This is a genomic window from Caballeronia sp. LZ028, assembly GCF_031451415.1.
In the GTDB taxonomy this organism is placed as follows: domain Bacteria; phylum Pseudomonadota; class Gammaproteobacteria; order Burkholderiales; family Burkholderiaceae; genus Caballeronia; species Caballeronia zhejiangensis.
The window spans coordinates 1,143,002-1,199,936 of the sequence record NZ_JARUXN010000001.1; the positions used below are offsets into that span (position 1 = coordinate 1,143,002).

The 56,935-nt window shown below is 63.3% G+C and carries 51 protein-coding genes and 1 tRNA gene (1 of these 52 only partly in view); 28 read left to right on the plus strand and 24 right to left on the minus strand.

Features of this window, described 5'->3' with window-relative positions; translation table 11 throughout:
- Positions 1-286: 286 nt before the first annotated feature.
- The 6 genes from QCE58_RS05405 (at position 287) to QCE58_RS05430 (ending at position 7,599) form a co-directional block, all read left to right on the plus strand.
- Positions 287-361 (plus strand) — tRNA-Arg (locus QCE58_RS05405).
- Between the two features lie 123 nt (positions 362-484).
- Entirely contained in the window at positions 485-1,282 is a 798-nt protein-coding gene (locus QCE58_RS05410) for a hypothetical protein (protein WP_008350748.1), read from the plus strand.
- The gene (locus QCE58_RS05415) at positions 1,282-2,028 is read left to right on the plus strand and encodes a bifunctional 2-polyprenyl-6-hydroxyphenol methylase/3-demethylubiquinol 3-O-methyltransferase UbiG (protein ID WP_250521003.1); all 747 of its coding nucleotides are present in this window, start codon (positions 1,282-1,284) and stop codon (positions 2,026-2,028) included. Before QCE58_RS05410 ends, QCE58_RS05415 begins: the two co-directional genes overlap by 1 nt.
- A 585-nt stretch (positions 2,029-2,613) precedes the next feature.
- Entirely contained in the window at positions 2,614-3,696 is a 1,083-nt protein-coding gene (locus tag QCE58_RS05420; protein WP_250521004.1) for a glycosyltransferase family A protein, read from the plus strand.
- Positions 3,697-3,698: 2 nt separating this feature from the next.
- The gene (locus tag QCE58_RS05425) at positions 3,699-5,663 is read left to right on the plus strand and encodes an HAD family hydrolase (protein ID WP_250521005.1); all 1,965 of its coding nucleotides are present in this window, start codon (positions 3,699-3,701) and stop codon (positions 5,661-5,663) included.
- A gap of 124 nt (positions 5,664-5,787) precedes the next feature.
- Positions 5,788-7,599 carry a GT99 family glycosyltransferase N-terminal domain-containing protein gene (locus QCE58_RS05430; RefSeq protein WP_250521006.1) on the plus strand — a complete coding sequence of 604 codons (1,812 nt, stop codon included), beginning with the start codon at positions 5,788-5,790 and terminating at the stop codon, positions 7,597-7,599.
- A 41-nt stretch (positions 7,600-7,640) separates the two neighbouring features.
- Here the strand turns inward: QCE58_RS05430 and QCE58_RS05435 are convergent, their stop codons facing one another.
- On the minus strand, positions 7,641-7,823 hold the full coding sequence (locus QCE58_RS05435) for a rubredoxin (RefSeq protein ID WP_008350739.1): 183 nt from the start codon (positions 7,821-7,823) through the stop codon (positions 7,641-7,643).
- A gap of 217 nt (positions 7,824-8,040) precedes the next feature.
- Here QCE58_RS05435 and QCE58_RS05440 point away from each other — a divergent pair, with 217 nt between their 5' ends.
- The 6 genes from QCE58_RS05440 (at position 8,041) to QCE58_RS05465 (ending at position 16,165) form a co-directional block, all read left to right on the plus strand.
- A complete protein-coding gene (locus QCE58_RS05440; RefSeq protein ID WP_250521007.1) occupies positions 8,041-8,448 on the plus strand; it encodes a DUF4399 domain-containing protein in 408 nt (135 codons plus the stop codon).
- A 202-nt stretch (positions 8,449-8,650) separates the two neighbouring features.
- A complete protein-coding gene (locus QCE58_RS05445; RefSeq protein ID WP_250496719.1) occupies positions 8,651-10,585 on the plus strand; it encodes an ATP-binding cassette domain-containing protein in 1,935 nt (644 codons plus the stop codon).
- A 301-nt stretch (positions 10,586-10,886) separates the two neighbouring features.
- Entirely contained in the window at positions 10,887-12,866 is a 1,980-nt protein-coding gene (locus tag QCE58_RS05450; RefSeq protein WP_008350734.1) for a DNA topoisomerase IV subunit B, read from the plus strand.
- Positions 12,867-12,892: 26 nt separating this feature from the next.
- Positions 12,893-15,211 carry a DNA topoisomerase IV subunit A gene (gene parC / locus QCE58_RS05455; RefSeq protein ID WP_034471282.1) on the plus strand — a complete coding sequence of 773 codons (2,319 nt, stop codon included), beginning with the start codon at positions 12,893-12,895 and terminating at the stop codon, positions 15,209-15,211.
- Between the two features lie 97 nt (positions 15,212-15,308).
- Positions 15,309-15,503, plus strand: a complete 195-nt coding sequence (locus QCE58_RS05460; protein ID WP_277621788.1) for a helix-turn-helix domain-containing protein — start codon at positions 15,309-15,311, stop codon at positions 15,501-15,503.
- Between the two features lie 203 nt (positions 15,504-15,706).
- On the plus strand, positions 15,707-16,165 hold the full coding sequence (locus QCE58_RS05465; RefSeq protein ID WP_008350729.1) for a CopD family protein: 459 nt from the start codon (positions 15,707-15,709) through the stop codon (positions 16,163-16,165).
- A gap of 13 nt (positions 16,166-16,178) precedes the next feature.
- Here QCE58_RS05465 and QCE58_RS05470 read toward each other — a convergent pair whose 3' ends face one another.
- The 6 genes from QCE58_RS05470 to QCE58_RS05495 form a co-directional block, all read right to left on the minus strand.
- The gene (locus tag QCE58_RS05470) at positions 16,179-18,620 is read right to left on the minus strand and encodes an EAL domain-containing protein (RefSeq protein ID WP_034471280.1); all 2,442 of its coding nucleotides are present in this window, start codon (positions 18,618-18,620) and stop codon (positions 16,179-16,181) included.
- A gap of 453 nt (positions 18,621-19,073) precedes the next feature.
- Complete coding sequence (locus tag QCE58_RS05475; RefSeq protein WP_250521008.1) at positions 19,074-19,985, minus strand: PhzF family phenazine biosynthesis protein; 912 nt, start codon at positions 19,983-19,985, stop codon at positions 19,074-19,076.
- A gap of 426 nt (positions 19,986-20,411) precedes the next feature.
- Positions 20,412-20,873 (minus strand): RidA family protein, encoded by a 462-nt coding sequence (locus QCE58_RS05480; protein ID WP_008350722.1) that lies wholly within the window; start codon positions 20,871-20,873, stop codon positions 20,412-20,414.
- 24 nt (positions 20,874-20,897) lie between these two features.
- A complete protein-coding gene (locus QCE58_RS05485; protein WP_008350720.1) occupies positions 20,898-22,094 on the minus strand; it encodes a PLP-dependent aminotransferase family protein in 1,197 nt (398 codons plus the stop codon).
- 75 nt (positions 22,095-22,169) lie between these two features.
- Entirely contained in the window at positions 22,170-23,111 is a 942-nt protein-coding gene (locus tag QCE58_RS05490) for a DMT family transporter (protein ID WP_008350719.1), read from the minus strand.
- Positions 23,108-23,890 (minus strand): VOC family protein, encoded by a 783-nt coding sequence (locus tag QCE58_RS05495; RefSeq protein ID WP_244807834.1) that lies wholly within the window; start codon positions 23,888-23,890, stop codon positions 23,108-23,110. Before QCE58_RS05495 ends, QCE58_RS05490 begins: the two co-directional genes overlap by 4 nt.
- Positions 23,891-24,066: 176 nt before the next feature.
- On the opposite strand from QCE58_RS05495, the gene QCE58_RS05500 reads away from it, so the two are divergent.
- Entirely contained in the window at positions 24,067-25,533 is a 1,467-nt protein-coding gene (locus tag QCE58_RS05500; RefSeq protein WP_034471274.1) for a PLP-dependent aminotransferase family protein, read from the plus strand.
- On the opposite strand, the gene QCE58_RS05505 is transcribed toward QCE58_RS05500, so the two are convergent.
- Complete coding sequence (locus tag QCE58_RS05505) at positions 25,530-26,075, minus strand: hypothetical protein (protein WP_034471272.1); 546 nt, start codon at positions 26,073-26,075, stop codon at positions 25,530-25,532. The two genes, QCE58_RS05500 and QCE58_RS05505, sit on opposite strands and share 4 nt — an antisense overlap.
- A 118-nt stretch (positions 26,076-26,193) precedes the next feature.
- On the opposite strand from QCE58_RS05505, the gene htpG reads away from it, so the two are divergent.
- Positions 26,194-28,098, plus strand: coding sequence for a molecular chaperone HtpG (gene htpG, locus QCE58_RS05510; RefSeq protein ID WP_008350715.1), 1,905 nt, complete (start codon positions 26,194-26,196; stop codon positions 28,096-28,098).
- 54 nt (positions 28,099-28,152) lie between these two features.
- Here htpG and QCE58_RS05515 read toward each other — a convergent pair whose 3' ends face one another.
- A complete protein-coding gene (locus tag QCE58_RS05515) occupies positions 28,153-28,410 on the minus strand; it encodes a hypothetical protein (protein WP_034471270.1) in 258 nt (85 codons plus the stop codon).
- Between the two features lie 137 nt (positions 28,411-28,547).
- On the opposite strand from QCE58_RS05515, the gene QCE58_RS05520 reads away from it, so the two are divergent.
- The 6 genes from QCE58_RS05520 to QCE58_RS05545 all read left to right on the plus strand — a co-directional run bounded on the left by QCE58_RS05520 (position 28,548) and on the right by QCE58_RS05545 (position 33,805).
- Positions 28,548-29,189: a chorismate lyase gene (locus tag QCE58_RS05520; protein ID WP_250480408.1), complete on the plus strand. Its 642-nt coding sequence runs from the start codon at positions 28,548-28,550 to the stop codon at positions 29,187-29,189.
- Complete coding sequence (locus tag QCE58_RS05525; protein WP_250434269.1) at positions 29,186-29,668, plus strand: DNA-deoxyinosine glycosylase; 483 nt, start codon at positions 29,186-29,188, stop codon at positions 29,666-29,668. The genes QCE58_RS05520 and QCE58_RS05525 overlap by 4 nt, the downstream gene beginning before the upstream one ends.
- Positions 29,665-30,558 (plus strand): spermidine synthase, encoded by an 894-nt coding sequence (locus QCE58_RS05530; protein WP_250521009.1) that lies wholly within the window; start codon positions 29,665-29,667, stop codon positions 30,556-30,558. Before QCE58_RS05525 ends, QCE58_RS05530 begins: the two co-directional genes overlap by 4 nt.
- Before the next feature lie 228 nt (positions 30,559-30,786).
- On the plus strand, positions 30,787-31,035 hold the full coding sequence (locus QCE58_RS05535) for a DUF3311 domain-containing protein (RefSeq protein ID WP_008350708.1): 249 nt from the start codon (positions 30,787-30,789) through the stop codon (positions 31,033-31,035).
- On the plus strand, positions 31,035-32,585 hold the full coding sequence (gene mctP, locus QCE58_RS05540) for a monocarboxylate uptake permease MctP (RefSeq protein WP_008350706.1): 1,551 nt from the start codon (positions 31,035-31,037) through the stop codon (positions 32,583-32,585). The genes QCE58_RS05535 and mctP overlap by 1 nt, the downstream gene beginning before the upstream one ends.
- 113 nt (positions 32,586-32,698) lie before the next feature.
- Positions 32,699-33,805 (plus strand): FUSC family protein, encoded by a 1,107-nt coding sequence (locus tag QCE58_RS05545; protein WP_175981858.1) that lies wholly within the window; start codon positions 32,699-32,701, stop codon positions 33,803-33,805.
- A 12-nt stretch (positions 33,806-33,817) separates the two neighbouring features.
- On the opposite strand, the gene QCE58_RS05550 is transcribed toward QCE58_RS05545, so the two are convergent.
- The 7 genes from QCE58_RS05550 to QCE58_RS05580 form a co-directional block, all read right to left on the minus strand.
- Positions 33,818-34,246, minus strand: coding sequence for a VOC family protein (locus tag QCE58_RS05550; protein WP_008350703.1), 429 nt, complete (start codon positions 34,244-34,246; stop codon positions 33,818-33,820).
- A gap of 176 nt (positions 34,247-34,422) precedes the next feature.
- Positions 34,423-35,376 carry a transaldolase gene (gene tal, locus QCE58_RS05555; protein WP_008350701.1) on the minus strand — a complete coding sequence of 318 codons (954 nt, stop codon included), beginning with the start codon at positions 35,374-35,376 and terminating at the stop codon, positions 34,423-34,425.
- 228 nt (positions 35,377-35,604) lie between these two features.
- A complete protein-coding gene (locus QCE58_RS05560) occupies positions 35,605-35,853 on the minus strand; it encodes an energy transducer TonB (RefSeq protein WP_250521010.1) in 249 nt (82 codons plus the stop codon).
- A gap of 72 nt (positions 35,854-35,925) precedes the next feature.
- Positions 35,926-37,122 carry a benzoate/H(+) symporter BenE family transporter gene (locus QCE58_RS05565; RefSeq protein WP_034471259.1) on the minus strand — a complete coding sequence of 399 codons (1,197 nt, stop codon included), beginning with the start codon at positions 37,120-37,122 and terminating at the stop codon, positions 35,926-35,928.
- A gap of 13 nt (positions 37,123-37,135) precedes the next feature.
- Entirely contained in the window at positions 37,136-38,311 is a 1,176-nt protein-coding gene (locus tag QCE58_RS05570; RefSeq protein WP_250434284.1) for a VWA domain-containing protein, read from the minus strand.
- Positions 38,312-38,330: 19 nt separating this feature from the next.
- Positions 38,331-38,921 carry a GNAT family N-acetyltransferase gene (locus QCE58_RS05575; protein WP_034471257.1) on the minus strand — a complete coding sequence of 197 codons (591 nt, stop codon included), beginning with the start codon at positions 38,919-38,921 and terminating at the stop codon, positions 38,331-38,333.
- 7 nt (positions 38,922-38,928) lie between these two features.
- Positions 38,929-39,771: a MoxR family ATPase gene (locus QCE58_RS05580; protein WP_008350690.1), complete on the minus strand. Its 843-nt coding sequence runs from the start codon at positions 39,769-39,771 to the stop codon at positions 38,929-38,931.
- Positions 39,772-40,169: 398 nt separating this feature from the next.
- Here QCE58_RS05580 and QCE58_RS05585 point away from each other — a divergent pair, with 398 nt between their 5' ends.
- Positions 40,170-40,535 carry a c-type cytochrome gene (locus QCE58_RS05585; RefSeq protein ID WP_008350687.1) on the plus strand — a complete coding sequence of 122 codons (366 nt, stop codon included), beginning with the start codon at positions 40,170-40,172 and terminating at the stop codon, positions 40,533-40,535.
- A gap of 40 nt (positions 40,536-40,575) precedes the next feature.
- Positions 40,576-40,956 carry a c-type cytochrome gene (locus QCE58_RS05590; RefSeq protein ID WP_008350685.1) on the plus strand — a complete coding sequence of 127 codons (381 nt, stop codon included), beginning with the start codon at positions 40,576-40,578 and terminating at the stop codon, positions 40,954-40,956.
- Positions 40,957-41,037: 81 nt separating this feature from the next.
- On the opposite strand, the gene QCE58_RS05595 is transcribed toward QCE58_RS05590, so the two are convergent.
- The 3 genes from QCE58_RS05595 to rsxB form a co-directional block, all read right to left on the minus strand.
- Complete coding sequence (locus QCE58_RS05595; protein WP_250521011.1) at positions 41,038-41,469, minus strand: DUF1841 family protein; 432 nt, start codon at positions 41,467-41,469, stop codon at positions 41,038-41,040.
- Positions 41,470-41,544: 75 nt separating this feature from the next.
- Positions 41,545-42,189, minus strand: a complete 645-nt coding sequence (gene nth / locus QCE58_RS05600) for an endonuclease III (protein ID WP_008350681.1) — start codon at positions 42,187-42,189, stop codon at positions 41,545-41,547.
- A 16-nt stretch (positions 42,190-42,205) separates the two neighbouring features.
- Positions 42,206-43,042 (minus strand): electron transport complex subunit RsxB, encoded by an 837-nt coding sequence (rsxB, locus tag QCE58_RS05605; RefSeq protein ID WP_250507299.1) that lies wholly within the window; start codon positions 43,040-43,042, stop codon positions 42,206-42,208.
- 379 nt (positions 43,043-43,421) lie between these two features.
- Here rsxB and QCE58_RS05610 point away from each other — a divergent pair, with 379 nt between their 5' ends.
- Positions 43,422-44,054 (plus strand): TetR/AcrR family transcriptional regulator, encoded by a 633-nt coding sequence (locus QCE58_RS05610; protein WP_008350673.1) that lies wholly within the window; start codon positions 43,422-43,424, stop codon positions 44,052-44,054.
- Positions 44,055-44,163: 109 nt separating this feature from the next.
- Here the strand turns inward: QCE58_RS05610 and QCE58_RS05615 are convergent, their stop codons facing one another.
- The gene (locus QCE58_RS05615; RefSeq protein ID WP_008350671.1) at positions 44,164-45,435 is read right to left on the minus strand and encodes a polyhydroxyalkanoate depolymerase; all 1,272 of its coding nucleotides are present in this window, start codon (positions 45,433-45,435) and stop codon (positions 44,164-44,166) included.
- A 354-nt stretch (positions 45,436-45,789) separates the two neighbouring features.
- Entirely contained in the window at positions 45,790-47,664 is a 1,875-nt protein-coding gene (locus QCE58_RS05620) for a glycoside hydrolase family 15 protein (RefSeq protein ID WP_250480412.1), read from the minus strand.
- 451 nt (positions 47,665-48,115) lie between these two features.
- Here QCE58_RS05620 and QCE58_RS05625 point away from each other — a divergent pair, with 451 nt between their 5' ends.
- Positions 48,116-48,364 carry a hypothetical protein gene (locus QCE58_RS05625; protein ID WP_033536686.1) on the plus strand — a complete coding sequence of 83 codons (249 nt, stop codon included), beginning with the start codon at positions 48,116-48,118 and terminating at the stop codon, positions 48,362-48,364.
- Positions 48,365-48,515: 151 nt separating this feature from the next.
- Here the strand turns inward: QCE58_RS05625 and QCE58_RS05630 are convergent, their stop codons facing one another.
- Positions 48,516-48,668: a DUF3096 domain-containing protein gene (locus tag QCE58_RS05630; protein ID WP_008350665.1), complete on the minus strand. Its 153-nt coding sequence runs from the start codon at positions 48,666-48,668 to the stop codon at positions 48,516-48,518.
- A 177-nt stretch (positions 48,669-48,845) separates the two neighbouring features.
- On the opposite strand from QCE58_RS05630, the gene QCE58_RS05635 reads away from it, so the two are divergent.
- From QCE58_RS05635 to QCE58_RS05645, 3 genes are all read left to right on the plus strand, one after another.
- A complete protein-coding gene (locus QCE58_RS05635; protein WP_008350663.1) occupies positions 48,846-50,162 on the plus strand; it encodes a lactonase family protein in 1,317 nt (438 codons plus the stop codon).
- 39 nt (positions 50,163-50,201) lie between these two features.
- Positions 50,202-50,765 (plus strand): phospholipid:lipid A palmitoyltransferase, encoded by a 564-nt coding sequence (locus QCE58_RS05640; protein WP_008350661.1) that lies wholly within the window; start codon positions 50,202-50,204, stop codon positions 50,763-50,765.
- Positions 50,766-50,850: 85 nt separating this feature from the next.
- A complete protein-coding gene (locus QCE58_RS05645) occupies positions 50,851-51,903 on the plus strand; it encodes a transporter (RefSeq protein WP_008350659.1) in 1,053 nt (350 codons plus the stop codon).
- Positions 51,904-51,920: 17 nt separating this feature from the next.
- Here QCE58_RS05645 and QCE58_RS05650 read toward each other — a convergent pair whose 3' ends face one another.
- Entirely contained in the window at positions 51,921-55,499 is a 3,579-nt protein-coding gene (locus tag QCE58_RS05650) for a DNA translocase FtsK (protein WP_250521012.1), read from the minus strand.
- A gap of 143 nt (positions 55,500-55,642) precedes the next feature.
- Complete coding sequence (locus QCE58_RS05655; RefSeq protein WP_250439431.1) at positions 55,643-56,233, minus strand: META domain-containing protein; 591 nt, start codon at positions 56,231-56,233, stop codon at positions 55,643-55,645.
- 257 nt (positions 56,234-56,490) lie between these two features.
- Between QCE58_RS05655 and purT the strand changes: the two genes are divergently transcribed.
- Positions 56,491-56,935, plus strand: the start of a protein-coding gene (purT, locus tag QCE58_RS05660; RefSeq protein WP_250521013.1) for a formate-dependent phosphoribosylglycinamide formyltransferase. Its footprint extends 788 nt past the window's final position; the window shows 445 of its 1,233 coding nt (coding positions 1-445); the start codon lies at positions 56,491-56,493; its stop codon lies beyond the right edge, outside the window.

Sequence of the window (56,935 nt, forward strand, 5' to 3'; positions counted from 1 at the left end):
GTGAATTCGCCCGGCAATACAGCCTCCGGCCCACGGCCGAAGGCTCATGAAAGACCGAACACTAACGCTCGGCACTGTCCAAGAAATCCAAGCGGTTCAAACGCCGAAAACGCGCCCTGCGGCTTTGTATCGGGAAATGGGTCCATTACTCCGATGGCGGCGCGATCAGGCGGAACTTGATAGGTGCAAACCCTGGTTTTCGCCGATTTTTCGGATACGCGGCGAACGAAAGCGTTTGCTATACTCTGCGCTCGCTTCGCCGACGCTGTCGGCCCTGCGCGGTCCGCTCCCCGTAGTTCAATGGATAGAACGAGTGCCTCCTAAGCGCTAGATGCAGGTTCGATTCCTGCCGGGGGGACCACGATTCCCGCACGCCGTTTCTCCCCCTTCTTTTTCTTCGCCGTATCCGGTCCGCATTGGACCGCGCGCGCTTTCCCGTCGATAATGCGTCCACTCCGGTCACGCCATCACGGCTCGCGCGCTCATGACGGAAATTCAATCCGCGGTGCTCGTCTTCGTTCTCCTTCTGGCCAGCACGGGCATCGGCGCGATCGTGCGGCCGCTTCTGCCCGAGGAACACAAGGCGCAGGAGACGGTGCAACTGGTCCAGTTGCTCGTCGGCATGCTGGTCACGTTCGCGGCGCTCGTGCTCGGCCTTCTGACCGCATCGGCGAAAACGGTTTTCGACACGACCAACAACGACATGCGCAGCTACGCGTCCTCGATCATCGAACTCGATCGCACGATGCGCGACTACGGCGCCGAACTCGGTCACGCGCGGCAACTCCTGCGCAAATACACGGCGGCGGCGGTGGCGAGCACGTGGCCGAGCGAGCCGCGGCCGCCCGGCGAATATCCGGCGGTCGAGGCACCGAACAAGAACGACAGTCTCGCGAGCAGCACGCTCGGCGCCATGCTGAGCGAGGCGCAGCGCGAAGTGCGCTTGCTGGTTCCGCGCGATGACTATCATCGCCAGCTCGCGGTCGAAGCCGCCGCGCGCTTCGAGCAGCTGATCGCGCTGCGCTGGAAGCTGATCGAGGAGGCGCACGGATCGATTTCGTATCCGTTCGACCGGATTCTCGTCGGCTGGCTGCTCATCATCTTTCTGTGCTTCGGGCTGATCGCGCCGCGCAACGCGCTCTCGCTCGTGACGATCATGCTCGGCGCGCTGTCGATCGCGTCGGCGGTGCTCGTGATCCTCGACCTCGATACGCCGTTCACCGGGCCGATCATGGTCGGCAGCCAGCCGATGCGCGACGCGCTCTCCTACGAATCCCGCTGATGCTCTACGACGATCCGCGCCTCGTCGCGCTCTACGACGTCCTCAATCCGTTCGCCGCCGACACGGCGTTTTATCTCGCGCTGGCGCAATCGGCGCGGCACGTCGTCGATCTGGGTTGCGGCACGGGGTTGCTGGCTTGCGAGCTGGCCAAGCGCGGCCATCGCGTGACGGGCATCGATCCGTCGCCGCAGATGCTGCGCGTCGCGCGCTCGCGTCCCGACGGCGACGAGGTGACGTGGATCGAAGGCGACGCGAGCGCGCTGCCGTTCGTCGGCGCGGCCGATCTGCTCGTGATGACGGGCCACGTCGCGCAAGTCTTTCTCGACGATGACGCGTTTCTCGCGACGCTGAAAGCCGCGCGCCGGGCGATCGGGCCGGGCGGCGCGATCGCGTTCGAGAGCCGCCATCCGGCGGCGCGCGCGTGGGACAACTGGACGCGCGAGCGTTCGTCGAGATGCGTGAGCGCGCCCGATGGACGCGCGGTGGAAGTGTGGCAGGAGCGGCACGCCGAGCCCGATCCGCTTTCGACGGGACGCGTCGCGTTCACGACGCATTACCGCTTCATGCCGACGCCCGATGCGCCGGAGCAAACGCTGAGCGCCGTGAGCGAGCTGCGCTTTCGCACGCGTGACGAACTTGCGCGCTTGCTGACCGATGCGGGTTTCGCAAAAATCGACTGGTTCGGAGACTGGAACCGCGCGCCGGTCGATGAAGTGAGCCGCGAGTTGATCGCGGTGGCGCGCTGACTGGATCAAGTTCAATCCCCTGACTTAACGCGTTGGCATTCTGTCCAGCGGATCAATGTTCTTCGCATTGCTTGAACCTCGGCGCGCGCGGTGTCATGCGCGAACCCTATGCCTTTCGCCGGGATCGATAAGTTGACGCGCCGAAAACCTCGGACGTTTGCAATCTAATTCGCGATATTATCCTGAATAGGCTTTATACAAATAGCAGTTGCGCATCTAAACCTGTACATCGGAAAACAATTTATCACAGAATAAACGCCGAAATTTCCTAAATCATCGTTGTATTCAGCGCATCATGATCGACCTGTGAGCATCGGCGATTACACTTATAGTGTTCAGGCCTTAGCGGAAGATGCGAAGGTTAATTCCGAAGGTCTGCTGAAGGGCAAGCGTCTGTTGATTTTCGGCAATTATCGCGCATGGCTCGGATCGTCAATTTGAGACCCAGTTAGACATCCGGCTGGTTCGGGCCTTAAGGCGCATAAAAGCAAATGGTTCGCACTTTATGAATTCAACCCGTCCCATCTCGGCATCGGATTTCTCGATGTCGCGAAACCTCTACAAGTCAGCGGTCAAGGAATCGTCATGATCGGGATTGTGATGCGTACGAAGGACCGGCCAGTCCTTCTGCGTAGAGCGCTGAAAAGCGTCATGCGGCAATCGTGGAAAAAATGGCACGTCGTCATTGCTAATACCGGTGATCCGCGAGTCGTTCAACGCGTGCTGGGAAGCTTGGGAGCCACCGACGGTTTAGCTATCGAGATAGTGCATCTGGACAAGGAGCTCAGCGCGGAAGATGCAACGAACGCGGCGCTGGAGCGTCTGAGCGGCGCAGAGCATATCGCATTTCACGACGATGACGATAGCTGGGCCCCGGATTTTCTGGGAATCTGCGTTAGGCAATTAGAAACATTATCGGAAATATATCCGGCAACGGTGGCCGTGATAGCTTTGGGAAAACGCGTCGATGAGGAAATCGACGGTAACGTGGTGCGTGTCAAAAGCACGGAGCTGATGCGGCCGCATATGAGCGCGGGATTTATTTCGCTTAATGCGATGGTGGTCGAAAATCAGTTCAAGAACATTCAGCTACTCGTAAAGAAAAGTGCGGTTGCCAAAATTCGCTTCAATTCGCTATTCGGCGGAATGTCAGACTGGGATTTTCACCTTCGTCTGCTCATGGCAGGAGATATCTATGTTATTCCGCAGGTGCTAGTGTTTTCTCACGTCCGAAGCTCGGTACGCGGCCCCTATGCAAACCGTTCGGCCGCCGCTCGTGCATTTGCCGGGACCGTCGCAGAAGCAACGATTTTGGGAAATGCCTGGCTTAGAGCCGACATTTCATCGGGAACAGTCGGCCTTGGGTTTCTGAACAGCATTCGACCGGTTCTTGAGCACTTGTCGTGGTACGCGACGCAAAGCAGCAACTCGTCCCGAGCGATGCTCGAACGATTACACGGCGACATAGGGGCCTTGGGGGCGGAGCTGTCGAACGTGTCCGGCAGAGTCTCACGTCGTCCAGTGCGAAACGTGTTCAAGCTCGGCTATTTGTGGCTGCGCTCTGGCCGCGCACTTCATTACTTGCTTCAGTTCTTGCGGACGGCGAATTCGGTCGGCTTGCGGCAAGCCGTGGACCGAACAAAAACCTGGTTACTCCTGCAGCGATAGATATGTGGCGCATAAACAAGAATTGCAGTTTTGAGGACGCAAAACGTCTGATCGACGAAGCAGGAATCGTGTCGTTCGACGTGTTCGATACGCTCATTCATCGTCTGGTTGCAAGACCTGCTGACGTTTTCGACTTGGTGGCGGCTCAATTGCGGCACGATGAGTACACTGAATTGGATTACGGGATGGTCGACTCGTTTCCGGCGAATCGATTTCTCGCAGAAATTCAGACGCGCGAGAAGTACTACAGGCTCCGCAACTCCTACGAAGTGACTTACGACGAGATCTATGAAGAGTTGGCATCGCAACTGGGAGCGGATCGCCTGGTTGACCGGTTCAAGGTGGTAGAACTCCAGGTGGAGCGGGCAATCGTCTATTGCAACCCAGTCATGCGGGAGCTAGTGCAATACGCGCAAGCCATTGGCAAGCCCGTGGTGCTTTGCTCCGACATGTATCTCCCGTCGACGGTCATTCTCGAACTCATTCAGGCATGCGGATACGGAAAGATAGAACTGGTGGTGTCCTGCGAGGAGGGAGCCAGCAAGCACGAAGGCTCTCTTTTCGCGATCGCTGCAAAAAGGGCAGGCGGCACGACGCGGGGCATGCTGCACTTCGGTGACAACCTCCACGCAGATGTAGAAATGGCGAAGCGCGCTGGCGTGAAGGGCGTGCATTTCGATTATCTCGCCCGCATCGAGTCCGATTTCTTACGGAATCCGATAGTGTCGTCAGTGGACATGCCGCACACCGCCAGTCTCATCGCCGGCGGGACGCGGGCAGTACTTATGCAGAGAAAGCGCGAGGTGGCGGAGCCATGGTTCGACATCGGCGCACAGGTGTTTGGGCCGTTGTTCCTCGGCTACTTCATCTGGATGATGCATCAGTTGAAGCTGGACAACGTTGACAAGGTTCTGTTCTTCGCGCGTGACAGTTACCTGTTCCATAAGCTGTATGAGCAGTACGCGGAGCAAATGGGTGTCAAAATTCCGAGCGAGTACGTTTACATTTCGCGCGCCGCCACGCTCCTGCCGAGCTTCGTCGATTTTCCGCCCGATCGGGTGTGGCATCTTTTCGGTGGAAAAACGGAGAGAACGGTCAAGCAGCATTTCAAACGTCTGGGGCTCGACGTTTCGCGTAATCGTGCCGCGATAAAGGCGGTCGGCTTCGCAAGCGAAGACGAGCGAGTAGTAGGCGGCGACATGCGAATGCACCGGCTGATCAGTATTCTTCTTTCGCAACTCATGGACGTCGCAGCCGAGCAGCGTGCGCTGGTATCTGCGTACTTGTCGAAGACAGTTATCGGATGCAAGAGAATCGCCGTGTCTGACATTGGCTGGGGAGGAAACATGCAAGGGGGCCTCTCACGTATCCTCCAGACGTCTCGAAGCGACTTCCGTACGTTTGGCTATTATTTCGGGACTTTCGAATCGGTGAGAATCAATCAGCTACCGAGTGACGCCTACTTCGGTTTCATGGTTCAGAACAGCGATCCCCGTCACGAAACGGAGCTTTTGCAAGCGGGGGGCGTCGAAATTCTGGAGTTTGCGACGGTAGCACCGCACGGCACGACATTGGGATACCGTCGTGAAGGAGAGGAGATCGTTCCCATACTCGAGGAGAACAACGAAGACATCGCCGTGCAAAAGCTTGCGGCGGAGGTTCAAGCTGGCGCGCTCGAATATGTGCATACGGTCTTGCCGACGATCCTGGCTTTCGGCTACGAGAAATTCATCTCGCCGGCATGGGCGCAGCCGTTCAGCCGACTGGTCGAGCGTCCGAGCAAGAGCGAGGCGGCGTTATTCGGCGCGCTCACGCACTCGGATTCTGCAGGCGACACCAGCGCACGAACGAGCCTCGCCGAACGGCTTGACGTCAAAAATGGCCGGCCGAGCAACGAGGAAATCGCGCTCAGCAGAGCTCGCTCTTTCTGGAAGGCTGGTTTTGATGTATTGAATGCGCTAACTTAAAACAAGTAGCTGGATTGCTGAGAGGAAGAAGCGCCGCAAATGGCTCGCGCACGACGCGAGGACGCATTGCACGCTTCGTTTCAAGTCCCATCGAAAATAACGAAGCATCAGACCGGCAAATCGTATGACGCATTTCGTCCTGTTCGTTCCACTCGTCGCTCCGGTGGAAGGAACTGCTCATTACTATTGGGTAATCCTGAAATGGCTTCACGCGTTCAGAGCAAAGCAGTCGACCATTCTTTTACCGCGGTACTACTTGAATATCGAATCCGACCTTTCTCGTTGGGAACTGTCGGACTGGTCAAAGCAGTTTCACGAGTATAACGTGGGGAATTTGGATTCTGAAAGGGTCCGGCTGGTTTGCTATGAAGACGGTTTGACGGACTGGTCACTTGACAAAGCGCCGCTTGACCGGTTCATCTCTTACGTGACAAGAGACTCTTCGGAATTGCATCGATATTTCGCAGACGCCTTTTCGCGCTTGAAAGCGCTGCATCAAGAAGTTGTCGCGGTCACATGGCTCAATTGTCCGTCAATGCGACGCGCGGCCCAAGAGTCCGGTTGCGCGCTTGTTTTCAATGAGATCGGACCACTGCGAAAACCGTATTACGCACAATGCGCCTACTGGGACACGAGCGGAGTCAACGGAGATACTGAAGTCGGCATCCGGTGGCAGCGCGAGAAAGCCGCATTTCGCGATTGGGTCGGCGATCGAGGTGACGCCGCGATTTCCGAGACTCTCGAATCGGTACTGATCTCGGATGCAGCGCGCGAGATGTATCGTTCTTCGGAAGACTCGCATACGATCGGCGTCGCGCTGCAGGTGGAAACGGACTCTAACGCGCTCGCCTTCAGCAAAGGATGGAACAATCTCTCGCTGCTCGAATTCGCGTCGAGATCAACCTCCGAACACACTCCGCTTGTCCGATATCATCCGAACGGAAAGGCGCTTTATCCCGGCAAGGTTGACCTGGGAAGCTCGCCATTGAAATTCCTTGGCGCGATTCAGGAATTATGGACCATCAATTCGAGCCTCGGGATCGAGGCGGTACTGTGGCGCAAAAAGGTTCGATTCTTCGGTAGCACCCCTATTCAGACTTTTTTCGACGAGTCCGGCGAGTCGTCACGGTTATTTCGGATATGGTTCTTCCTGAATTATTTGATACCGTATTCGCTGTTGTTTTCGTCTGAATACTACTTATGGCGGTTATCGAACCCTTCAGTTGCGGACATCGCAGAAAAGCACTTCGTTTCGTTTCAGAATCAACGGCGCGGTGAACGGCTCGTGGACAAAAAGCCAGTTCCGGAAACTAGCGGCCGAACGCTGGAGGTTGATGCTCCAAATAAACTCCTTGATGAGCTCTTCAATCTGAGACGTCAGTGCGCTGAGCAAAATACCCGTATCTCACAACTGCAGACGTTCATTCTCGACCGTGATCGCTGGATAAGCGATAGGGACGGCTGGATCAAAGAGCGTGATCAGTGGATCGCGGAGCGAGACGCCAGAATTCGGGTGCTGGAAACCTGCGGCATCGAGCACAACGCAAGTTCGGAAAGACCGGATGGCCGAAGCGCTGCCGAGGAACTCGCGCTGAATGACCGCAACGTTGCGCTTGATCGGCTGTCGGCAGAAGCCGAAGTGTTACGGCTGGAGTTGGCGGAGTCGAAGGAAGCGCGGGAAATTGCAAAGCAAGAACACGAGCGTTTAAGGGAGGAATTTGCAAACATCAACGCGCAGAAAGCAACGGAAGTCGCGTTGCGCGAGAAAGCAGAAAGCGATGCGGTGATGTTGAGTAGCAGGCTGGCGGCGCTAGAATTGCGCCATGACCGACTGCTTCATGCCGCGCGCATCGTAGCGTCATATCTGCAAAGTAGATTGGTCACAACGAGATGGCGCACCCGCCACCTTGTCGCGATGCTAAAACTTTGCGATTGACAGGGCCTGCGCCGCGCCGCCAATTTGGCGCGGCGCCAGCATCAAAACTCGACGACGACGAAATCGGCCTTGCCCACGTCGCACAGCGGGCAGCGCCAGTCGGCGGGGATGTCGTCGAAACGGGTTCCGGCAGCGATGCCATCGTCCGGCAGACCTTCTTCCTCGTTGTAGATCCAGCCGCAAATCAGGCAGACCCAGCTTTTGAATTCGATGACTTCGCTCACGACAGACTCTTGATTCGAAAGAAATAAACGGACCGCGTGCGTTCGAAGACGATGCGCGGCGCAGGGAGCCGGCATCTTACCGTAATCGGCGCGATCGTTCCCCGATCGCCGTAGGCAGGATGGTCCCGATTCCGGCGTGCCGAAAGCCCGGTGTATGCTTTTCGAGGCTCCGGCGCCGACTCGCGCCGTCGACCGGTTTCACAACGTGGAGAAAACGATGAAGAAAAAGCTCTTGGGCGCGGTGCTGACGGGCGCGGTCCTGCTCACCCAGTACGCCGGCGCGGCGCATGCGCAGGCGCGCGTCTATTTCGTCGAACCGAAGGATGGCGCGACCGTCACGAGCCCCGTGCACGTCAGATTCGGCGTCGACGGCATGTCGGTCGCTCCGGCGGGCACGATGACCGATGGAACCGGCCATCACCACCTGCTGATCGATAGCAAGCCGCTGCCCAAAGGCACCGTGATTCCCGCGAACGACACGTCGCTGCACTTCGGCAAGGGCCAGACCGAAGCCGACGTGAAGCTGCCGCCCGGCGATCACACGCTGACAATGCAGTTCGGCGACGGCGCGCACCGCTCGTACGGCCCCGAAATGAGCCAGACGATCAAGGTGCACGTGCAGTAAGTTGTTTCGGCACGACGCGAGGAAAGGCCGCCACGGAGCGCATCCGGGCGGCCTTTCGCGCTTGCTGGCGCCGCGCGCCTCGTCCGTTCGGCCAATGGCGGATGCAGCGTGCGTGATCGCGCGCCGCGCCCGGTACAATGGCCGCTTCCATCGGTTGCTCGCGTGTTCGGCGCCGATTCTTCGCCATTCATCCGGTTTTCCCATGTCGCTTTATTCCATCTCGGACGCGCAGCTCGCGTTCGGCCACGTCGCATTGCTCGACCACGCCGACTTCTCGCTCGAAGCGGGCGAGCGTGTCGGGCTGATCGGCCGCAACGGCGCGGGCAAGTCGTCGCTTCTCAAGATCGTCGCGGGGCTCGCCGCGCCCGACGACGGGCTCGTCACGCGTCAGAGCGAGCTCACGACCGTCTACGTGCCGCAGGAACCCGAGTTCGATCTCGACGCATCCGTGTTCGATGTCGTCGCGTCCGGCCTCACCGAAGCGCGCGCGTTGCTCGACGAGTACGACGCCGTCGCGCACGCGCTCGCCGATACGCCCGAAGGCGCGAAGCACGACGAGCTGCTCGTGCGCATGAACGCGCTGCAGTCGGCGCTCGATACCCGCGACGCGTGGAACTGGCGCACGCGCGTCGCGACGACACTCGCGCAGATCGGTCTCGATGGCGATGCCCGCGCAGGCGATCTGTCCGGCGGCATGAAAAAGCGCGTGGCGCTGGCGCGCGCGCTCGTCGTTCAGCCCGACGTGCTGCTGCTCGACGAGCCGACCAACCACCTCGACTTCGACGGCATCCGCTGGCTGGAGGATCTGCTCGTCACGTTGCGCACGGGCCTGCTCTTCATCACGCACGATCGCGCGTTTCTGGATCGCGTGGCGACGCGCATCGTCGAACTGGATCGCGGTCGGTTGCTGTCGTATCCCGGCAATTTCAGCGCGTATCAGACGAGGAAGGCGCAACAGCTCGAAGTCGAGCAGATCGAACAGGCGAAGTTCGACAAGCTGCTCGCGCAGGAAGAAGTGTGGATCCGCAAAGGCGTCGAGGCGCGGCGCACGCGCAGCGTCGGACGCATCGCGCGGCTCGTCGAAATGCGCAAGGAACGCGCCGAGCGCCGCAACGTGCAGGGCAATGTCAGGCTCGATGTCGGGCAGGGCGAGAAGTCCGGCAAGATCGTCGCCGAACTGACCGATGTGACCAAGCGCTACGGCGAACGCACGATCGTCGACCGGTTCACGGCAACTGTCATGCGCGGCGACAAGATCGGTCTCGTCGGCCCGAACGGCGCGGGCAAGACCACGCTGCTCAAGCTCATCCTCGGCGAACTGCAGCCCGACGAAGGCCGCGTGCGGACCGGCACCAACATTCAGGTCGCGTATTTCGATCAGATGCGCGCACAGCTCGATCTCGACAAATCGCTTGCCGACACCATCAGTCCCGGCAGCGAATGGGTCGAAGTGAACGGCGTGAAGAAGCATGTCATGAGCTATCTCGGCGACTTCCTGTTCGCGCCCGAACGCGCGCGCTCGCCGGTGCAGTCGCTGTCCGGCGGCGAGCGCAATCGCCTGCTGCTCGCGCGCCTTTTCGCGCGGCCGGCGAACGTGCTGGTGCTCGACGAGCCGACCAACGATCTCGACATCCCGACGCTCGAACTGCTCGAAGAACTGCTGGCGGATTACGACGGCACCGTGTTGCTCGTGAGCCACGACCGCGCGTTCCTCGACAACGTCGTGACGTCGGTGTTCGCCGCGGAAGGCGGCGGCAAGTGGCGCGAATATGTCGGCGGTTTCTCCGACTGGCAGGTTCAGCGCGAACGTTCGGAGCGCATTGCCGAAGAAGCGGCGCGTCAGACCGCGAAGGACACGCCGAAAGACGATGCGCCGAAAGACAGCGCCGCCGGCCGCAATGCGCAGCGCACGGTGAAGCTGTCGTTCAAGGAACAGCGCGAACTCGAAGCGCTGCCGGGGCGCATCGCCGAACTCGAAGACGAGCAGAAGGTTATCGGCGCGCAACTCGAAGACGGCTCGATCTTCGCGAAGGACGCGAAGGAAGGCGCGCGTCTTTCCGAGCGACACGCGGCGATCGAAGAGGAGTTGCTCGTCGCCCTCGAGCGCTGGGAAGAGCTCGAAGCGAAGCGCAAATAGCGGCTCGCGCCCGCTGTGCATGTGCCGAACGCATGTACGCGAACGAAGCGCGTTTTATCGCGCCGAGGTGGGCGCGGCGGGCGAAAACCGCTATTCTCCTAGCGCGGCTCGGATCGGCGGGCGTTTTTTTGCCTCGCTTTCAACGCATCCGGCCAGGCACAACATCAAGCATTTGCCGGCAGATCGGGCGTCATGTCGTGACATTCCGTCAGGCGTTCGAGAGCCGGATCAACGTTCAACTATGTCCACGAAAAAATCCAGCGCAATGGCGACAGGCACTGAACGAGGCAAGCGCCAGGTCATGAACGCCAAGGCAGCCGGCTACAGCGAAGCATCGATCAAGGTGCTCAAGGGCCTGGAGCCGGTCAAGCAGCGGCCCGGCATGTACACGCGGACCGAGAATCCGCTGCACATCATTCAGGAGGTGATCGACAACGCCTCCGACGAAGCGCTCGGCGGCTTCGGCAAGCAAATCACCGTCACGGTGCATCAGGACAACTCCGTGACCGTCGAGGACGACGGCCGCGGCATTCCTTTCGGCCTGCATCCGGAAGAAGGCGTGCCGGTCGTCGAGATCGTCTATACGCGGCTGCATGCGGGCGGCAAGTTCGATAAGGCCGCGGGCGGCGCCTATACGTTCTCGGGCGGTCTGCACGGCGTCGGCGTCTCGGTGACGAACGCGCTCGCAACCCGTCTCGAAGTCACCGTCTGGCGCGACAACAAGGTCGCGCAGCTTGCGTTTTCCAATGGCGACGTCATCGAAGAACTGACGACGCGCCCAGCCGAACGCGGCGCGAAGAAGAGCGGCACGCGCGTGCGTGCATGGCCGAATCCAAAGTATTTCGACTCGCCGAATCTGCCGCTCGGCGAATTGCAGCGCCTCCTGCGTTCGAAAGCCGTGCTGTTGCCGGGTGTCGAAGTGGTGCTCGTCATCGAGAAAACGGGCGAGCGTCAGACGTGGAAATACGAAGACGGTCTGCGCGGTTATCTGCTCGAAGGCATGGGCGGCAGCGAACTGCTGATTCCGTTGTTCGAAGGCGAACGCTACGCGGAAAGCTCGAAGAACACCGAGGAAACCTTCGCGGAAGGCGAGGGCGCGTCGTGGGTCGTCGCGTGGACCGAGGAAGGGCCGCTGCTGCGCGAATCGTATGTCAACCTCATTCCGACGCCCGCGGGCGGCACGCATGAATCCGGTCTGCGCGACGGTCTCTTTCAGGCGGTGAAGAACTTCGTCGAGATTCACAATCTCCAGCCGAAGGGCGTCAAGCTGCTCGCGGAAGACGTGTTCGCGCGCGTGTCGTTCGTGCTGTCGGCGAAGGTGCTCGATCCGCAGTTCCAGGGGCAGATCAAGGAACGCCTCAATAGCCGCGATGCCGTGAAGCTCGTGTCGTCGTTCTCGCGGCCGGCGCTGGAGTTGTGGCTGAATCAGCACGTCGAATACGGCAAGAAGCTCGCGGAGCTCGTGATTCGCCAGGCGCAGGCGCGCACGCGCGCGGGCCAGAAAATCGAGAAGAAGAAGAGTTCGGGCGTCGCCGTGTTGCCGGGCAAGCTCACCGATTGCGAATCGACGGATATCTCCCGCAACGAACTCTTTCTCGTCGAGGGCGATTCGGCGGGCGGCTCCGCGAAAATGGGCCGCGACAAGGAGTTCCAGGCGATTCTCCCGTTGCGCGGCAAGGTGCTGAATACGTGGGAAACGGAACGCGACCGGCTCTTCGCGAACAACGAAGTGCATGACATCGCGGTGGCGATCGGCGTCGATCCGCACGGTCCCGACGATCAGATCGATCTGTCGAATCTGCGCTACGGCAAGATCTGCATTCTCTCCGATGCGGACGTCGACGGCGCGCACATTCAGGTTCTGCTGCTCACGCTCTTCTTCAAGCATTTCCCGCAACTGATCGAGCGCGGCCATGTGTGCGTCGCGCGTCCGCCGTTGTTCCGAGTCGATGCGCCCGCGCGCGGCAAGAAGCCCGCGCAGAAGCTCTACGCGCTCGACGAAGGCGAACTCGAAGCGATCCTCGACAAGCTGCGCAAGGACGGCGTGCGCGAAACGGCGTGGACCATCAGCCGCTTCAAGGGCCTCGGCGAAATGAGCGCCGAACAGCTCTGGGACACGACGATGAACCCGGACACGCGCCGTCTTCTGCCGGTCGCGCTCGGCGATCTCGGCTTCGATCTCACCGTTTCGCGCATGACGATGCTGATGGGCAAGGGTGAAGCGGCCTCGCGCCGAAGCTGGCTCGAAGAAAAGGGCAACGAAGTCGAAGCGGACATCTGACGCGAACGCATTAACACGGACATTCGATGGGAATCACAGACGATCTCTTCGCCGAACAGACTGCACCGGACGGCGAACAACTGACGCTCGGCGATTACGCCGAACGTGCTTATCTCGACTACGCGGTGAGCGTGGTGAAGGGCCGCGCGCTGCCCGACGTGTGCGATGGACAGAAGCCCGTGCAGCGCCGCATTCTCTACGCGATGAGCGAGATGGGCCTCGCGGCCAACGCCAAGCCGGTGAAGTCGGCGCGCGTGGTCGGCGACGTGCTGGGTAAATATCACCCGCACGGCGATCAATCGGCGTACGACGCGCTCGTGCGTCTCGCGCAGGACTTTTCGATGCGCTATCCGCTCATCGACGGCCAGGGCAATTTCGGCTCGCGCGACGGCGACGGCGCAGCGGCCATGCGATACACCGAAGCGCGTCTGACGCCGATCGCGCGCTTGCTGCTCGATGAAATCGATCAGGGCACGGTCGATTTCATGCCGAACTACGACGGCTCGTTCGAAGAGCCGAAGCTATTGCCCGCGCGCTTGCCGTTCCTGTTGCTGAACGGCGCATCGGGCATCGCGGTCGGGCTGGCGACGGAAATTCCGTCGCACAATCTGCGCGAAGTCGCGCAAGCCGCTGTCGCGATGATCCGCGATCCGAAGATCGGCCACGCGGGCTTGATGGAGAAACTGCCCGGACCGGATTTCCCCGGCGGCGGGCAAATCATTTCATCGCCGACGGAAATCTCGACGGCCTACGAAACCGGACGCGGCAGCCTGAAGGTGCGTGCGCGCTGGAAGATCGAGGATCTCGCGCGCGGCCAGTGGCAGGTCGTCATCACGGAATTGCCGCCGGGCGTGTCGAGCCAGAAAGTGCTCGAGGAAATCGAGGAACTCACGAATCCGAAGATCAAGCTCGGCAAGAAGACACTCACGCCCGAGCAGGTGCAGACCAAGCAGTCGATGCTCGCGCTGCTCGACGCCGTGCGCGACGAGTCGGGCAAGGACGCGCCCGTGCGGCTCGTGTTCGAGCCGAAGTCGAGCCGTATCGATCAGACCGAGTTCGTCAACACGCTGCTCGCGTACACGAGCCTCGAATCGAACGCGTCGATCAACCTCGTGATGATCGGCTCGGATGGCCGGCCGCGTCAGAAGGGCATCGTCGAGATCCTGCACGAGTGGATCGGCTTTCGCTTCGTCACGGTGACGCGGCGCACGCAGCATCGTTTGGGCAAGGTCAACGACCGCATCCATATTCTCGAAGGACGAATGATCGTCTTCCTGAATATCGATGAAGTCATCCGCATCATCCGCGAGTCGGAGGAACCGAAGCAGGCGCTGATCGCGCGCTTCAATCTCTCCGACCGGCAGGCCGAAGACATTCTCGAGATTCGTCTGCGTCAGTTGGCGCGGCTGGAGGCGATCAAGATCGAACAAGAGTTGTCCGACTTGCGCGACGAAAAGACGAAGCTCGAAGAACTGCTCAACAGCGACGCCGCGATGAAGCGCGTGCTGATCAAGGAAATCGAAGCGGACGCGAAGCAGTACGGCGACGATCGCCGCACGCTGATTCAGCAGGAGAAGCGCGCGACGTTCGAGGCGCGTGTCGTCGACGAACCGGTGACGGTGGTCGTGTCGCAGAAGGGCTGGGTGCGCGCGCTGAAGGGCCACGGGCTCGATCCGGCGGGCTTCACGTTCAAGCAGGGCGACGGGCTGTACGCCGCGTTCCAGGCGCGCACGCCGGATTCGCTCGTCGCGTGGGGCAGCAAGGGTCGCGTGTATTCGGTGCCGGTTTCGGCGTTGCCGGGCGGACGCGGCGATGGCGTGCCGGTGACGTCGCTGATCGAGCTCGAATCGGGCACGCATCTGCTGCATTACTTCGCGGCGAATGCTGAACAACAACTGCTGCTGGCATCGAGTAACGGCTTCGGCTTCATCGCGAAGCTCGGCGACATGGTGAGCCGCCAGAAGGCCGGCAAGGCGTTCATGACGATCGACGAAGGCGCGGCACCGCTCGCGCCGATGCCCGTCATTCCGGGCGCAATCTATGTCGCGTGCTTGTCGAGCGCAGGCAAACTGCTCGTCTTCGGCATGGACGAGATGAAGACGTTGTCGGGCGGCGGTCGCGGCGTCATTCTGATGGGCCTCGATCCGAAGGAAACGCTGCGCCAGGCGCTCGCCATCGATGCGCGCGGCGTGATGATGATCGGCACCGGGCGCGGCGGGAAGGCGAGGGACGAGAAGCTCAGCGGATCGCAGTTGCAACTGCATCTCGGCAAGCGATCGAGAAAGGGAAGGGCGCCGGATTCGTCGTTGAAGGTGACGGAGCTGCGGCCGGTGTTCGAGGGGTGATGTTTCAATGGGGCGCCGCGCGCGCTCCATGACAGCATGAAGCCCGCTCAGTGCGGGCTTTTTATCGTCTGTCGTTCGCGAGATTCAGACATCAATCATTTCAACGCTTCTTGGCATCAGTCAGCCCAAGCTCTCGCAGCTGATGCGTGGCCAGTTTCGCGGGCTCGGCGAGGCGAAGATGCTCGAACTGCTCGCGCGCCTTGGTCGCAATGTGCAGATCGTCGTCGGTCCACCGCGGCGCTCGGCGAAGCCGGGGCGGGAAAGCTGCCCGGCGGCCGATATCCGTCACTAAGGCAAGCCTCGGACTGGCATGGGGCATCGGGAAACATATCCCATTCGCGCAATCCTTAGGGTCACGAATAATCTGATTCTTTCGCGTGCCACGCTGTCATCGTCGAACAAAATCGGCCGGGCGGGGAACTCCACACTCCGCGCGTATTCCTATGCCTTGTGCCTGCACGTACTCAACAACTCAAATCAGCCCCGGAATTCACAATGAACAAAGCCATCGAAGCGGCGCTCTTTCTGCATTTGCTCGGCGTCGCCGTTTGGATAGGCGGAATGATCTTCGCGCATTTCTGCCTGCGTCCCGCGCTCGGCGATCTCACGCCGCAACTGCGTCTTCCGCTTTGGGAGTCGGTATTCGCGCGCTTCTTCAACTGGGTGGGCGCCTCGGTGATCGTCATCCTGCTCACCGGCGGTTTCCTGCTCATGCAATTCGGCGGCGGTCATGCGGCGTGGCCGCTGCACGCGATGGCCGGTCTCGGCATCGTGATGATGCTGATCTTCGGTCACATCCGCTTCGCCGTTTTTCCGCGCATCCGCCGCGCGGTGCAGGCGCAGAACTGGCCCGATGGCGCGAGGGCGGTCGGCACCGTGAGAAGGCTCGTCGTGATCAATCTCGTGCTGGGCGTTGTGACGATCGGCACGGCGGTTCTTTCGCGCGGCTTCTGATTCGCCCCGTCGCTTAAACGCCGCGCTCGTCGCTGAGCGCGGTGCTCGATTCGTGGCCGGCGTCCTTGCGCGATCGCGGGGCGTGTCCGCGCGGCCATCCGCATACGCCGAAACGGTCGAGCAGCGCCTGCACGCCATCCGCCGGCACCGGGCGAGAGAACAGGAAGCCTTGCGCTTCCACCGGCCCGAGCGCGGCGAGCCACGCAATCTGCTCCTCGCGCTCCGTGCCTTCGACAATCACCGTCAACCCGAGCGAGCGCGCCAGATTGACGATCGCCGACACCATCACGCAGACGCTGCGATCTTCCGGAATCGCCTGGATGAACGAGCGATCCACCTTCAGCGTATCGACCGAAAAGCGGTTCAGATACGACAGCGACGAATATCCCGTGCCGAAGTCGTCGAGCGCGATACGCACGCCCAGCCGCTTCAGCGCGACGATCTTCTCCTGCACGAGCTCCGGATACTCGACCATCACGGTCTCGGTGATTTCGAGCTCCAGCTTGTCGGGCGGAATGCCGCTCGCCTCGATCGCGCGCGCGACCGTCTCCAGCAAATCGCCGCGCCAGAACTGCACGGCCGAAATGTTCACGGCGAGCGACAGTCCCGTATAGCCGTCGCGCTGCCATTGCGCGAGCTCCATGCACGCGGTGTGAATCACGAAATCGCCGACCGCGACGATCAGTCCTGTCGATTCCGCCACCGGAATGAACTCGTTCGCCGGAATGAGCCCGTGCTGCGGATGATTCCAGCGCACGAGCGCCTCGAAACCGGTGATGCAGCGGCGCGTCAGATCGATCTTCGGCTGATAGACGAGGAAAAGCTGCTGCTCCGTCAACGCGACGCGCAGTTGCTGTTCCCACTTCATCAAATGGTCCGCGCGATGCGACAACTGCGGCGAATAGAACTGATAGCAGTTGCGGCCCGCGTCCTTCGCGCTGTACATCGCGAGATCGGCCTTCTTCAGCAGATCGATTTCGCTCTCGTTCGACACGGAAAAGAGCGCGATGCCGATGCTCGCATGCAGCACGAACGCGCTGCCGCGCACGTCGAAGGGCGTGGCGAACATCGTCGAGATGTCGTCGGCGAGCGTGACGGCGCGTTGCTCGACGTCGTCGCCCTTCACGACGACCACGAACTCGTCGCCGCCGATGCGCGACAGCGTGCCGCTTTGCCCGACGGTTTCGGCGAGCCGCGACGCGGTCATCTGCAGGACGATGTCGCCGGCGTTGTGGCCGAGCGTGTCGTTGACGGTCTTGAAGTTGTCGAGATCGATGAAGAGCAGCGCCAGGCGCCCGATGTTTTCCGGCTGCGCCACGTCGAGCCTGAGCGCGCGCAGCGTCGAATACCGGTTGCGCAGGCCGGTGAGCAGGTCGTATTCGACGAGATGCGTCATCTCGCGCTCGCGCCCGAGCAGCTTGCCGATGAGGCCCGTCGCGACCGCGAAGAAGCCGAGCATCGCGAGCGAAATGAAGCTCGCCATCAGCAGATAGACATTGCGCGTGTGGTTGTAGTCGACCATCTCCTCGCGCTCGGACAGGCCGACGAGCACGCCGAGCGGATAGCCGTCGATATGCCGGTACGACACGATGCGCTTCACGTGATCGATCGGATCGACGTAGATGCCCGACGCGTGATCGGTCGTCGGATACACGCCGGTCGCGCTGAACGCGGCGTGCGAGCGATCGGCCGGGCCGCTGCGCGCGCTGCCTTTCGCCGGGGCGCTCGCGGCGGCATTCGCGGCGGCGCTCTCGGCCAGGCTGCCGCCCGTGCTGCGCGCGAGCACGGAGCCGTTGTCCGACACGACCGCGATCACGCCTTCGTGCCCGATCGACGCGACGTTGTAGAAGTCGTTCGTGAAATACGCCGGGTCTTCCGACACGACCACGACGCCCGCGAACGAGCCGTCCGGATGATTGAGCCGCCGCGTGATCTGCAGCGTCCAGAGCCCGGATACCCGCCCGCGCACCGGGCGGCTGATGTAGAGCAGATCGTCGTTCGAATGCGCGTGGACCTTGAAGTGTTCGCGGTCGGAGAGATCGATCGGTTTCGGATGCGGATCGGATGTATTGGCGATCAGCGTCCCGTATTCGTCGATCAGCGAAACCTGCACGAGCGTGTCGCTTTGCACGACGCCTTTTTCGACGGTGGCGATCAGATCGAAGTTGTCGGGCGACTTCTCGTACTCGTATTTGACGAAGCGCGTGATCTGGTCGACCTGGTGAATCGCCTTGATGGTGTGCTGTTCGAGCGCCGACGAAAGAATGGCGGCGGACGACATCGACTCATGCGTGGTCGCTTCGCGCTCGACCGACAGCCGGGCGAAGATCACCGCCCACAGCAGCACCAGCACGAAGGTGCCGAGCACGGGAATCGCGAGAAGCGCGCGCCGACGCCGCGCCGACGGCGCGCCGAGGACGGTGTCGGAAAAGGCGTGGGAGCGCGTGCGCTTCATGGGGTGTCCGTCGGCGCTCTGTCGCGTGGCGCCTTGCGTGCTGCGGACTGCGCGAGGTGGATGAAGCGATGCATGTTCTGAGGCGTTCGACCGAAACGAGTGAATATACCGCGCGCGGCGCGCAGCGGATGATCGGCGGATATTTTCTCCGAGACCCGATCCACATCTCGATCCACCTCAGGTCCGCGCGCGACGGCCGTTCGGCGAGCCGTTTGCCGCTGCAGCGCCCGAAGCCCGGCATGTGCGAGACGGCGAGCATCCGGTGTCGTCGCGTGCATACGTTTGCGCTGCGGCGCGAGCGGCTCACCCTCACGACGCCTGTCGCCCGCCGACGTGAACCGCCATTGCGTTCCGATCCCCGATTGTTCAGATATTAACGAAGCCGCCGGGATTAAGAAAGGGGCCGCGCTTGGGGGTATACGCGCGGCGTCGGGCAGCGCGTAGGTCATTGTTTCAGATGCGGAATGTGCCGTCGATCACAGTTACCGAGGCGCCGCCGATCCAGATCGGTGCGCCGTCCGCCGCATCGTCGTATTCGATGCTGACGCGGCCATCGCGGCCGAGCGCCGTGCCTTGTCTCACCGTGAAACGCTGGCCGGGCCGCTGGTCCCGCGCGCGCAGCAGCGTCGCGAGTGCCGCGTTCGCGCTGCCCGTCACCGGATCTTCGATGTTCTCCGCGCCGAGCAGAATCACGCGCAATTCGAACGTCGCGGGTCCGCCGGCTTCGTGCGGCCCATACATGGCGATGCCGTGCGTGCCGACCTCGGCGACGAGCGCCGCGAGCGATTCGCGCGCCGCGCCTTGCAGCGACGTCGCGAAACACTGCGCCGCGTCCTTCACGCGCACGACGAGCCACGGCACGCCGTTGTCCAAGGCGGCGGGCGGCGAACTGAAATCGATTACGGCGGGCGCGAGTGCGGCGGCGAGGCGCTCGCACTGCGCATCTGAAAGCGGCGCGATGGTGGCGGGCGGCGCGGCGAACGCCCACTCGCCGCCATCGGCATCGCCATTGGCATCGCCGCGTTGCGCGAGCTCCACGAGTCCGACGCCGCATTCCTGCACGAGCCGGCCGGGCGTCTTCGGCGTGTAACCGGCATCGATGAGCGCGTGCGCGCTGCCGAGCGTCGGATGTCCGGCGAACGGCAGTTCGACTGCCGTCGTGAAGATGCGTACGCGGTAGTCGGCGCGCGGATCGTTCGGCGGCAGGAGAAACGCCGTCTCGGACAAATTCGTCCAGCGGGCGATTTCCTGCATGCGTTCGGCCGTGAGGCCTTCGGCGTCGAAGATCACCGCGAGCGGATTGCCCTTGAATGGAACGGCTGTGAAGACATCGACCTGCTTGAACTGGACGGTGCGTGAGGACATGGTTTTGGAATGAGTTCGATGGAAGGGCCATTCTGCCCCCAATACACTCCGGCGCGGTCTGTGAAAGGCCGCGGTCCGCGCTTCACGTTGCGGTCTGGCGCCGGGCGCGAGCGACCAATGCGGCGGCAAGCCGCTTCGTCGGCGTTTCACCTTCGACGGTCGACAATGCGAAGTACGCGATCTCGCTGGCGATCGACTATCACCGATCTGAAGGGCGTCTCCGCCGCGGCATACGATTCGCTGACCTTCCGCGTCGCCGTGGTGCGCCCGATGGGGCTGGACCTCGAGTTCCAGAGCTTCGGCCGTCCGGCAAAGTAAGACTCACATGAAGTCACGTGACGCACGCCCCGTTCTCGCGGTCCGGAGACGGGGCGTTGTCATTGGTGCAGGCGTTGGTTCGCCTCCATGCAGAAGCGAAAGCGCGCCTTACGCGACTTCCGCGATCAGCTCGATCTCGACGCACGCGCCGAGCGGAATCTGCGCGACGCCGAACGCCGAGCGCGCGTGCTTGCCGGCATCGCCGAAGATTTCCGCGATCAGCTCGGACGCGCCGTTCGTGACGATGTGCTGCTCGGTGAAATCGAAGGTCGAGTTGACGAGGCTCATCACCTTGACGATGCGCTTGACCTTGTTCAGATCGCCGACGTGCGCGTGCAGCGTCGCGATCAGGTCGATGGCGACGCTGCGCGCCGCCGCCTTGCCTTCTTCCGTCGTGATGTTGTCGCCGAGCTTGCCGACGTGGACCTTGCCGTCCTTCTTCGCGATGTGTCCGGAGAGATACACCGTGTTGCCGCTCTGCGCGCTCATCACGTAAGCGGCGGCGGGCGCGCCCGCGACGGGCAGGTCGATGCCGAGTTCCTTCAGCTTGTCGTACACGTTCGATGCCATCGGTTGCTCCTCTAAACGTTGAAATCAGATGCTCGCGCGGATCAGCGCGCCGAGCTTCGCGACGCCTTCGTCGATCGTGGCGGGCGGCACCGTCACGAACGAAAGACGCATGGTGTTGTGTTCGGCTTCGTTGGCGAAGAACGGGCCGCCCGGCACGAAGGCCACGTTCTGCGCGATCGCCTGTTCGAGCAGCTTCATCGAATCGATGTGTTGCGGCAGCTTCACCCACACGAACATGCCGCCTTCCGGCCGGTTCCATTCGACGCCCGCGGGCATGTGGCGTTCCAGTGCGTCGAGCATCGCGTTGCATTGATCGCGATAGAGCGCGCGGATCTTGGGAACGTGCGTGTCGAGGAAGCCGTCTTTCACCACTTCATAAACGATGCGCTGCGTGAGGCTCGGCGTGTGCAGGTCGGTCGCCTGCTTGGCCTGCACGAGTTTGAAGTGCAACTCCTCGGGCGCGATGATGTAGCCCACGCGCAGGCCCGGCGCCAGCACTTTCGAGAACGAGCCGAGATGCACGATGTGATCGGGCGCCATCGACAGCATCGTGGGCAGCGGCGCGCCCGCGTAGTCCAGCGCGCCGTAGGGATCGTCCTCGATCACCGGGAACGACGCTTTTTGAGCCAGCGCGGCGAGCGCGCGGCGGCGCTCGAGCGGCAGGCGGCGGCCGGTCGGGTTCTGGAAATTCGGCTGCGCGTAGAGCAGGCGCGCGTTCGCGGTGAGCGTGGCGTCGAGCGCTTCGGGGATCAGGCCCGATTCATCGGTCGGCACCTGCACGTAGTGCGGCTCGAAGAGCGAGAACGACTGCAGCGCGCCGAGATACGTCGGCGTTTCGACGAGCACGCGGCTGCCCGGATCGACGAGCGTCTTGCCGAGCAGGTCGAGCGCCTGCTGCGAGCCCGTCGTGATGAGCACCTGCGTCGGACGGATATGCGCGCCGTTCACCGAATACCGCTTCGCGATCCACTCGCGCAGCGGCATGTAGCCTTCGGTCGCGCTGTACTGGAGCGCGGCGGCGGGCTGGTCGCGCAGGATGCGTTCGGAGGCGTGGCGCATTTCCTCGACGGGGAACGTCGCCGGCGAGGGCAGGCCGCCCGCGAACGAAATGACTTCCGGCCGCTCCGTGACCTTCAGGATTTCGCGAATCGCCGAACTGGTGAGCTTGCGAGCACGTTCGGAGAGTTGCCACGGCGTGGCGCGGAGATCGGCTTGATTCATGAAATGCCTCGATTGTCTCTGGGGTGATTTCTTATCGCGGAACGTACCGCAAACGTCGATTATCGCGCGAAGGCGTCATCTTGCGTGCGTCGTGCCGGCAGCGACCACGGCCGGCTGCGGCGCGGCGCGCACGGCGGACTTGCGTCCGAGCACGACCGTCACGATGACGGCGGCCGCGTACAGCCACGTCGACCCGCTTACGTGCTCGCCGAAGAAGAGCGCGGAAAACGCCATCGTGAAGAAGATCTGCAGCAGTTGCACTTGCCCGACGCGCGCGATGCCGCCCATCGCGAGTCCGGCGTACCACGCGAAGAAGCCGATGAACTGCGAGAACAGCGTCACGTAGCCGAACGCGAGCCAGGTCTTGAGAGCGAGCGGTTCGGGATGCGTCGCGTGGCTGCCGAACAGTTGCGCCCACGCGAGCCAGCCGACCGGCAGCAGCAGGAACGGCGCCGAGAGCACGAGCGCCCAGCAGATGACCTGCCAGCCGCCCATCTGACGCGCGAGCCGCGCGCCTTCCGCATAACCGAGCGCGCCGATGCCGACCGCGACGAGCATCAGCAGGTCGCCGGCCTGCAGCCCGCCGCCGCCCGCCTGCAACGCGAACGCGACGACGATCCCGCTGCCCGCGATCGCGCTCGCCCAGAACGCCTTCGACGGCCGCTCGTGCGAGAGCCACGCGGCATAGATGGCGACGCACAGCGGCTGCAGGCCGTTCACGACCGCGCCGTGCGACGCGGGCACGGTTTTCATCGCCCACGCGGAAAACACCGGAAACGCGATGATGACGCCCAGCGCGACCACCGCGAGGCTCTTGACCTGCGGCCACGTCGGCAGCTTTTCGCGACGCCACAAAAGCAGCGCGGCGGCGGGAATGGCCGCCACGAGCGCGCGTCCGAGGCCGTTCAGGATCGGATTGACTTCCGCGACGACGATGCGCGTCATCGGCAGCGTCAGGCTGAAAATGACGACGCCGATCAGGCCGAGCAGCATGCCTTCGGTTTCGCGGGTCTTCATTGTGCGGTGTCTCCGTGGTCGGTCATGTCGGGTGAATCCGTTTTCTTCGGGCGACGTGGCTTCGATGCCGCCCGCGCCTCGGCCTGTTCCGCCGATTCGCCGAGCGTGAGCGTCGTGCCATCGGGCAGATCGAACTGCGCGACGAGCACCGGCGCGCCCGCCGTCTCCTCGACGCGCATCAGATGCGCCGCGCCGAGCCACGCGAGCTGCTCCGCCACGGCCCGCGCGCGCGGATGAAACCCCGTCAGCGAACGCAGCGCGATGCCGGTTTCCGGCAGCGCGCCGCTCGGATGACGCGGCGTGTCCCACTGAATCAGCGACGGCAGCACGCCATCGCCGGCGCCCTGCCACGCGGGGAACGCGCCGTCGTCGGGAACGGTCAGGCCCCAGGTATTGCCTGCGCGCGACATCGCCGCGACGGGCGCGATGCGCTCCGGATACTGCTCGCGCCAGCGCGCGAGCGACTTCGGCCGGTCCACGCGCGCGACCCAGTGCACGAGCTGCGGTCCGTGCTCGTCGAGGCGGCGCTGCATCGACGGATCGTCGAGTGCGAAAAGGCGTGGCCGCGCTGCTTCCGCATTCGCCGCCGGATCGATCGCGATCACTTCGAGATACGCGCCGCCCCACAGATTCAGCAACCGGTTATGCGTGCCCATCAGCGGATGCGCGCCGCCGGGCGCGGTTTCCACGCCGAATTTCGCGGCGACGAACTGCGCGCCTTCTTCCAGCGTGCGTGCGGCGATTACGAGGTGATCGAGTTTCAGTCGATGGTCGGTCATGACGGGCGAGCGATAAAAAGGGCCGATAGCATAGCGCTTCGTTCGCACGCGCCGCGCAGCCCGAAAGCAAAATGTAGCCGCTTGCACCGGAACAGTAACGGTACAATCGGCCCCATACTATTCGGTACACTTTTTGACGGCCCAGTCACGCTGCGCGCCGCAGACCGGAGGCCCGCATGTCCGTTCCGCTCGATCAGATTCCCGCCCCGCACGACGCCGCGCAGCTCACGCTCGTCGATCAACTGGTGCAATGGGGGCGCAGGCGCATCGACGAGCGCGTATTTCGTCCGGGCATGCGGATGCCGTCGATCCGCAAACTCGCGCTGGATAAAGGCGTGTCGCGCTTTACCGTGGTCGAGGCGTACGAGCGGCTCGTCGCGCACGGCTATCTCGATTCGCGGCGCGGCTCCGGTTTTTACGTGCGCGAGCGCATCGCGCCGACGCTCGTCGCGAAGGGCGAAACGCCCGCCGTCGCGGCGGATCGCGAGCCGGTGCAGAACACCATCGACGTGGTCTGGCTGCTGCGCAACATGCTGCATACGTCCAGTCCTGAAAAAGGGCCGGGGCTCGGCTATTTGCCGGGCCGCTGGCTCGACGGCGAATTGATCACCAACGCGCTGCGCTCGCTGTCGCGCCAGAGCGGGGCGCAGATGCTGGGCTTCGGCACGCCGCAAGGCTTTTTGCCGCTGCGCCAGCAGTTGCAGACGCGGCTCGAGGAACTGGAGATCGGCGCGTCGGCGGCGCGGCAGATCGTGCTCGTGTCGGGCATCACGCAGGCGATCGATCTCATTTCTCGTCTTTATGTGAAGCCGGGCGATGCCGTGATCGTCGGCGATCCGGCGTGGTTTCAGATGTTCGGCCGCTTCGCTTCGCAAGGCGCGCGGCTCGTCGGCATGCCGTACACGCCCGACGGCCCCGATCTCGATGCGCTGGAGACGCTTGTCGCGACCTGGCGGCCCAAGATGCTCATCATCAATTCGGTGCTGCAGAATCCGACCGGCACGTCGCTGACGGCGGCGCAGGCGTACCGCATCCTGCAACTCGCGCAGGAATACGACTTCATCGTCGTCGAGGACGATGTCTACGGCGATCTGTGTCCCGCTGGCTTTCCCGCGACGCGCCTCGCATCGCTCGATCAGTTGAAGCGCGTGATCTTCCTCGGCAGCTTTTCGAAGACGCTCGCGGCGAATCTGCGCGTCGGGTATATCGCGGCGGCGCCGGAAGTCGCGAAAGCGCTCGCGGATCAGAAGATGCTCGTCGGCATGACGAGTCCCGAGCTCAACGAGCGCGTCGTCTACAAGGTGTTGACGGAAGGGCATTACCGGCGTCACGTCGAGCGGCTGCGGGCCCGGCTCGACGGCGTGCGCGACAAGACCGCGCGCATGCTGGAAAAAACCGGCCTCAGACTTTTCGCGCCGCCGGCTGCGGCGGGCATGTTCCTGTGGGCGGACGCGGGCATCGATTCCGATGGACTCGCGGCAGCCGGACACGAAGCCGGCTTTCTGCTGACGCCCGGCAGCCTGTTTTCGCCGCATCAGTCTCCGACGACGTGGATGCGCTTCAACATCGCCAATTGCGGCGATCCGGCCTTGCCCGCCTTGCTGTCGAACTATCTGGAAAAGGCCGCGCGGCGCAGCGCCTAGCGGCGCCGTCCGGCAAGCCTTGGCAGATTGCGGCGCGCGGCGGGCGCGCGGATGAACTCCGCGAGCACGGTCTCATAGAGCGCGAGCGCGCCGGGCGTATGCCGGTAGCGATGCTCGTAAAGGCGGTTTTGCCCGTCGCAGAACTTGAGCGCGAAATAATCCGCGAGCAGGTTGCCTTGCGCTTCCATGTTGTAATCGCAGAGGCGCTTGTCATCGGCGAGCGTGTACGCATACCGCAGGCCGATGCGAATCGCGCCGCGCAGCCGCACCGGATAGCCGAGCTGGAATTGCCAGACATGCGTCATCTCGTGGATGAACCACATGCGGTCGGCGATGTCGCAGGCGGAGAAGTCGTCCTGAAAACATCCGCGCGGAAAATAGAGGTTGCCGTTCGGCGCCATCGCCGTGCGGCGCGGCTGCAGGCCGAACGGCAGATAGGCGCGCGCGTGCACGCGCACCCGCGAATAGTCGATGGCGTCGCGGAAGATCGAACGGGCGATGTCGATCTCGCCGGGTGTGAGTGCGCGGGCGGTGCGGTGCATGCAGGCATCATAACGGCGTGCACGTCGCTCTTGAAATCGAGCGGCGCGCCCTTATATCGGACGAATTCGGCCAACACGGCCAACGCATCCGCATCAACGAAATCAAAGAGGAACCGACATGGCGCAAGAAACCATGAGCTTTCAGGCAGAAGTGAAGCAGCTTCTGCATCTGATGATCCATTCGCTCTACAGCAACAAGGAAATTTTCCTGCGCGAGCTGATTTCCAACGCATCCGATGCCGCGGACAAGCTGCGCTTCGAAGCCATCGAGAACAGCGCGCTCTACGAGAACGATCCGGATCTGCGCATCCGCGTGTCGTTCGATAAAGCCGCGCGCACGGTCACCATCGACGACAACGGCATCGGCATGAGCCGCGACGAAGCGATTTCGCATCTCGGCACGATCGCACGTTCGGGCACCAAGGAATTCTTCTCGAAGCTCTCCGGCGACCAGCAGAAGGACGCGGCGCTCATCGGGCAGTTCGGCGTCGGCTTCTATTCGGGTTTCATCGTCGCGGACAAGATCACGGTCGAGACGCGCCGCGCCGGTCTCGCGGCGAACGAGGGCGTGCGCTGGACGAGCGCGGGCGAGGGCGATTTCGAAGTCGAGGACATCGAGCGCGCGCAACGCGGCACGACCATCACGCTGCATCTGCGCGCGGACGAGGACGAGTTCCTGTCGACGCATCGTCTGAAGTCGATCATCCAGAAGTATTCGGATCACGTCGCGCTGCCCATCCTGATGAAGAAGGAAGAGTGGGACGCCGAAAAGAGCGAGATGGTCACGAAGGACGAGGACGAGACCGTCAACCAGGCGAGCGCGCTCTGGACGCGTCCGAAGAACGACATCACGGACGAGCAGTACAAGCAGTTTTATCAGCACGTTTCGCACGATCACGACGAGCCGCTCGCGTGGACGCATAACCGCGTCGAAGGCCGCAGCGAGTACACGCAACTGCTGTACGTACCGAAGCACGCGCCGTTCGATCTGTGGAACCGCGAGCATCGCGGCGGACTGAAGCTCTACGTGAAGCGCGTGTTCATCATGGATGACGCCGAGCAACTGCTGCCCGCGTATCTGCGTTTCGTGAAGGGCGTCGTCGATTCCGCCGATCTGCCGCTCAATGTCTCGCGCGAAATCCTGCAGGAAAGCCGCGACGTGAGGGCGATTCGCGAAGGCGTGACCAAGCGCGTGCTGTCGATGCTCGAAGAGCTCGCGACGTCTTCGGCCGAAGCCACCGAAGACGCCGACAAGCAGAAGTACGCCACGTTCTGGAACGAGTTCGGGCAAGTGCTGAAGGAAGGCATCGGCGAGGACTTCAGCAATCGCGAGCGCATCGCGAAGCTGGTGCGTTTCGCATCGACGCACAACGACAGCAACGAGCAGAACGTGTCGCTCGCGGACTACGTTGCGCGCATGAAGCCCGAGCAGACGAAGATCTATTACGTCACCGCCGATAGCTGGCAGGCCGCGAAGAACAGCCCGCATCTCGAAGTGTTCCGCAAGAAGGGCGTCGAAGTGCTGCTGCTGACGGACCGCGTCGACGAGTGGATGCTGTCGTTCCTCAATGAGTTCGATGGCAAGCCGCTGCAGAGCGTCGCGCGCGGCGACCTCGATCTCGGCGCGCTCGACGACGAGGAAAAGCAGCAGCAAGAGAAGGTCGGCGAGGAAATGAAGCCGCTCGTCGAGAAAATGAAGGAAGCGCTCGAAGGCAAGGCGAAGGACGTGCGCCTCACGTTCCGTCTCACCGATTCGCCGAGCTGTCTCGTCGCGGATGAAGGCGACATGAGCGGTTATCTGCAACGCATGCTGAAGGCAGCGGGGCAGAACGCGCCGCAAGCGGAACCGATTCTCGAAGTGAATCCTGAGCATCCGCTGGTGAAGTCGTTGAATGCGGATAACGCCAATTTCGTCGACTGGTGTCATCTGCTGTTCGATCAGGCGTTGCTGGCCGAAGGCGGCGCGCTGGAGGACCCGGCGAGCTTCGTGAAGCGCACGAACGCGTTGTTGCTTGCGCGGTAAGTCCTTGCAGGTGATTTGAATGAACGCGCCGCCGGGGAACCGGCGGCGCGTTTTTTACTTGCTCTTGCGTTCCTTGTTCGACTGAGCGATGAGCGATGCCGCCATCCTTCGGGTCTCTTCCGAATACTTCGGGCTTCTCAATGCTTGCGATGCCTTGTGTTCCATTGCCGCGCCGGTCTGTTTGTTCGTGTGGCGCTGCGCGAGAACCGATCCCGCGAAGCTCTTCGCAATCTTCGATGCGTGCGGATCATGCAATGTCTTTTCGGCGATCTCGGTGACTGCTTTCGACGACTGTTTCTTGTTGATTGTCATAGTCTTGTTTCATTGATTCTTCGTCTGGACGCCGCGCCTCGGTGATGCAGTGTTCGCGGCCAATCCCCTTATATCCGTGGATGGCGAGCAATTCCAGCCGAAACGTCCGAATAGCGGGTGCCTCTATAATCCGCCGCATGCTCACGCCCAACGATCCCATCGACGCACACTGGCGCGTCGTCCCGCTTGCCTCGCTCACCGACGCTCAAAAGGACTGGCTCACGCGCGGCGGCTCGCTGACCGCGCATCTGCGCACGCTCGGCGCGGTGACGGTCGAAGTGACGCGCGAAGCCGTCGATATGCCGTGGCGCGACGAATGGCGCGCGCTCGATGTCACGCCGCGCACGCCCGTCTGGACGCGCGAAGTCACGCTCAAGGTCGATGGCGCGCCGTTCGTCGTCGCGCATAGCGTCGTGCCGCTTTCGCACAGCACGGGCATCTGGCAATCGATGCGCCGTCTGCGCACGCGTCCGCTCGCCGAACTGCTTTATAGCGATGGCAGCGTGTCGCGCTCGGCGCTCGTCAGCAGAAGGATCACCGCGCGGCATCCGCTGCATCGCCTGGCATCGGCGCATAGGGAAAGCGCGCATGCGCTCGTCGCGAGGCGATCCGTGTTCAAGCGTCACGGCGCGCCGCTGATGGTCACCGAATGCATGCTCGATGCGCTCTGGACGCGCCTCGACGTATCAGCCGCGAAAAAGCACCATTGGGAACACGCGCGTTCGCTCGAACATCTGAGCTCGCATGCGAAGCGCGTCGCGCACGGCGAGGCGAAATGAAGCTCGCGGGATTCGAACCGGTCGGCGATGACGCCACGCACACCCTCATCCTCGGCAGCTTTCCGGGCGTCGCATCGCTGGCGGCGACGCAGTACTACGCGCATCCGCGCAATCAGTTCTGGCGGCTCGTCGGCGCGGCGATCGGGGAATCGCTGCACGAACTGAGCTACGACGAACGTCTGGCGCGCCTGAAGCAGCACGGCATCGGCTTATGGGACGTGCTCGCCGCGTGCGAACGCGAAGGCAGTCTCGATGCCGCGATCCGCAACGCATCGCCCAACGACTTCGCCGTGTTCCGCACGCGCTTCCCGAACTTGCGCAAGGTCTGCTTCAACGGCAAGACCTCGGGCAAGTTCGCGCCCGTCCTTGCAGCGGCAGGCTACGCGACGCTCGTGCTGCCGTCGTCGAGCGCGGCCAATGCTATCCTCTCGTTCGATCAAAAATTGCGCATCTGGCGCGACATCCTCACCACACAATGACGAATCTCATCAAGCGCGCGTCGGCCGAAGCCCGCGCGTTCGGCCGCAAGAAAGACAACGCCAAATCGAAGCGCAATCGCGACGATGACGACCTCGCCAACGCCCCGCGCATCGAGGCGCCGCGCAAGCCGCGCTTCGCGCCCGTGACGTTCTCGGAAGAGGGCGGCGTGCGCTATCTGCATTTCGGCACCGAATGGGTGCAAGGCGCGATGCGTTTGAAGAAGCCCGATCACATCGAGCTCGAATACGCGCAGCAGATGATGGCGTGGCTGCTCTTCATCGAAACGCCGGAGCGCATCGCGCAACTCGGGCTCGGCGCGGCCGCGCTCACGAAGTTCTGTCACCGCTTTCTCAAGCGCGCGAAGGTCGAAGCGGTCGAACTGAACCCCGCGGTCGTGATCGCCGCGCGCGCGATGTTCGAACTGCCCTATGACGACGCGCGCCTCACCGTCACCGAGCGCGACGCGTGGGAGTTCGTCAACGATCGCGCGAACCACGGCACGATCGGCGCATTGCAGATCGATCTCTACGACGCCACCGCGCGCGGCCCCGTCCTCGACAGCGTGTCGTTCTATCGTGCGTGCCGCGCGTGTCTCACGCCCGAGGCGGGCGTCGTCACGATCAATCTGTTCGGCGATCATCCGAGCTTCGTGCGCAACATGCGGCATCTGAACGAAGCGTTCGATCATCGCGTGATCGCGCTGCCCGAAGTGCACGACGGCAATCGCGTCGCGCTCGCCTTCGCCGGTCCCGCGCTCGACGTGCCATTCGCCGCGCTCGAAACGCGCGCGAAGCTCATCGAAGCCCAACTCGGCCTGCCCGCGCGCAAGTGGGTGAAGGGTCTCGCCGAAAGCGCGGGCATCCCGACGACGGGTTCGTTCTCCATCTGACCGAACATGCATCGGGCCGGAACGTGCGTTCTGGCCCTTTCGCGGCCATCACAGAAGCAAGCAGAGAAATCAGCGGAATCTGAATAGTCGGGATTCTCCCTGATTTGAGCGCTATTTATCGGTCCATATACTCCCTCTGTTATTTCGGGGCGCTTCAAGCGGCATGTCTACCCGACGACCGGCATCCCGCCGGGCTCGCAATAACGACAAAACAAGAGGAGACCGTTCATGGCTCACGAAGCTACGACCGGCACCGGACAACCGCGCAACAAGCATTGGCTGTGGCTTCTGATCCTTCCGTGGATCGGTGTGGTCTGGGTGCCTTTCTACAACAAGATCGAGCCCGTTCTGTGGGGCTTTCCGTACTTCTACTGGTATCAGCTGCTGTGGGTGCTGATCAGCGCCGTCATCACCGCCGTCGTCTATAAGAAGACGAAGGCGCTGCCCTCGGGACGAAAGAACGGAGGCGCGCGATGATGAACACCACCGCAACCTTCGTCTTCGTCCTCTTCTTCGTCGGCGTCACGATTCTCGGCTTCATCGCCGCGCACTGGCGCAAGGGCGATCTCGCCCAGCTCGACGAATGGGGCCTCGGCGGACGCCGCTTCGGGACCATTGTCACGTGGTTCCTGCTCGGCGGCGATCTCTATACCGCCTACACGTTCGTCGCGGTGCCGGCGCTCGTGTTCGGCGCGGGCGCGACGGGCTTCTTCGCGCTGCCGTACACGATCCTCATTTATCCATTCGCGTTCGTCGTGTTTCCGAAGCTCTGGAGCATCGCGAAGCGTCACGGCTATGTGACCGCCGCCGACTTCGTGCACGCGCGCTACAACAGCCGCATGCTCGCGCTCGCCGTCGCGCTGACGGGCATCGTCGCGACGATGCCGTACATCGCGCTGCAACTCGTCGGCATCGAAGTGGTGATCGGCGCGCTCGGCTTCTCGACGCAGGGCTTCGTCGGCGATCTGCCGCTCATCATCGCGTTCGCGATTCTCGCCGCGTACACGTACACGTCGGGCCTGCGCGCACCCGCGATGATCGCCGTGGTGAAGGACGTGCTGATCTACGTCACCATCATCGCCGCGATGATCGTGATTCCAGCGCAGCTCGGCGGCTTCGGCCATATTTTCAGCACCGTGCCGCCTGAAAAGCTGCTGCTGAAAGCGCCCGATGCCGCGAGCCTGAACGGCTACAGCGCGTACGCGACGCTCGCGGTCGGCTCGGCGCTCGCGCTCTTCCTGTACCCGCACTCGGTGACGGCGATTCTGTCGTCGAATTCGGGCAACACGATCCGCCGCAACATGTCGCTTCTGCCGGCGTACTCGCTCGTGCTCGGCCTGCTCGCGCTGCTCGGCTACATGGCGCTCGCCTCGGGCGTGAAGGACATGCCGGAATACGCGCAGTACTTCAAGGCCTACGGCGCGAACTTCGCCGTGCCGGCGCTGTTCCTGCACTACTTCCCGTCGTGGTTCGTGGGCGTGGCGTTCGCGGCGATCGGCATCGGCGCGCTGGTGCCGGCGGCGATCATGTCGATCGCGGCGGCGAACCTGTACACGCGCAACGTGCATCGCGAGTTCGTCAACACGAACATGACGCCGGAGCAGGAGACCAACGTCGCCAAGCTCGTGTCGCTGATCGTGAAGGTCGGCGCGGTGGTGTTCATTCTCGCGCTGCCGCTCACGTACGCGATCCAGCTGCAACTGCTCGGCGGCATCTGGATCATCCAGACGCTGCCCGCGCTCGTGCTCGGCCTCTATACGCGCGTGCTCGATCATCGCGGCTTGCTGATCGGCTGGGCGACGGGCATCGGCGTCGGTACGTGGATGGCCGTGTCGCTGCAACTGAAGGGCTCGATCTATCCGCTGCATCTGTTCGGCTACGTCGTGCCGGGCTACGCGGCGGTGTGGGCGCTGATCGCGAACCTCATCGTTTCGATCGTCGTGAGCGTGCTCGTGCGCGTTCTCGGCCTCAAGCGCTCCGACGACCGCACGCGTCCGGAAGATTATCTGGACATCGTGGAAGGCTGATTCCGGCCGTCGCGCACCTGCCCGGCGCGGCGCGCGAAAAGCTGGTAAAACGCCCGTAACAGGCTTCTCGCCTTTGCGGGCGTTTTTTTGGACAGCCTTCGTGTGAGCGAACCATGCTTTCTCCGACATCGACGTCAATCAGGCGCGGCCGTCTCTCACGCCTCGTTCACTGGGTCACGTCGCCGTACTTCCGATACCGGCACGCGAACCTGATCCACGGGCTGCGCGTCGGCCTTGCCGTGGCAATGTCGATCGCCGTCACGACGGGCGTCGACATGCCGCACGGCATCTGGGCGACGGTGTCGGTGCTCGTCGTGATCGGCGGGCTGCAGCACTACGGCAACATCCGCAAGAAGGCCGCCGAACGCGCCATCGGCACGACGCTCGGCGCGGGCTTCGGCCTCGTGCTGATTCTCGCGGAGACGCTGACCGGCTCGCAGATGGTGTTCTTCGTGCTGATGTGCCTGGTCGCGGGCGGCTGCGCGTATTACGCCATCGGCAAGCCGGGCTATGTCGCGCTGCTCACGGCGATCACGATGGTCATCGTTTCCGGGCACGGCGACTTGCCGCTTTCCACGGGTTTGTGGCGCACGGCCAATGTGATGATCGGCGTCGTGATCGCGCTCGCGTTCTCGTTCGTGCTGCCGCAATACGCGACGTATTCGTGGCGCTACCGTCTCGCGGACAATCTGCGCGAATGCGCGAGGATCTACGGCGCTTTACTGGATGGCACGCCGCTCGTCGCCGAGGACACGGCGCGCCGCATGTATGCGATGAGCCAGCGGCTCGTGCAGGCGCGCGCGCTGATGGAGTCGGTCGCGAAGGAAACCGATGTGCCGATGGCGCGGCTGGAAGAGATCCAGCGCCTGCATCGCTCGATTCTCGCGGCGCTGGAAATGCTCGTGACGTCGATGCCGGAAGTCTCGGGCGCAACGCCCAGCCGTTTTGCGATTGCGTGCTCGCCGGGCGAATACGCGGTGCGCGGACAGCTCCTGCAGATGGCGCGCGCGCTGCGCTTCGGGCGCGTCGGTTTGCTGTATCGCGCGATGGATGCGTCGGGCGCGCCGCAATCGATCGCCGCCGACGACGAGAACGCGACGACGCAGGGCATGCACTGGCTCGCGATGCGTTTCGTCGAGCAGGTGGATCGCTTGCGGATGCGGCTGTCGGAAATCGAGCGGCAGTGGAATATCGAAGGGGCGCGGCCGCTCAATCCATGAAGCAGTGAATGCTCAGGCTGCCTGCACTTCGGCTTCGTGCACCACGTTGATGAGCCAGGGCACGCCGAAACGATCCGTCAGCATGCCGAAGCCTTGTGTCCAGAACGTGGATTGCCACGGCGTGAGCACGTTGCCGCCTTCGGCGAGCATGTTGAAGATGCGCTCGCCGGATTGCGCGTCGTCCGCGGCGATCGACAGCGTGAAGCCCGAATAGTCCTTGCGCGGCTGACCATAGCGGCCGTCGGACACCAGAATCGCGTTCGGGCCGACGCAGAATACCGCATGCATGATCTTGTCTGCCCAGTCGGGCGGGGCGTTGCCGCCGTCCGGCGCATCGCGGAAGCGCACCAGCGCGGCGATCTGCGCGCCGAATGCGGCCTGATAGAGTTCGAGCGCCTCGGCGCAGTCGCCGTTGTAGAAGATATAGGTATCCAGTTGCATGACCGAATGACTCCGTGCATATAAAGCGGACATGCCGCCAGAGCCCGAAAGTCTATTGCAACGGCGTCCTACGTCGACTCGGAAACGGTCAAATTACGTCAAGAAGCAGCGAAATGGAAAAAACCGCAAATCGCACCAGTGATCCGGCGCGATTCGCGGTTCTGTTTTCAGCGCGCTTATTGCAGCGCGGTGATCAGCTTTTCGAGCTTGATCGCATCGGCGGCGAAAGCGCGGATGCCTTCCGCGAGCTTTTCGGTCGCCATGGCGTCGTCGTTGACGAGGAAGCGGAACGTCGGCTCGTCGACGGCGATCTTCTCCACGTTCTCGTTCTTCACGCTCTCCGGCGAGAGCTTGCGCTCGACCTTTTCGTTGCTGTCGGCGAGTTTCTTCAGCAGATCGGGGCTGATCGTGAGCAGGTCGCAGCCCGCCAGTTCGGTGATCTGACTCACCGTGCGGAAGCTCGCGCCCATGACTTCCGTCTTGTAGCCGAACTTCTTGTAGTACGAGTAGATGCGGCGCACCGACTGCACGCCCGGATCGTTCGCGCCGCCGTTTTTCACTTCGTCCCATTCCGCGCCGGCCGACTTCTTGTACCAGTCGTAGATGCGGCCGACGAACGGCGAAATAAGCTGCGCGCCCGCTTCGGCGCACGCGACCGCTTGCGCGAGCGAGAAGAGCAGCGTCATGTTGCAGTGAATGCCTTCCTTCTGCAGCACTTCGGCCGCGCGGATGCCTTCCCACGTCGACGCCAGCTTGATCAGCACGCGATCGCGACTGATGCCCGCGTTCTCGTACAGCTTGATGATGTCGTGCGCCTTGTCGATGGACGCTTTCGTGTCGAACGACAAGCGCGCGTCGACTTCGGTGGACACGCGGCCCGGAATGATCTTGAGAATCTCGGTGCCGAACGCGACGAGCAGATTGTCGATGATCTGCGGCATCGGCTTCTTCGCGTGCTCCTTGACGGTCTTTTCGAGCAGCGGCTTGTAGTCGTCCTTCTGGACGGCCTTCAGGATCAGCGACGGATTGGTCGTCGCGTCCTGCGGCTTGAATGCGATGAATTGCTGGAAGTCGCCCGTGTCGGCGACGACGGTCGTGTATTGCTTGAGCTGGTCGAGAGCGGATGTCATGTCGAGTCTCAGACGCGTGGCGTCTTGTCAAATTGCGGTAAACAACCCGCGGATTGCCCATGATTGCGACGCCGCGCGGCGACTTCGTTCGCGCGGCGCGCCCCTGAATTCATTTTCCCATTCTAGTCCCGAGCGCGGCGAACGCGCTGATACCGTGCGCGCACGCACGCGGCGTGCCGGAATTCGACCGGCGCGCCGCCTCGCGCGTTCAAGCGCGTTCAGTCGCGTTCAATCGGCCGCGTAAGCGAGCTCGTGCCAGCGCCGCACCGTGCCCGAGTCCAACTGGCCGCGCGCGAAGCGCATCTTGCGGACTTCGTCGAGCGCGTGCGCGTCTTTCGCCGGATCGCCGCAGCTCATCTTCATGACGACGTCCTGGACGTGCTCGGCGTCGTCGAGCAGCACGCGCACGATCGTCTTGCGCTTCGGTGCGGTGGCAGGCGGCGTGGAGCGCGCCAGCAGTCTGTCGATCAAAGCCATGACGGAAATGCCAAAAACGATTGCGGAAGCATCGGCCGGAAATCGGGGCCGATTCCGCCATTGTAGGCTGCGTCAGGCGCGTCTGGCATTGAGCACGACATGCGTCACAACGCCCGCGATCAAGCCCCAGAACGCGGAGCCGATCGACAGCAGCGTGAGGCCCGACGCCGTCACCATGAACGTGACGAGCGCGGGCTCGCGTTGACGCGCGTCCTGCATCGCGTTGGCGAGGCCGCTCATGATCGAGCCGAAGAGGGCAAGCGCCGCCACCGACACGACGAGCTCCTTCGGAAACGCCGCGAACAGCGCCGCGATGGTCGCGCCGAACGTGCCCGCGAGCAGATAGAACACGCCGCACCAGACGGCCGCCGTGTAGCGCTTGTCGCGATTCTCGTGCGCCTCGCGGCCTGTGCAGATCGCGGCGGTGATGGCGGCGAGATTCACGCCGTGCGAGCCGAACGGCGCGAGCACGAGCGACGCGAGGCCGGTCGTCGAGATGAGCGGGGCGGAAGGCGTCGTGTAGCCATCGGCGCGCAACACGGCGATGCCTGGCACGTTTTGCGAGGCCATCGCGACGACGAAAAGCGGAATGCCGATGCTGATCGCCGAGGCGATCGAGAACGCGGGCATCGTGAAGACGGGATGCGCGAGCGCCACATGAAAGCGCGAAAAGTCGAGCAGCCCGAGCGCGCCCGCGACCGCGATGCCGACGACGAGCGTCGCCGGGATCGCGTAGCGCGGCAGGAAGCGCTTGCCGGCGAGATACGTGAAAAACATCACGATGACGAGCGAGGTGCGATGCTCGGCGGCGCGAAAAATCTCGATGCCGATCTCGAACAGGATGCCCGCGAGCAGCGCGGCGGCGATGCCCGACGGAATGCGCTTCATCAGCGTGTCGAACCAGCCGGTCAGGCCGACGGCGGTCAAGAGCACCGCGCAGACGATGAACGCGCCGATCGCATCGGCGTAGGCGACGTTGGGCAGCGACGAGACGAGCAGCGCCGCGCCCGGCGTCGACCACGCGACGACGATCGGCGCGCGATAGCGCAGCGACAGGCCGATCGTGCAGACCGCCATGCCCATCGAGAGCGCCCAGATCCACGAGGAAATCTGCGCATCGGACAAATGCGCGGCCTGGCCCGCCTGGAACATCAGGACGAGCGAACTGGTGTAGCCGGTCATCATCGCGACGAAACCGGCGACGATCGTGGAGAGCGACGTATCAAAGAGGAAACGCGGCGCGGCGGGCGCCGGAGCGGAAGCTTTCATTCGGGTGTCTCGATTACTTCGACAGGGCGCGCATGGCGGTTTCGAGGCCGGCCATCGTCAGCGGATACATGCGATTGCCGAGCACGTTGCGGATCGCGGAGATCGACTGGCGATATTCCCATAGCCGCTCGGGCTCGGGATTGAGCCATGCGTGATGCGGGAATTGATCCGCGAGACGGCGCAACCACACCGCGCCGGCCTCGGCATTGTTGTATTCGACGGAGCCGCCCGGCTGCAGCACTTCGTAGGGACTCATGGTGGCGTCGCCGACGAAGATCAGCTTGTAGTCCGGCGTGAACCTGTGCAGCACGTCGAAGGTCGGCGTGCGCTCGGTGTGACGGCGGCGGTTGTTCTTCCACAGATAGTCGTACACGCAGTTGTGGAAGTAGTAGAACTCGAGATGCTTGAACTCGGCCTTCGCCGCCGAGAACAACTCTTCGACGCGCTTGATGTGATCGTCCATCGAGCCGCCGACGTCGAGCAGCATCAGCACTTTCACGTTGTTGTGGCGCTCGGGCACCATCTTGAGATCGAGCCAGCCGGCGTTGGCGGCGGTGCTGCGGATCGTGTCGGGCAGATCGAGCTCTTCGTTCGCGCCTTCGCGCGCGAAGCGCCGCAAGCGCCGCAGCGCGACCTTGATGTTGCGCGTGCCGATTTCGACCTGATCGTCGTAATCCTTGTACGCGCGCTCGTCCCACACTTTCACGGCGGTGCGGTTCCCCGCCGATTCCCCGCCGATGCGAATGCCTTCCGGGTTGTAGCCGCCATGCCCGAACGGCGACGTGCCGCCCGTGCCGATCCATTTGTTGCCGCCTTCGTGACGCTCCTTCTGCTCGTCCATCAGTTCCTTCAGGCGTTCCATGAGCTTGTCGAGGCCGCCGAGCGCCTCGATGCGCTTCTTTTCTTCCGCCGTGAATTCGCGTTCGAGCCGCTTCCTGAGCCAGTCGAGCGGAATGTCGAAGACTTCGTCGGGAAGCTGCGTCAGGCCGTGGAAATACGCGCCGAACGCGCGATCGAACTTGTCGAAGTACTTCTCGTCCTTCACGAGCGTCATGCGGGCGAGGAAATAGAACTCGTCGAGCGACGGCGAAATGACCTGCGCCTTCAGCCCTTCGAGCAAGGTCAGATATTCCTTCACCGAAACGGGCAGCTTCGCGTCGCGCAGCGAGTAGAAGAAGTCGATCAGCATGGCGCGCGCTCCATCGTGCTTAACGTTCGAGCCGGAAATTCAGATTGGCGCGCACCGCCGGCCATTCCGAGCGGATGATCGAAAACACGACGGTGTCGCGCAACACGCCGTCCTTGCCGACCTGATGATTGCGCAGAATGCCGTCCTGCTTCGCGCCGAGCCGCGCGATCGCCGTGCGCGACGCGTGGTTCATGAAATGCGTCCGGAATTCGACGGCGATGGCATCGAGCCTGTCGAAGGCGTGCGTGAGCAGCAGCAGCTTGGCTTCGGTGTTGAGCGCGGTCTTCTGCACGCGCTTCGCATACCACGTATGCCCGATCTCCAGCCGACGATTCGCTTCGTCGACGTTGAAGTAACGCGTCGATCCGACGATGTCGCCGCTCTTCGCATCGATCACCGCGAATGGATGCGCGCCCGAGCGGTTGCGCATGTCGAGCGCGGTGTCGATATAGGCGCGCGTCTTGTCGGGCGGCGGCACGAAGGTGTACCAGAGCTTCCACAATTGGCCATCGCTCGCGGCGGCCGTGAGGGCCTGCTCGTGCTCGGGCGTGAGCGGCACGAGCCTGACGTGTTCGCCTTGCAGCGTGACGGGTTCGATCCAGCGGCTCATGTCGTTATCAGCGATGGTTGCGGTTCATGAACAGCAGCCGCTCGAAGAGCGCGACGTCCTGTTCGTTCTTGAGCAACGCGCCGTGCAGCGGCGGCACGATCTGTTTCTGATCCGACGAGCGCAGCGCCTCGGGCGGAATGTCTTCGGCCAGGAGCAGCTTGAGCCAGTCGAGCAGTTCGGACGTCGACGGCTTCTTCTTCAGGCCCGAGACCTGGCGCAGCTCGAAGAAGCTCTGCATCGCCGCGGCGAGCAGATCCTGCTTGATGTTCGGAAAATGCACCTCGACGATGGCCTTCATCGTCTCCGCGTCCGGGAACTTGATGTAGTGGAAGAAGCAGCGGCGCAGGAACGCGTCGGGCAACTCCTTCTCGTTATTCGATGTGATGATGACGAGCGGCCGGTGCTTCGCTTTCACGAGCTCGCGCGTCTCGTAGACGTAGAACTCCATGCGGTCGAGTTCGCGCAGCAAGTCGTTCGGAAATTCGATGTCCGCCTTGTCGATCTCGTCGATGAGCAGCACGCTCTGCTGGTCCGACTCGAACGCCTGCCACAGCACGCCCTTGACGATGTAATTGCGGATGTCCTTCACGCGCTCGTCGCCGAGCTGCGAATCGCGCAGGCGCGAGACGGCGTCGTATTCGTACAGGCCTTGCTGGGCTTTCGTCGTCGATTTGATGTGCCACTGCAGAAGCGGCATGCCGAGTGCTCCCGCAACTTCCTCGGCGAGCATGGTCTTGCCGGTTCCCGGTTCGCCCTTGATGAGCAGCGGCCGTTGCAGCGTCATCGCGGCGTTCACCGCGAGCTTGAGATCGTCGGTTGCGACGTATTGCGATGAGCCTTCGAAACGCATGACGAAGATCCGGTTGGCAAAAAAATCCCAGTATAAGTCAGAAGACCTTTCCGCATTGAGGCGCGCCCGGTATCGTTTGAGCCGCTTTATCGGCAGGTCGACGCTGCATGCCCGAGCGCGGGTGAAGCGTGCGCGCAAGCGGGTTCATCGCGTGTACAGGGACGAATTGTCGCAGGGCAAACGGCTGCTTTTCAGCCGATTCCCCTTGTCAGCAGGGCTTCGGCGCGGTTCGCGTGTGGACGGAGGGTAGGTCGCGCGGTACAATTAGCGCGATTTTTTTGGCCTGCGTGGCGACAGACCCTGCAACAGCAAACAGTCCCGAGAAGGTTGTATTGCGCTCGGCGCGGGCCGCGGCCTTGTGAGCGCCGGATTTCCCCTCAAGCCAGGTTAGAAGAGCTATGAACAATTTCGTCGGCAAATGTGCCGTGATTGCAGCGCTGTCCGGTCTCGCCGGCTTCGCGAGTGAGGCGTCGGCCGACGTCGTCGGCAACGCGAAGGCCGCAGAGGGCAAGGTTGCGATGTGCATCGGCTGCCACGGCATCCCCGGCTATCGCACCGCGTACCCCGAGGTGTACGAAGTGCCGATGCTGGGCGGCCAGAACGCGCAGTACATCGCCAATGCGCTGCATGCCTACAAGAAGGGCGACCGTCATTTCGACACGATGCGCGCCATCGCGACGACGCTGTCGGATCAGGATATCGCCGATATCGCCGCGTACTACGCTGCGCAGACTCCCCAATCGAAGAACAATCCCGACAAGTGATCCGCGCGTGAACGCAAAGCGACAACGGGAAGGAGAATTCATGAAGCCGTCCAAGGCACTTCACTCAAGCTTCAAGGCAGCGAGCGCCGCAGCGGCGCTCATCGGCATGACGGCGTTCGGCAGCGCGCACGCAGCCGATGTCGCAAACGGCAAGGCGCTTTCCGACAGCCACAACTGCGCGGCCTGTCACGGTCCCGGTCTGAACAAGCCGGTGAGCGGCGAGTATCCGCGTCTCGCGGGTCAGCACGCGACGTACATCTACTGGGCGCTGCGGCAGTATCAGATCGGCGGCAACAACCCGAACTTCGGACGCAACAACGCCATCATGGCGGCGCAGGTGCAGAACCTGTCGCAGAGCGATCTGAAGGATCTCGCGGCATACATCGAATCGCTCGATGGCAGTCTCGTGCTGAAGAAGTAAGCGCGATTTCTCCGGCAGTCCGCACAACGAAACACCCCGCTCGAAGCGGGGTGTTTTGCTTGATGCGTCCGGTTTCGATGCTTAGTCGCGCGAAGCACGGCGCTCGATCAGCGCGAGATAGGCGTCGGTGTCGGGCGGGGTGCCGGAGCGCTGCGCTTCCCAGATGATCTGACCGAGGCAATCCATGATCGCGTGCTGCGCGTCGTGCGGCGAGCCGAGGCGTGCGACGAGCCTGTCGTGCGCGCGGCGGATGCCCGGCGGCTGATCGATCGAAAGCTGCTCGCTGATCGCGAGATGCATCGACAGATGCAGAAACGGGTTCGTCCGACCGCGATCGGGCGAGTAATCGGCTTCGCGCGATTCGGGGTTCACGAGCGCGTCGTGATATTCGGGATGCTCGCCGATCCAGTCGGCGGCCATGCTTTCGAGCGGCGTCAGAATCTCGCCGGCGCGCTCCTTGCGCCACGTTTCGGTGAAGAACTGGCGAACTTCGTCGCGGCTGGGGTTGAACATAACGTATTGATTCGATTGCGGGTTTCTGAATCCGCTATTGTAGACCGCGATGCGCAGGTTCTGCCCAAACCCTCTTCATTCGACGGGCGCGGGCGTCTTCGGCCGATATTCGCAGAGCGGCTCGATCGCGCAATGCCAGCATTCCGGCACGCGCGCCTTGCAGACATAGCGTCCATGCAGGATCAGCCAGTGATGCGCGTCGTGCAGAAATTCCTTCGGCGTGAATTTCTCGAGCGCGGTTTCGACGGCGCGCACGTCCTTGCCCGGCGCGAGCCCGGTGCGATTCGCGACGCGAAAGATGTGCGTATCGACGGCGATAGACGGCTGCCCGAACGCGATGTTCAGCACGACGTTCGCGGTCTTGCGGCCGACGCCCGGCAGCGCTTCCAGCGCCTCGCGATTGTCCGGCACCTCGCCGCCGTGCTGCTCGACGAGCATGCGGCACGTCGCGATCACGTTCTTCGCCTTCGTGCGATACAGCCCGATCGTGCGGATGTATTCCGCTACGCCTTCCTCGCCGAGCGCGAGCACCGTTGCTGGCGTGTTGGCGACGGGAAACATCTTGCGCATCGCCTTGTTCACGGAGACGTCGGTGGCCTGCGCGGAGAGCATCACGGCGATCAGCAGTTCGAACGGCGTCGTGTATTCGAGCTCGGTCACCGGGTGCGGATTCAGGCTCTGCAAAGTCTCGTAGATCGCGCGGCGCTTCGTGGCGTTCATGATTCGATGTCCGTTCTTACGCGGGTTTATCGCCTTTATCGGGATGGGACGCGTTTGCGTCGTCCGTAATGCCAAGACGGCGGCGGCGCGCTTCCGCTTCGTCGATCTGCGCCTGCACGGCCGCGCTCACGTGAGCCGTGTTCTTGGGACCGGCGCCGAGCTTCGCCATCTCTTCTTTCTTCTTGCGCGCGCGCTCCAGCGCGGCCTGGATGATCGCGCGTTTCTTCGCTTCCGGATCGTCGCTCGCGGGCTGCGCTTCGTACGTGGCCTGCGTCGCTTGCGCTGTTTGCGCCGCCCGCGCGGCCTGACGCGCGCTCGCGCGTGCCTGCGCCTCGGCGCGCTCGCGCTCCAGACGTGCCACGCGGCGGTCGTGCCGGGCGCGCGCAGCATCGGCTTGTTCCTGACTCCACGCGTCCCAGCCGGTGCGATCGCCGGTCACGGGCACCATCGCGATGCAATCGACGGGGCAGGGCGGCACGCACAGATCGCAACCCGTGCACAGTTCGGCGATGACCGTGTGCATCTGCTTCGCGGCGCCGACGATCGCATCGACCGGACACGCCTGCATGCACAGCGTGCAGCCGATGCACACGTTCTCGTCGATCACCGCGACGGGCCGTGCGCGCTCGACGCCATGCGTCGTATCGAGCGGTATATCGGGCGCGCCCAGCAGCGCGGCGAGACGCGCGACACCTTCGGCGCCACCCGGCGGGCACCGGTTATAGCTCGCCTCGCCCGCGGCGATGGCGTCGGCGTAGGGCCGGCAGGCCGGGTAGCCGCACTTGGTGCATTGCGTCTGCGGCAGCAGGTCTTCGATGCGCTCGGCGAGCGTCTTGGAAAAGGTTGCGGTCACGAGGAATTGCGATGATGCCTTGGGGACTGGCGCAGCGTGGGCGAAGATCGCGTTGGGAATCGCGCGGTGCGCTTCGGATGCGAAGAGAACGCTTCGGCGTCCACGACGACGGGCACGCTGCCTGTTCGGCGCGCGTCCCGTTTCGCGGGCGCACGCTCGGCTTTGATCGACATTATCGCCGAAGTCGTCAACAGTCGTGCCGAATGGCTTCTACTCCCAATTGCCAACGTCCTTTCGATGTGCGCATAATCGAAGCGCTTTTCCGTTTGACCGCAGGACGGTGTTTCCCAATAACCCTGGGCAGCGCCCGTTCACGTCATGTACCCAATGCGGGCCGCGTGACGCTAATCCGGCAACGCGGCTCCCGAGTCATGCCACCATGAATCAGCCGAAAATCAAAAGAGATCCTGAAGGCACCCGGCGCCGTATTTTGCTTGCCGCCGCAGAAGAGTTCGCGGCCGGTGGCTTGTTCGGCGCCCGTGTCGATCAGATTGCGCGTCGGGCGGAGACCAATGAGCGCATGCTCTATTACTACTTCGGTAGCAAAGAGCAGTTATTCACCGCCGTGCTCGAACATGCGCTATCGGCGCTCGTCGAAGCGGAACGCACGCTCGAACTCGACGGCATTGCGCCTATCGAAGCGATGACGCGTCTCGCGCATTTCGTCTGGGATTACTACCGGGATCATCCGGAGTTGCTGCGCCTCATCAACAACGAGAATTTGCACGAGGCGAGATATATCAAAGGATCGAATCGAATACGCGAGCTCATTTCGCCGATCGTCGCGACGCTCACGGCCATTCTCGATCGCGGTCAGAAAGCCGGACTGTTTCGCACCGACGTCGATCCGCTCAAGTTCTACATCATCCTGTCGGGACTCGGTTATTACATCGTTTCGAATCGCTTCACGCTGGAAGCGACTTTCGGGCTCGATTTCAGCGAGCAGGCGCAGCGCGAGCAGATCGTGCGGATGAATACCGAGTTGCTGCTGGCCTTTTTGACGCGCCGCTGAATCGACGCGGTCGGAAGAAAAAACGTCGCGCCTTTTGCAAGGCGCGACGTTTTTGTTTGCCGCGATGGAATCGGTACCGGCGCGTTCGTGCGTTCGTACCGCTCGTACCTTAGGCCGGCACGGCTTCGGTCTTCGGCGTCTTGTCGTGCTCGAGAATGAACTCGCGCAATTGCGGATACACCATCGTGCGCCAGCGGCGGCCCGAAAAAATGCCGTAGTGGCCGGCCTTTTCCGCCGTGAAATGGCGCTTGTGCTTCTCCGGAATGCCGGTGCACAGATCGTGGGCGGCGCGCGTCTGGCCGCTGCCGGAGATGTCGTCGAGTTCGCCTTCGATCGTGAAAAGAGCCGTGTGCTTGATGTCCTGCGGACGCACGAGCTCGTCGTTGACTTCCCATGTGCCTTCGGCGAGCCGGAATTCCTGGAATACGATGCGGATCGTTTCGAGGTAGTACTCGGCGGCCATGTCGAGCACGGCGTTGTATTCGTCGTAGAAACGGCGATGTTGCTCGGCGTCCTCATCGTCGCCGCGCAGCAGATTTTGATAGAAGTCCCAATGGGCCGTGAGATGGCGCTCGGGATTCATCGCGACGAAGCCCGCGTGCTGCAGGAAGCCCGGATAGACCTTGCGCCCGACGCCGGGATAGTTTGCCGGCACCGTGTAGATGACGTTGTTCTCGAACCACTCATACGAGTGCTCGTTCGCGAGCGAATTGACGGAGGTCGGGCTGCGGCGCGCGTCGATCGGGCCGCCCATCATCGTCATCGTGCGCGGCGTGTCTTCGCCGCGGCTCGCCATCAGCGAAATGGCGGCGAGCACCGGTACGGTCGGCTGGCACACCGAAATGACGTGCAGGTCCTTCGCGCCGATATGACGGATGAACTCCTGGATGTACTCGACATAATCGTCCAGATGGAACGGGCCGTTCTCGGTCGGGACCATGCGCGCGTCGATCCAGTCGGTGATGTACACCTTGTGGTCCTGCAAGAGCGTTTTGACCGTATCGCGCAAAAGCGTCGAATGGTGGCCCGAGAGCGGCGCGCACACGAGCACGATCGGCTCGTTCTTCAGCTTGGTGACGGTGGCGCTGTCGTCCGCGAAGCGCTTGAAGCGCAGCAGGCGGCAGAACGGCTTCTCGATCACCGTCTGCTCGACGATCGGAATGTTGTGACCGTCCTTGACGATCTGATGAAGATTGAACTCCGGCTTCTCATAGTCCTTGCCCAGCCGGTAGAGCAGTTCGTAGCCTGCGGCGAGACGGCTCGAACCCGGCACATAAGCGAGCGGACTGGCCGGGTTGACGAAGGATTTCGATGCTGCCTGGGCCCATGCTGTGAGGGGAGACAGCATGGCGCGTTGGAATTCGTGAATTTGATAGAGCATGGTTGCCCCAGTAACTCCGGTGGAAACCGGTACGCCCGTTGATCCCGGCAATGCTTCCGGCGACGAACTTCAACGGCTTTCGAAGATCCCCGGCGGCGCGGCGGGCTGTCGCCTTGCTGCCGGGGCACTGACTTCCTGCGATGCTTCGCGTGCCTTTTCGCGTTGCCACCTGCGCGTTATCGACGCGGGAAGAATGCAACTTGAGTCGAGGCAATATTTTCCGCGCATTAAACGTTCAATTCAACCGATCGGTTGAAATTGCTCGCCTGGAAACAACACATCCTGCAATCATACTTTTTGTGCATTGCACAAATATTACCGTCAAAACACTGATTTCGCCAATAAAACAGAGATTTATGACTTTCCCGCCGCGGCGTCGATTTCGGCCTGCGCTTCCGATTCGGCGTGATGTTCCGAGCCGGACGGCTGACCGGTCGCCTTCGCCATTTCTTCCTCGTGACGCATCAGGTTCATCCCGGTGTGCACGAGAGCCACGTGGGTAAAGGCTTGCGGGAAATTCCCGACCATGCGCTTCGCCACCGTGTCGTACTCCTCGGCCAACAACCCGACATCGTTCGCGAGACCGACGAGGCGCTCGAACATTTGATGCGCTTCGTCGATCCGGCCCTGCAGCGCCAGATTGTCGACCAGCCAGAAGCTACAAGCCAGAAACGTGCCTTCCCCGGGCGGCAGCCCGTCCGCGACTTCCGCGGTGTGGTAGCGCTTGACGAGCCCATCGTGCGTCAAATCGGTCTCGATCGCATGTACGGTTCCGGTCACTCGCGGATCTTTTGGCGGCAAAAATCCGAGCAACGGAATGAGCAGCAGGCTGGCATCGAGCGCGTCGCTGCCATAAGCCTGCGTAAAGGAGTTGAGCTTCGGATTCCAGCTCTTCTTCAGCACCTCGGCGCGGATGCGCGCACGCATCTCCCGCCAGTGATCGATCGGGCCGGGCAGGTCGAAGCTTTCCGCCGACTTGATCGCCCGGTCGTACGCGACCCACGCCATCACCTTCGAGAACGTGAAGTGTTGCTTGCCGCCACGCACTTCCCAGATGCCTTCGTCGGGTTCTTCCCAGATCGTGTCGAGGTGTTGCAGCATGGCGCACTGGATCGACCACGCGGTTTCATCGCTCTGCAGCCCGCCGACGCGCGCGAGATGGAGCGCGTTCATCACTTCCCCGTAGACGTCGAGCTGCAACTGGTCGACCGCGCCGTTGCCGATCCGCACCGGCGCCGCGCCTTCGTATCCCGGCAGCCACGGGATCTCCCATTCGGGCAGGCGGCGCTCGCCCGCGATGCCGTACATGATCTGAATCTGCGCGGGCGAGCCCGCCATCACGCGGCCCAGCCACGCGCGCCATGCGCGGGCTTCGTCGTAGTAGCCGCCGCGCATCATCGCGAGGAGGGTGATGGTCGCATCGCGCAGCCAGCAGTATCGGTAGTCCCAGTTGCGCGTGCCGCCGAGCTGTTCCGGCAGCGATGTCGTCGGCGCGGCGACGATGCCGCCCGTCGGCTCGTACGCGAGCGCCTTCAGCGTGATGAGCGAGCGGCGGATCGCGCTCGCCCAGCGGCCGTTGAGCTCGCTTTGCCCGGACCACTCGCGCCAGTGATTTTCGGTGCGCGCGAGTTGCGTATTCGGATCGGATGCGTGCGGCAAGCGCAGATGCGACTGCGAATAGCACAGCGAGAACGGCACGCGCTCGCCCTCGCTCACATCGAAGCAGGCGGTCGTGTGCATGTTCTCGCCGACGAGATCGACGGGCGTGCGCAGCACCGCGAGATCCGGCCCGGCGATCGCGCGGATGCCACTGTCGTCGGGCAGGCGGCTGACCCACGGCACCGCGGAGCCGTAATCGAAGCGCAGCACGAGTTCCATCTTCATCCGTACCGTGCCGCGGCGTCCGATCACGATACGCACCAGCTCCGAATGGCCGTTGCGAAGCGGCATGAAATCGACGATCGTCACCGCGCCTTGCGGTGTCTCGAAATCGGTTTCGAGGACCAGCGTGTCATCTCGATAGCGGCGGCTGACGACAGGCGACTCGCCGTCGGGCATGTCGGGCGCGAGGAGCCATCGGCCGTGCTCGGGCGTGCCGAGCAGCGCGGCGAAGCACGCGCCCGAATCGAAGCGCGGCCAACAGAGCCAGTCGACGGAGCCGTCGCGGGAAACGAGGGCGGCGGTGTGGCCGTCGCCGACCATTGCATAGTCTTCGATCAGTGCGGGCATAAGCGAACATCTTCCTGCAGGCGGCGCGGGCCGAATCGAAACGCGCCGCGGGTTGAGCAAACGATTCGGGACACGAGCGCCCGAGCGAAACGCGGCGTCGTCGGCGGTCGGGGCGACGGACGTCATGCATGCTTTCTGGCCGCATTCTGCCGCAATCGTTCACGGCGAGCAGGAAACCGGGCCGGGCGTCATCGGGACGTGTCGCACGGTTGGCGGAAAATGACTAGCGAAGCGCCGAACGCACCGTTGCTTCTGCTTTCGACTGATGTTTAGAATGAAGCTTCGTGAAAGGCATCCGCGCCGCGGCCTTTTCGAGCAGGGCGCGGAAACTTTCTGTGCCTTTCATTTGTCTTTCAGCATGTTCCCGGTCGTCTCGCGCGCGGGTCATGCAGTCGCTTCGCGCAACGTCTCTTCCGGTTTTCAACGTAGCGTTTTCGAGGAACAGAATCCCATGCTCTATCCGTCGAAAGCTGACTGCATTGCCATTCTTTCCGCCGCGAGCCGCGTATCGGACGCCGACATGCTCCTCGCGCTCGATCACAAGAACCTCGGACTGTCGCGCAACGCGATGGACGCCGCCGCCGCGTTCCTTACGGAGCGCGGCTGTTTCAACCGCTATACGTTCGGCGTGACCGGCGTGTCGGTCGGTGCGCTGTCGCTGCAGGGACGCCTGCGTCTCGATCAGCTCGCCAACGGCTGACACGGCCGATCCGCGCGGCAGGCCCGCGCGTCCTTCTTTCGTGACACTTTGCGCACGCGCACGGACATTCCGTCCGCGTGCGTTCGCGCGTTCGTGCGCGTCCGTGGAACCGCCGACGGGAATCGGCGTCACAACGACAGTCGCGCGCCCGTCAGAAATGAGCCGATCCCATGCCGAACAGGCCGATCAGCCCGATCACGATCAGATAGATCGCGACGATGAAGTTCAGCAGCCGCGGCATGATGAGAATGAGGATCCCGGCGATCAGCGAGACGAGCGGGGCGAGGCTTAGGTGGATGGTCATCGCGGCAACTCCTGTTGTTGGTTCGAATCGTGTCGGTTGGCTGGTCGTGCAAAGGTGTATCGTCGTTTTCATCGTTTGGAGCGGAACTTGCTCCCGCACGTCCTTGGGCCTTGCGATGTCGGCGGTTTCGCGCGCCGCTCCCGATAACAAGCATCAAAGAGACGAAGAGGAGGTTTCATGCACCCGAGCCAACCTTGCGGCGCGAATCCGCTGATGCACGTCTTGCAAGACGCGCGCCCGAAGCGCGCCAGGCGCGTCGCGTGGGCGAAAGGCGTCGCGCTGATGCTCTCGTTTGCAGCGGCGCAGGCCTTCGCGCAAACGGGCGCGACGCCCGCCGCGCCGGGCACCGCGAGCGACGTCGCCGCGTCGAAACCGGCCAGCGGCGACGTCTACGATCTGCTCATCGGCACCTATACGGGCGGTGGCAAGAGCGAAGGCATCTATGTCTATCGGTTCGACACGGGCAGCGGCGAGCTGTCCCGCATCGCGTCGGCGCAGACGGTGAATCCGTCGTATCTCGTCGTGAGCCGCGACCGCCATTACGTGTACGCAGTGAACGAATTGCCCGGCGACAACGGCCCGGCAACGCAACGCGGCGGCGTCAGCGCCTTTCGCTTCGATCGCGCGAGCGGACAGTTGAGCTTTCTCAATCGCGTGTCATCCGACGGCAACGATCCGTGCTATCTCGCGATATCGCCCGACGGCAAATATCTGCTGACAGCCAACTATTCGGTCGCGTCCAATCCGGGCGGCAGCTTCGCGGTGTTTCCGCTGGCTTCCGATGGCCACGTCGGCAATTCGGTGCTGACGGTGCATCACGAAGGCGCCGGCCCGGTGAAAGGACGGCAGGACAATTCGCATGTCCACTCGACCGTGTTCTCCCCCGACGGCAAGTATCTCTTCGCGCAGGATCTCGGCGTCGACAAGGTGTTCGCCTATCGGTACACGGCCGATCCGTCCGCATCGAGCCGCGGTCTGCTGGGTCCGACCGAATCGCGCTACACACCGATCAAGGCGGGCTCGGGGCCGCGCCATCTGGTCTTCGACGCAAGCGGCAAGCACGCTTATCTGACGACCGAGCTGAACGCATCGGTGCTCGCGTTCGATTACCGCGACGGCAAGCTCACGCAAATCCAGACTGCCTCGCTGATCGCGCCGGGTTTCAGAGGGAAGATCGGCGGCGGCGCGATTCATCTGTCGCCCGACGGGCGCTTCCTGTACGCGACCAATCGCGGCGACGCCAACGAACTCGTGCAGTTCTCGATCGATCCGGCGAACGGCCATCTGAAGCTCGTCAAGCGCTATCCGACGCTCGGCAAGACGCCGCGCGAATTCGCAATCGATCCGACCGGGCGCTGGCTCATCGTCGGCAATCAGGAGAGCGACAGCGCGTATTTCTTTCGCCGCGATCCGCAGACGGGCGAGCTTGCGTCGGACCCGAAGCGGCTGTCGATCGGCTCGCCGGTCGATTTCAAGTTCGTATCGCCTTCGTGACGCGTCGATCGCGGCGATTGAAACGACCGGGCGCGGACGATGAAAACAACACTGGTCAAGGCAGTCACGATTTCGATGCTGTGCGTGTCGTGCGCGGCCCACGCGGACGACAAGGAATGCGATTACAAGCGCGACTGGATGTCGTCGGCGTGCCAGCGCGTGATGCGCGTCGCGCATGAAGGCACCTGGGATCTTTACGTGACGGGCTACGGCTGGCACATCAACGGCTTCGACAATCGCAGCGAACTGAATCCGTGGTCGTGGGGCGGCGGCGCGGGCAAGCACTGGACCGACGCGAACGGTAACGAAGACATCCTGTTCGCATTCGCCTTTTCCGATTCGCATCACAATTTCGAGCCGATCGGCGGCTACGCGCGCCAGTGGTACACCAAGCCGGTGCTCGGCGGATTGCAGGCGGGCGGCGGATTCTTCGTCGGCTTCACGGCGCGCAGCGACATCGCGCATTACCTGCCGTTGCCGCTCGCGCTGCCGATCGGCTCGATCCGCTACCGGAGCACGTCGGTGATGGCGACGATCATCCCGCACATTCCCGGTCTCAACGACGGGAACGTCGCCTTCTTCTGGGGCCGCTACGAGTTCTAGTACGATGCCTTTTTGATACGCCTGTCTCTCGCATCGACTGAAAGGTGTACTGAGGAAATCGAAAGGCAATAGCAGGGAAAGCAACTTGAACACGACTCATACATTCGACGCCCGCGAGCGCCCGGCGAAGCGCAACGAACCGGCGCCGCCGGGATTCATCAGCGCATTCAGCTTCGCGGGCGGCGAGGCGTTGCGGCTGACGTGGGACGAAGCGCGCGCAGCCGTCGCCGGAGATGGCCCGACGTGGCTGCATCTGTCCGCAAACGACGACGCCGTCGAAGGCTGGCTCGAAGGCGTCACGTCGATGCCGGACGTCGCGCGCGAATTCCTGAACGGCGAGGACAAGCGTCCGCGCGTGCATATCGGATCGAACTTCATGTATGGCGTCGTCGCGGACCTGGAGCTCGTCGCGAAGACGCCGGACGCCACCGCGCCCGATGCTCGCGAGGCGAACCGCGCGACCGGCGCGCTGCGCTTTTACGTCGACCGGCATCGCATGATCACGGTGCGCGCGCGGCCGCTGCAATCGACCGACCGGCTGCGTCACGCCGTGCTCGAAGGCGCGATGTTCCGCGATACCGTCGATCTTTTCGCGGGCCTGATCCGCGCGCTGAACGACACTTTCGCGGATCGCATCGACGAAATCGGCGACTGTCTCGACGATGTCGAGGAAAGCGTGCTCGAAGGCGGCCACGCCAGGTGCCGCTCCGTGCTCGGCGACGTGCGTCGGCGGCTCGTGGAAGTGCGGCGCTTCATCGATCCCGAGCGCAATGCGCTCACGCAGCTCGTCTTGCGCAAGCTCGAATGGGCCGAGCCGCGTTCGATGGAAGCGCTCGTGCAGGCGATCCAGGTGCTGAACGGCCTGGGCGGCGGTCTGGAAGGGCTGTACGAACGCGCGAAGCTGTTGCAGGACGAGATCGCCGCGGCGCTTTCGGAGGACATCAACCGCAAGCTGCTGTGGCTCGCGATCATGTCCGCCTTGCTCTTGCCCGCGACGCTCGTGACCGGCATTTTCGGCATGAACGTGGCCGGTTTGCCCGGCACGAAAGATCCGGCGTCGTTCTGGATCGTGGTGGGCGTGATGGCGTGCTGCGCCGCCATCACGATCTTTCTGTTGCGCCGCTTGCGGCTCTGGTAACGCTTCAGGCGCGCCGCTTATTCGGCGGGGCCAGGCGGCGCGAGCACTTCGCGGTTGCCGTTGCTGCCCATCGGCGAGACGAGGCCTGCTGCTTCCATCTGCTCGACGAGCCGCGCCGCGCGGTTATAGCCGATGCGCAATTGCCGCTGCACCGACGAAATCGACGCGCGCCGCGTACGCACGACGAATGCGACAGCTTCGTCGTAGAGCGGATCGGCTTCGGCATCGGACGAATCGCCGAAAAGATCCTGCGTGCCGCCGCCTTCGGGCGTCGGTCCGGACAGAATGCCTTCCTCGTACTCCGGTTCGCCGAACTGCTTCAGATGTTCGACCACGCGATGCACTTCCTCGTCCGCGACGAACGCGCCGTGCACGCGCTGCGGATAGCCGGTGCCGGGCGGCAGGAACAGCATGTCGCCCGCGCCGAGCAGCGATTCCGCGCCCATCTGGTCGAGAATCGTGCGCGAATCGATCTTGGATGACACCTGAAACGCCACGCGCGTCGGAATATTCGCCTTGATGAGGCCGGTGATGACGTCCACCGATGGCCGCTGCGTCGCGAGAATCAGATGGATGCCGGCCGCGCGCGCCTTTTGCGCGAGACGCGCGATCAGTTGCTCGATCTGCTTGCCCGCGACCATCATCAGATCGGCGAGTTCGTCGATGACCACGACGATGAGCGGCAGCGTCGAGAGCGGCTCGGGCGCATCGGGCGTGAGCGAGAACGGGTTCGTGAGCTTCTTGCCGGCGGCTTCGGTGTTGCGGATTTTCTGGTTGAAGCCCTGCAAATTGCGCACGCCGACCGCCGACATCAGCCGGTAACGCTTTTCCATTTCGCCGACGCACCAGTTGAGCGCGTTCGACGCGAGCTTCATGTCGGTGACGACGGGCGCGAGCAGATGCGGAATGCCTTCGTAGACGGAAAGCTCCAGCATCTTCGGGTCGATCATGATGAGGCGCACGTCCTCGGGCTTCGCCTTGTAGAGCAGCGAGAGGATCATCGCGTTGATCGCGACCGACTTGCCCGAGCCCGTCGTGCCCGCGACCAGCATGTGCGGCGCCTTCGCGAGATCCGTCACGACCGGATTGCCGATGATGTCCTTGCCCATCGCGATCGTCAGATTCGACTTCGAGTTGCGGTACACGTCGTCTTCGAGGATCTCCGAAAGGCGGATCATCTGGCGTTTCGGATTAGGCAGTTCGAGGCCCATGCAGGTCTTGCCGGGAATCGTCTCGACGACGCGAATCGACGTAAGGCCGAGGCCGCGCGACAAATCCTTCATCAAGCCGACGATCTGGCTGCCGCGCACGCCGAGCGCGGGTTCGACCTCGAAGCGCGTGATGACCGGACCCGCCGACGCGCCGACGACCGTGACCGGCACCTTGAATTCCTGAAGGCGCTGCTCGATGAGCAGGCCGGTTTCGTTCAGACGCTCCTCGGAGACTGGCTCGACTTCATCGGATGCGGGTTCGAGCAGATCGAGCGTCGGCAATTCCACCGCCGATGCGTGCGGCGCGTGGAATTCGAATTCCGTCGGCGCGGAACCGCGTACCGGCGGGCGCGGTTCGGGCGCCGGGCTCGGCTGATTCACGACGGGCGCAGCGGCGGGCGCGGCGACCGCTGGCAGCGGCGCGACCGGCGCGGCGGCGATCACCGGAAAGCGCACGATGTTCGACGGCGTCGCGAACTCGTCGCCCGATGCCTGCTGTTCGGCGACCGGTTGTTCATCTTCGGCGGGCATTTCGTCCGGCTCATCGACCACTCGAAGCAGCGATGGGGGAGGGGGCTCGCCTTGCTCGTCGGCGGGCTCGGGCGCGTCCAGCCAAGGCGGCGTTTGCGCAAGATCGCGCAGGTCCGGCTCGGGCTCGGGCTCGGGCTCGGGTTCTCGTTCCCGGACCACAGGCGCGGGTTCTGCCGTCGTTGCGTCCGGGCGAGGCAGCGGCGGTTCGGACGGCAAATCGATGCGCGCCGGCTCCGGCATCGCAGTTTCTTCCGCTTCCTCTTCGACGGCTTCGATCGCGGGCGGCGTGTCGGGCTCGGAGGCCGCGAATTCGGGAATCGACGGCTCGGGCAGACGCATGTCGAAAAGCGGCGGCGGTTCGACGAGCGCGGGCGCGATGACGTGCGCGTCGATCGACGGCGGATCGATGCGCTCATCGATTTCCTGCACGTCCACGAGCGGCGTCACTTCCGGCGCCGTTTCGACGATGCTTTTCACGGGCGCCGCCAGCTCCGGTACGTCGGTGGCCGGCTGGACTTCGGGCTGCGCGGCGCGCGCCATCGCCACATGCCCGCGCGCGAGACTCGCGCCCGCGAGTGACGTCCACATCGCGGTCTTCTCTTCGATCGAGCGCAGCGCCGCCTGGATGGCTTCGGGCGCGGGCGGCGGCGTCGGCGGTCCGAGCGGCGCGGCAGGACGCGAGAACGCGGGCGCGGCGAGCGGCGAGGGCGCGAACTCGCGCGTCGAAACGGCTGCGGCGGCTGCGGCCGGACGCGCCGGGGGACGCCTGAAGCCCTGCGGGGCTTGCGTCACAGGCGACCGGCGTGACGCGCCGGGATTCGTGGCGACGGATGTCGACATGCTCGCCACGCCCGTCGATCGCTGCGCGGGCATCGATGTCGCCGGACTGCGCGGGCGATCCACGCGCGGCGCTAGAGGCGGCGTCTGGACGCGCGGCTTGTCGACGGCGACGGATGCGCGCAGGCCCGATCCGGAAGGCTCGAACGCCGACGCCTGACGCGGCGCAAACGGCGCGCGGGCCTCGCGATTCGCCGCCGATGGCGACGAATTCAACCAGCCCGAAGGCGCCACCGACTCGGTCTGCGTCACGGGAGGAGCGACGCCTGCGGCCTCGAAGGCGGGGCGTTTCGCGTACGCCTCGGCCGTGGCGACGGCGCTCGCGGCGGCCGCCACGGTGCGGCTCGCGCCGCTCTTGCCGGTCGCGGGCGGGCGCCACGCTGTCGGCCGCTGATAACGTGTGCTGCGATGACCGGTCGGCAGACCGAGCGTCGGCTCGTCGGGCAAGGTGCGCGGCGTCGGCGAATCGAAACGCTCGGCGCGATGGGCGCGTTCCTGCGAATCGCGTGCGGTCTTCGCGCGGGCGCGCCGTTCGAACCAGTTCGCCGTCTTGTCACGCGTTTTGTCGCGCGCCTTGTCACGGGTCGTCGACTGTTGCCGCGACTCGCTTTCGCGTTCGCGGGGCGTGAGCCAGCTTTGCGGCAGGCCGAAGCCGAACGCTTCGTCGGCCCATGCGAGCACCGAGCGCCAGCTGAATTCGATCAGCCAGGGCAGAAAGATGGCGAGCACGAGCGCCGCGATCGCGCCCGCGCCGGCCAGATGCGCCGGGCCGCTCAGCGCCGCGGCGAGCGCGAGTCCGATGCGATTGATGTTCGCCTGCGTTTCGAGCGAGTTTGCGAGCGCGCCTTCGAGCGTGCTGCTCGCGATCAGCACGGCGACAAACCCGATCCAGAGGCGGATCGTTCCGGGGCCGCGCACGCCTGCGCCGCCGGGCAGCGCCTGTTTGACGATGCGCCAGAAGAGCGGAAGGAACCAGACGACCGATGCACCGAACCAGCCGAGAACTACCATGTGCATGCTTGAGATTGAATCAATGTTGGGTGAAACAAATGAGACTGCTGCCCGGCCGCAGCGATATCGCCGGTCGGCCGGGCTGTTCGATCGAGCAGTTTAACGGCTGGCGCACGCGCACGACGTTCCTGCCGCGAGTACGCAACACATCACTTCCCACGTGGCGCGAAGGTGAGCACCTGACCGTCGTCGAGCGTCAGTTGCAGCGCTTGCGGCGGATTCATCTGCACGCCGCTCTTCGCGACGTGTGCGAGCGCGTCGAGATACGGCCGCTCGAGCGCCGCGCCCGCGCCGGACACGCACGCCATCCGCGTGCCGGCGAGCGGACCGAACGTGAGCTTGCCGTTCTTCAGCTCGTAGGCGCCCGTAAAGCGGTTGCAGCCCGAGAAGCCGCTCGCCTGACGGCGTCCGTTCGCGGTAGAGAAATCGAGCGTGAGCGGCTGCGCGTTGTTCTCGCCCGCGTGCGGGATGGCGCGCGGCTGGCCGCTCGCATCGGTCCAGCTCGTGAGCGCCCATTGCGTATCGTCGAGCAGTTGCGTGGCGGCAGGATTATAGGGATCGGTGGGCGGGGCGCTTGCATCGGTGTGCTTCGGCATCGCGCAGCCGGCGACGACGCTCGCCGCGACCACGAGCGCGCACGTGCGGGAGACCAGCGCGAGCGCCTTCTTGCGGCGCCACAGCGGATTTGACGATGAGCGCGGCGAAGTAAGCGCGGACGCGCGAGGGAAGTGCGTGGGCATCGATGATCCTGAAGCTGGCGAAAGCGTAAGGGTATCGCACGCGTCCTGTGATTTGTCCAGCGCCGCGATGCAACAAAATGACTGGCTGCGCTTTCGGGAGCTTGCCATCGATCGGAAACGCGCCGGGAATTCGGACGCGCATTCGCCTGTCAATAGGCCGAACGGCAAAGTGTCGCCGCTGGTGCTGCGTGTTAACATCGCGCCCAATTCAGCCGCTTTGCGCCTCGTTGACCTCACCACCCGATTCTGGAGCACTCATGCAGACCGATCCACGCCGCACCGGCGCCACGCGCCTCGGCACGCCGCTTTCTCCCAATGCCACGCGCGTGATGCTGCTCGGCGCGGGCGAACTCGGCAAGGAAGTGATCATCGCATTGCAGCGGCTGGGCGTCGAAGTGATCGCGGTGGACCGGTACGCGAACGCGCCGGGGCATCAGGTCGCGCATCGCGCGCACGTGATCGACATGACCGACGCCGCCGCGCTGCGCGCGCTCGTCGAGAAGGAGCAGCCGCATCTGATCGTGCCGGAGATCGAGGCGATCGCGACCGAAGCGCTCGCCGATATCGAATCGGCCGGGCTCGCAACCGTCATCCCGACGGCGCGCGCCACGCAGCTCACGATGAATCGCGAAGGTATCCGGCGGCTCGCGGCCGAAGAACTGGGCTTGCCGACTTCGCCGTACGCGTTCGCGCAATCGCTCG

Excerpts from the sequence above, each read along its gene's own strand:
- QCE58_RS05410 (WP_008350748.1), top strand. The coding sequence starts at position 485 with ATGACGGAAATTCAATCCGCGGTGCTCGTCTTCGTTCTCCTTCTGGCC.
- QCE58_RS05415 (WP_250521003.1), top strand. The coding sequence starts at position 1,282 with ATGCTCTACGACGATCCGCGCCTCGTCGCGCTCTACGACGTCCTCAAT.
- QCE58_RS05420 (WP_250521004.1), top strand. The coding sequence starts at position 2,614 with ATGATCGGGATTGTGATGCGTACGAAGGACCGGCCAGTCCTTCTGCGT.
- QCE58_RS05425 (WP_250521005.1), top strand. The coding sequence starts at position 3,699 with ATGTGGCGCATAAACAAGAATTGCAGTTTTGAGGACGCAAAACGTCTG.
- QCE58_RS05430 (WP_250521006.1), top strand. The coding sequence starts at position 5,788 with ATGACGCATTTCGTCCTGTTCGTTCCACTCGTCGCTCCGGTGGAAGGA.
- QCE58_RS05440 (WP_250521007.1), top strand. The coding sequence starts at position 8,041 with ATGAAGAAAAAGCTCTTGGGCGCGGTGCTGACGGGCGCGGTCCTGCTC.
- QCE58_RS05445 (WP_250496719.1), top strand. The coding sequence starts at position 8,651 with ATGTCGCTTTATTCCATCTCGGACGCGCAGCTCGCGTTCGGCCACGTC.
- QCE58_RS05450 (WP_008350734.1), top strand. The coding sequence starts at position 10,887 with ATGAACGCCAAGGCAGCCGGCTACAGCGAAGCATCGATCAAGGTGCTC.
- parC (WP_034471282.1), top strand. The coding sequence starts at position 12,893 with ATGGGAATCACAGACGATCTCTTCGCCGAACAGACTGCACCGGACGGC.
- QCE58_RS05465 (WP_008350729.1), top strand. The coding sequence starts at position 15,707 with ATGAACAAAGCCATCGAAGCGGCGCTCTTTCTGCATTTGCTCGGCGTC.
- QCE58_RS05470 (WP_034471280.1), bottom strand. The coding sequence starts at position 18,620 with ATGAAGCGCACGCGCTCCCACGCCTTTTCCGACACCGTCCTCGGCGCG.
- QCE58_RS05475 (WP_250521008.1), bottom strand. The coding sequence starts at position 19,985 with ATGTCCTCACGCACCGTCCAGTTCAAGCAGGTCGATGTCTTCACAGCC.
- QCE58_RS05480 (WP_008350722.1), bottom strand. The coding sequence starts at position 20,873 with ATGGCATCGAACGTGTACGACAAGCTGAAGGAACTCGGCATCGACCTG.
- QCE58_RS05485 (WP_008350720.1), bottom strand. The coding sequence starts at position 22,094 with ATGAATCAAGCCGATCTCCGCGCCACGCCGTGGCAACTCTCCGAACGT.
- QCE58_RS05490 (WP_008350719.1), bottom strand. The coding sequence starts at position 23,111 with ATGAAGACCCGCGAAACCGAAGGCATGCTGCTCGGCCTGATCGGCGTC.
- QCE58_RS05495 (WP_244807834.1), bottom strand. The coding sequence starts at position 23,890 with ATGACCGACCATCGACTGAAACTCGATCACCTCGTAATCGCCGCACGC.
- QCE58_RS05500 (WP_034471274.1), top strand. The coding sequence starts at position 24,067 with ATGTCCGTTCCGCTCGATCAGATTCCCGCCCCGCACGACGCCGCGCAG.
- QCE58_RS05505 (WP_034471272.1), bottom strand. The coding sequence starts at position 26,075 with ATGCACCGCACCGCCCGCGCACTCACACCCGGCGAGATCGACATCGCC.
- htpG (WP_008350715.1), top strand. The coding sequence starts at position 26,194 with ATGGCGCAAGAAACCATGAGCTTTCAGGCAGAAGTGAAGCAGCTTCTG.
- QCE58_RS05515 (WP_034471270.1), bottom strand. The coding sequence starts at position 28,410 with ATGACAATCAACAAGAAACAGTCGTCGAAAGCAGTCACCGAGATCGCC.
- QCE58_RS05520 (WP_250480408.1), top strand. The coding sequence starts at position 28,548 with ATGCTCACGCCCAACGATCCCATCGACGCACACTGGCGCGTCGTCCCG.
- QCE58_RS05525 (WP_250434269.1), top strand. The coding sequence starts at position 29,186 with ATGAAGCTCGCGGGATTCGAACCGGTCGGCGATGACGCCACGCACACC.
- QCE58_RS05530 (WP_250521009.1), top strand. The coding sequence starts at position 29,665 with ATGACGAATCTCATCAAGCGCGCGTCGGCCGAAGCCCGCGCGTTCGGC.
- QCE58_RS05535 (WP_008350708.1), top strand. The coding sequence starts at position 30,787 with ATGGCTCACGAAGCTACGACCGGCACCGGACAACCGCGCAACAAGCAT.
- mctP (WP_008350706.1), top strand. The coding sequence starts at position 31,035 with ATGAACACCACCGCAACCTTCGTCTTCGTCCTCTTCTTCGTCGGCGTC.
- QCE58_RS05545 (WP_175981858.1), top strand. The coding sequence starts at position 32,699 with ATGCTTTCTCCGACATCGACGTCAATCAGGCGCGGCCGTCTCTCACGC.
- QCE58_RS05550 (WP_008350703.1), bottom strand. The coding sequence starts at position 34,246 with ATGCAACTGGATACCTATATCTTCTACAACGGCGACTGCGCCGAGGCG.
- tal (WP_008350701.1), bottom strand. The coding sequence starts at position 35,376 with ATGACATCCGCTCTCGACCAGCTCAAGCAATACACGACCGTCGTCGCC.
- QCE58_RS05560 (WP_250521010.1), bottom strand. The coding sequence starts at position 35,853 with ATGGCTTTGATCGACAGACTGCTGGCGCGCTCCACGCCGCCTGCCACC.
- QCE58_RS05565 (WP_034471259.1), bottom strand. The coding sequence starts at position 37,122 with ATGAAAGCTTCCGCTCCGGCGCCCGCCGCGCCGCGTTTCCTCTTTGAT.
- QCE58_RS05570 (WP_250434284.1), bottom strand. The coding sequence starts at position 38,311 with ATGCTGATCGACTTCTTCTACTCGCTGCGCGACGCGAAGCTGCCCGTT.
- QCE58_RS05575 (WP_034471257.1), bottom strand. The coding sequence starts at position 38,921 with ATGAGCCGCTGGATCGAACCCGTCACGCTGCAAGGCGAACACGTCAGG.
- QCE58_RS05580 (WP_008350690.1), bottom strand. The coding sequence starts at position 39,771 with ATGCGTTTCGAAGGCTCATCGCAATACGTCGCAACCGACGATCTCAAG.
- QCE58_RS05585 (WP_008350687.1), top strand. The coding sequence starts at position 40,170 with ATGAACAATTTCGTCGGCAAATGTGCCGTGATTGCAGCGCTGTCCGGT.
- QCE58_RS05590 (WP_008350685.1), top strand. The coding sequence starts at position 40,576 with ATGAAGCCGTCCAAGGCACTTCACTCAAGCTTCAAGGCAGCGAGCGCC.
- QCE58_RS05595 (WP_250521011.1), bottom strand. The coding sequence starts at position 41,469 with ATGTTCAACCCCAGCCGCGACGAAGTTCGCCAGTTCTTCACCGAAACG.
- nth (WP_008350681.1), bottom strand. The coding sequence starts at position 42,189 with ATGAACGCCACGAAGCGCCGCGCGATCTACGAGACTTTGCAGAGCCTG.
- QCE58_RS05610 (WP_008350673.1), top strand. The coding sequence starts at position 43,422 with ATGAATCAGCCGAAAATCAAAAGAGATCCTGAAGGCACCCGGCGCCGT.
- QCE58_RS05615 (WP_008350671.1), bottom strand. The coding sequence starts at position 45,435 with ATGCTCTATCAAATTCACGAATTCCAACGCGCCATGCTGTCTCCCCTC.
- QCE58_RS05620 (WP_250480412.1), bottom strand. The coding sequence starts at position 47,664 with ATGCCCGCACTGATCGAAGACTATGCAATGGTCGGCGACGGCCACACC.
- QCE58_RS05625 (WP_033536686.1), top strand. The coding sequence starts at position 48,116 with ATGCTCTATCCGTCGAAAGCTGACTGCATTGCCATTCTTTCCGCCGCG.
- QCE58_RS05630 (WP_008350665.1), bottom strand. The coding sequence starts at position 48,668 with ATGACCATCCACCTAAGCCTCGCCCCGCTCGTCTCGCTGATCGCCGGG.
- QCE58_RS05635 (WP_008350663.1), top strand. The coding sequence starts at position 48,846 with ATGCACCCGAGCCAACCTTGCGGCGCGAATCCGCTGATGCACGTCTTG.
- QCE58_RS05640 (WP_008350661.1), top strand. The coding sequence starts at position 50,202 with ATGAAAACAACACTGGTCAAGGCAGTCACGATTTCGATGCTGTGCGTG.
- QCE58_RS05650 (WP_250521012.1), bottom strand. The coding sequence starts at position 55,499 with ATGCACATGGTAGTTCTCGGCTGGTTCGGTGCATCGGTCGTCTGGTTC.
- QCE58_RS05655 (WP_250439431.1), bottom strand. The coding sequence starts at position 56,233 with ATGCCCACGCACTTCCCTCGCGCGTCCGCGCTTACTTCGCCGCGCTCA.